The sequence below is a fragment of the Streptomyces sp. NPDC046716 genome (assembly GCF_040645755.1).
Lineage (GTDB): Bacteria > Actinomycetota > Actinomycetes > Streptomycetales > Streptomycetaceae > Streptomyces.
Window position 1 is genome coordinate 1 of record NZ_JBEYYU010000018.1, and the last position, 56,093, is coordinate 56,093.

General features: G+C 72.4%; 53 protein-coding genes (1 of these 53 running past the window's edge). 30 read left to right on the plus strand and 23 right to left on the minus strand.

Annotation, left to right across the window (positions count from 1 at the left end; genetic code table 11):
- Positions 1-97: 97 nt before the first annotated feature.
- Complete coding sequence (locus ABZ930_RS15865) at positions 98-2,416, minus strand: pyruvate dehydrogenase (protein ID WP_361547593.1); 2,319 nt, start codon at positions 2,414-2,416, stop codon at positions 98-100.
- Between the two features lie 201 nt (positions 2,417-2,617).
- Between ABZ930_RS15865 and ABZ930_RS15870 the strand changes: the two genes are divergently transcribed.
- From ABZ930_RS15870 to ABZ930_RS15885, 4 genes are all read left to right on the plus strand, one after another.
- Positions 2,618-3,100 (plus strand): Lrp/AsnC family transcriptional regulator, encoded by a 483-nt coding sequence (locus ABZ930_RS15870; protein WP_361547595.1) that lies wholly within the window; start codon positions 2,618-2,620, stop codon positions 3,098-3,100.
- A gap of 186 nt (positions 3,101-3,286) precedes the next feature.
- On the plus strand, positions 3,287-4,135 hold the full coding sequence (locus tag ABZ930_RS15875) for a fumarylacetoacetate hydrolase family protein (RefSeq protein ID WP_361547597.1): 849 nt from the start codon (positions 3,287-3,289) through the stop codon (positions 4,133-4,135).
- Positions 4,136-4,208: 73 nt separating this feature from the next.
- Entirely contained in the window at positions 4,209-4,781 is a 573-nt protein-coding gene (locus ABZ930_RS15880; protein ID WP_361547600.1) for a VOC family protein, read from the plus strand.
- Between the two features lie 45 nt (positions 4,782-4,826).
- On the plus strand, positions 4,827-5,294 hold the full coding sequence (locus ABZ930_RS15885; protein ID WP_361547602.1) for a hypothetical protein: 468 nt from the start codon (positions 4,827-4,829) through the stop codon (positions 5,292-5,294).
- Positions 5,295-5,667: 373 nt separating this feature from the next.
- Here the strand turns inward: ABZ930_RS15885 and ABZ930_RS15890 are convergent, their stop codons facing one another.
- From ABZ930_RS15890 to ABZ930_RS15900, 3 genes are read right to left on the minus strand one after another with little or no spacing between them, the layout of a single operon-like run.
- Entirely contained in the window at positions 5,668-6,387 is a 720-nt protein-coding gene (locus ABZ930_RS15890; RefSeq protein ID WP_361547605.1) for an FAD:protein FMN transferase, read from the minus strand.
- Between the two features lie 2 nt (positions 6,388-6,389).
- The gene (locus tag ABZ930_RS15895; protein ID WP_361547608.1) at positions 6,390-6,818 is read right to left on the minus strand and encodes an FMN-binding protein; all 429 of its coding nucleotides are present in this window, start codon (positions 6,816-6,818) and stop codon (positions 6,390-6,392) included.
- Between the two features lie 18 nt (positions 6,819-6,836).
- Complete coding sequence (locus tag ABZ930_RS15900) at positions 6,837-8,174, minus strand: ferredoxin reductase family protein (RefSeq protein ID WP_361547611.1); 1,338 nt, start codon at positions 8,172-8,174, stop codon at positions 6,837-6,839.
- 153 nt (positions 8,175-8,327) lie between these two features.
- Between ABZ930_RS15900 and ABZ930_RS15905 the strand changes: the two genes are divergently transcribed.
- The 9 genes from ABZ930_RS15905 (at position 8,328) to ABZ930_RS15945 (ending at position 15,717) form a co-directional block, all read left to right on the plus strand.
- A complete protein-coding gene (locus tag ABZ930_RS15905) occupies positions 8,328-9,035 on the plus strand; it encodes a response regulator transcription factor (RefSeq protein ID WP_361547614.1) in 708 nt (235 codons plus the stop codon).
- A complete protein-coding gene (locus ABZ930_RS15910) occupies positions 9,032-10,510 on the plus strand; it encodes a HAMP domain-containing sensor histidine kinase (RefSeq protein ID WP_361547617.1) in 1,479 nt (492 codons plus the stop codon). The genes ABZ930_RS15905 and ABZ930_RS15910 overlap by 4 nt, the downstream gene beginning before the upstream one ends.
- A 155-nt stretch (positions 10,511-10,665) precedes the next feature.
- Complete coding sequence (locus ABZ930_RS15915) at positions 10,666-11,655, plus strand: SDR family oxidoreductase (RefSeq protein ID WP_361547620.1); 990 nt, start codon at positions 10,666-10,668, stop codon at positions 11,653-11,655.
- Positions 11,656-11,685: 30 nt separating this feature from the next.
- Positions 11,686-12,333, plus strand: a complete 648-nt coding sequence (locus tag ABZ930_RS15920) for a DNA polymerase ligase N-terminal domain-containing protein (RefSeq protein ID WP_361547623.1) — start codon at positions 11,686-11,688, stop codon at positions 12,331-12,333.
- A gap of 91 nt (positions 12,334-12,424) precedes the next feature.
- The gene (locus tag ABZ930_RS15925; protein WP_361547626.1) at positions 12,425-13,072 is read left to right on the plus strand and encodes an endonuclease; all 648 of its coding nucleotides are present in this window, start codon (positions 12,425-12,427) and stop codon (positions 13,070-13,072) included.
- 20 nt (positions 13,073-13,092) lie between these two features.
- A complete protein-coding gene (gene ligD / locus ABZ930_RS15930) occupies positions 13,093-14,025 on the plus strand; it encodes a non-homologous end-joining DNA ligase (protein WP_361547629.1) in 933 nt (310 codons plus the stop codon).
- 46 nt (positions 14,026-14,071) lie between these two features.
- A complete protein-coding gene (locus ABZ930_RS15935; RefSeq protein ID WP_361547632.1) occupies positions 14,072-14,743 on the plus strand; it encodes an HAD family hydrolase in 672 nt (223 codons plus the stop codon).
- Positions 14,744-14,850: 107 nt separating this feature from the next.
- Positions 14,851-15,354, plus strand: coding sequence for a DUF6328 family protein (locus ABZ930_RS15940; RefSeq protein ID WP_361547963.1), 504 nt, complete (start codon positions 14,851-14,853; stop codon positions 15,352-15,354).
- A gap of 99 nt (positions 15,355-15,453) precedes the next feature.
- Positions 15,454-15,717 carry a GlsB/YeaQ/YmgE family stress response membrane protein gene (locus ABZ930_RS15945; protein ID WP_361547635.1) on the plus strand — a complete coding sequence of 88 codons (264 nt, stop codon included), beginning with the start codon at positions 15,454-15,456 and terminating at the stop codon, positions 15,715-15,717.
- A gap of 334 nt (positions 15,718-16,051) precedes the next feature.
- Here the strand turns inward: ABZ930_RS15945 and ABZ930_RS15950 are convergent, their stop codons facing one another.
- Positions 16,052-17,245 (minus strand): ANTAR domain-containing protein, encoded by a 1,194-nt coding sequence (locus tag ABZ930_RS15950; protein WP_361547638.1) that lies wholly within the window; start codon positions 17,243-17,245, stop codon positions 16,052-16,054.
- Positions 17,246-17,945: 700 nt separating this feature from the next.
- Between ABZ930_RS15950 and ABZ930_RS15955 the strand changes: the two genes are divergently transcribed.
- Positions 17,946-20,327, plus strand: coding sequence for a phosphoketolase family protein (locus ABZ930_RS15955; protein ID WP_361547641.1), 2,382 nt, complete (start codon positions 17,946-17,948; stop codon positions 20,325-20,327).
- Between the two features lie 283 nt (positions 20,328-20,610).
- Here ABZ930_RS15955 and ABZ930_RS15960 read toward each other — a convergent pair whose 3' ends face one another.
- Genes ABZ930_RS15960 through ABZ930_RS15970 form a run of 3 tightly spaced genes read right to left on the minus strand, consistent with a single transcriptional unit; the run spans position 20,611 to position 23,155 of the window.
- Positions 20,611-21,285, minus strand: coding sequence for a 3-oxoacid CoA-transferase subunit B (locus tag ABZ930_RS15960; protein WP_361547644.1), 675 nt, complete (start codon positions 21,283-21,285; stop codon positions 20,611-20,613).
- The gene (locus ABZ930_RS15965) at positions 21,282-21,953 is read right to left on the minus strand and encodes a 3-oxoacid CoA-transferase subunit A (protein WP_361547647.1); all 672 of its coding nucleotides are present in this window, start codon (positions 21,951-21,953) and stop codon (positions 21,282-21,284) included. The genes ABZ930_RS15960 and ABZ930_RS15965 overlap by 4 nt, the downstream gene beginning before the upstream one ends.
- Positions 21,950-23,155, minus strand: coding sequence for a thiolase family protein (locus tag ABZ930_RS15970; protein ID WP_361547650.1), 1,206 nt, complete (start codon positions 23,153-23,155; stop codon positions 21,950-21,952). Before ABZ930_RS15970 ends, ABZ930_RS15965 begins: the two co-directional genes overlap by 4 nt.
- Positions 23,156-23,249: 94 nt before the next feature.
- Here ABZ930_RS15970 and ABZ930_RS15975 point away from each other — a divergent pair, with 94 nt between their 5' ends.
- On the plus strand, positions 23,250-24,134 hold the full coding sequence (locus tag ABZ930_RS15975) for a LysR family transcriptional regulator (RefSeq protein ID WP_361547653.1): 885 nt from the start codon (positions 23,250-23,252) through the stop codon (positions 24,132-24,134).
- A 13-nt stretch (positions 24,135-24,147) separates the two neighbouring features.
- Here the strand turns inward: ABZ930_RS15975 and ABZ930_RS15980 are convergent, their stop codons facing one another.
- Positions 24,148-25,008 carry an EamA family transporter gene (locus tag ABZ930_RS15980; RefSeq protein ID WP_361547656.1) on the minus strand — a complete coding sequence of 287 codons (861 nt, stop codon included), beginning with the start codon at positions 25,006-25,008 and terminating at the stop codon, positions 24,148-24,150.
- A 69-nt stretch (positions 25,009-25,077) separates the two neighbouring features.
- Here ABZ930_RS15980 and ABZ930_RS15985 point away from each other — a divergent pair, with 69 nt between their 5' ends.
- Complete coding sequence (locus ABZ930_RS15985) at positions 25,078-25,965, plus strand: LysR family transcriptional regulator (RefSeq protein ID WP_361547659.1); 888 nt, start codon at positions 25,078-25,080, stop codon at positions 25,963-25,965.
- Between the two features lie 9 nt (positions 25,966-25,974).
- Here ABZ930_RS15985 and ABZ930_RS15990 read toward each other — a convergent pair whose 3' ends face one another.
- Positions 25,975-26,427, minus strand: a complete 453-nt coding sequence (locus ABZ930_RS15990; RefSeq protein ID WP_361547662.1) for a DUF5707 domain-containing protein — start codon at positions 26,425-26,427, stop codon at positions 25,975-25,977.
- Between the two features lie 212 nt (positions 26,428-26,639).
- Here ABZ930_RS15990 and ABZ930_RS15995 point away from each other — a divergent pair, with 212 nt between their 5' ends.
- Positions 26,640-27,323, plus strand: a complete 684-nt coding sequence (locus ABZ930_RS15995; protein WP_361547665.1) for a pyridoxamine 5'-phosphate oxidase family protein — start codon at positions 26,640-26,642, stop codon at positions 27,321-27,323.
- Positions 27,324-27,385: 62 nt separating this feature from the next.
- Here the strand turns inward: ABZ930_RS15995 and ABZ930_RS16000 are convergent, their stop codons facing one another.
- Positions 27,386-28,135, minus strand: a complete 750-nt coding sequence (locus tag ABZ930_RS16000; RefSeq protein ID WP_361547668.1) for an SDR family oxidoreductase — start codon at positions 28,133-28,135, stop codon at positions 27,386-27,388.
- A gap of 92 nt (positions 28,136-28,227) precedes the next feature.
- Between ABZ930_RS16000 and ABZ930_RS16005 the strand changes: the two genes are divergently transcribed.
- Entirely contained in the window at positions 28,228-29,127 is a 900-nt protein-coding gene (locus tag ABZ930_RS16005) for a LysR family transcriptional regulator (protein ID WP_361547671.1), read from the plus strand.
- A gap of 21 nt (positions 29,128-29,148) precedes the next feature.
- Here ABZ930_RS16005 and ABZ930_RS16010 read toward each other — a convergent pair whose 3' ends face one another.
- A complete protein-coding gene (locus ABZ930_RS16010; RefSeq protein WP_361547674.1) occupies positions 29,149-30,480 on the minus strand; it encodes an MFS transporter in 1,332 nt (443 codons plus the stop codon).
- A gap of 203 nt (positions 30,481-30,683) precedes the next feature.
- Between ABZ930_RS16010 and ABZ930_RS16015 the strand changes: the two genes are divergently transcribed.
- From ABZ930_RS16015 to ABZ930_RS16030, 4 genes are read left to right on the plus strand one after another with little or no spacing between them, the layout of a single operon-like run.
- The gene (locus ABZ930_RS16015; protein WP_361547677.1) at positions 30,684-31,853 is read left to right on the plus strand and encodes a mandelate racemase/muconate lactonizing enzyme family protein; all 1,170 of its coding nucleotides are present in this window, start codon (positions 30,684-30,686) and stop codon (positions 31,851-31,853) included.
- A gap of 3 nt (positions 31,854-31,856) precedes the next feature.
- Entirely contained in the window at positions 31,857-32,801 is a 945-nt protein-coding gene (locus ABZ930_RS16020; protein ID WP_361547680.1) for a dihydrodipicolinate synthase family protein, read from the plus strand.
- A gap of 47 nt (positions 32,802-32,848) precedes the next feature.
- The gene (locus tag ABZ930_RS16025; RefSeq protein ID WP_361547683.1) at positions 32,849-33,631 is read left to right on the plus strand and encodes an IclR family transcriptional regulator; all 783 of its coding nucleotides are present in this window, start codon (positions 32,849-32,851) and stop codon (positions 33,629-33,631) included.
- A 40-nt stretch (positions 33,632-33,671) separates the two neighbouring features.
- Complete coding sequence (locus ABZ930_RS16030; RefSeq protein ID WP_361547686.1) at positions 33,672-34,499, plus strand: siderophore-interacting protein; 828 nt, start codon at positions 33,672-33,674, stop codon at positions 34,497-34,499.
- Positions 34,500-34,525: 26 nt separating this feature from the next.
- On the opposite strand, the gene ABZ930_RS16035 is transcribed toward ABZ930_RS16030, so the two are convergent.
- Positions 34,526-34,888 carry a DoxX family protein gene (locus ABZ930_RS16035; RefSeq protein ID WP_361547689.1) on the minus strand — a complete coding sequence of 121 codons (363 nt, stop codon included), beginning with the start codon at positions 34,886-34,888 and terminating at the stop codon, positions 34,526-34,528.
- Between the two features lie 116 nt (positions 34,889-35,004).
- On the opposite strand from ABZ930_RS16035, the gene ABZ930_RS16040 reads away from it, so the two are divergent.
- Positions 35,005-35,889: a LysR family transcriptional regulator gene (locus ABZ930_RS16040; protein WP_361547692.1), complete on the plus strand. Its 885-nt coding sequence runs from the start codon at positions 35,005-35,007 to the stop codon at positions 35,887-35,889.
- Between the two features lie 213 nt (positions 35,890-36,102).
- Here the strand turns inward: ABZ930_RS16040 and ABZ930_RS16045 are convergent, their stop codons facing one another.
- Complete coding sequence (locus ABZ930_RS16045; RefSeq protein ID WP_361547695.1) at positions 36,103-37,341, minus strand: ROK family transcriptional regulator; 1,239 nt, start codon at positions 37,339-37,341, stop codon at positions 36,103-36,105.
- 229 nt (positions 37,342-37,570) lie between these two features.
- Here ABZ930_RS16045 and ABZ930_RS16050 point away from each other — a divergent pair, with 229 nt between their 5' ends.
- From ABZ930_RS16050 to ABZ930_RS16065, 4 genes are read left to right on the plus strand one after another with little or no spacing between them, the layout of a single operon-like run.
- A complete protein-coding gene (locus ABZ930_RS16050; RefSeq protein WP_361547698.1) occupies positions 37,571-38,947 on the plus strand; it encodes an extracellular solute-binding protein in 1,377 nt (458 codons plus the stop codon).
- Positions 38,944-39,855 carry a sugar ABC transporter permease gene (locus ABZ930_RS16055; protein WP_361547701.1) on the plus strand — a complete coding sequence of 304 codons (912 nt, stop codon included), beginning with the start codon at positions 38,944-38,946 and terminating at the stop codon, positions 39,853-39,855. Before ABZ930_RS16050 ends, ABZ930_RS16055 begins: the two co-directional genes overlap by 4 nt.
- Complete coding sequence (locus ABZ930_RS16060) at positions 39,855-40,763, plus strand: carbohydrate ABC transporter permease (RefSeq protein WP_361547704.1); 909 nt, start codon at positions 39,855-39,857, stop codon at positions 40,761-40,763. The genes ABZ930_RS16055 and ABZ930_RS16060 overlap by 1 nt, the downstream gene beginning before the upstream one ends.
- 49 nt (positions 40,764-40,812) lie before the next feature.
- Complete coding sequence (locus ABZ930_RS16065) at positions 40,813-43,875, plus strand: glycoside hydrolase family 38 C-terminal domain-containing protein (RefSeq protein ID WP_361547707.1); 3,063 nt, start codon at positions 40,813-40,815, stop codon at positions 43,873-43,875.
- A gap of 41 nt (positions 43,876-43,916) precedes the next feature.
- Here the strand turns inward: ABZ930_RS16065 and ABZ930_RS16070 are convergent, their stop codons facing one another.
- The 6 genes from ABZ930_RS16070 to ABZ930_RS16095 form a co-directional block, all read right to left on the minus strand.
- Positions 43,917-44,765, minus strand: a complete 849-nt coding sequence (locus ABZ930_RS16070) for a glutathione S-transferase C-terminal domain-containing protein (protein ID WP_361547709.1) — start codon at positions 44,763-44,765, stop codon at positions 43,917-43,919.
- Positions 44,766-45,133: 368 nt separating this feature from the next.
- Positions 45,134-46,261 carry an LLM class flavin-dependent oxidoreductase gene (locus tag ABZ930_RS16075; protein ID WP_361547712.1) on the minus strand — a complete coding sequence of 376 codons (1,128 nt, stop codon included), beginning with the start codon at positions 46,259-46,261 and terminating at the stop codon, positions 45,134-45,136.
- The gene (locus ABZ930_RS16080) at positions 46,254-47,624 is read right to left on the minus strand and encodes an NtaA/DmoA family FMN-dependent monooxygenase (protein WP_361547715.1); all 1,371 of its coding nucleotides are present in this window, start codon (positions 47,622-47,624) and stop codon (positions 46,254-46,256) included. Before ABZ930_RS16080 ends, ABZ930_RS16075 begins: the two co-directional genes overlap by 8 nt.
- Before the next feature lie 19 nt (positions 47,625-47,643).
- Positions 47,644-48,858, minus strand: a complete 1,215-nt coding sequence (locus ABZ930_RS16085; RefSeq protein WP_361547717.1) for an LLM class flavin-dependent oxidoreductase — start codon at positions 48,856-48,858, stop codon at positions 47,644-47,646.
- Positions 48,859-48,975: 117 nt separating this feature from the next.
- Positions 48,976-49,101, minus strand: coding sequence for a putative leader peptide (locus ABZ930_RS16090; protein ID WP_361547719.1), 126 nt, complete (start codon positions 49,099-49,101; stop codon positions 48,976-48,978).
- Positions 49,102-49,148: 47 nt separating this feature from the next.
- Positions 49,149-49,874, minus strand: coding sequence for a GNAT family N-acetyltransferase (locus tag ABZ930_RS16095; RefSeq protein ID WP_361547722.1), 726 nt, complete (start codon positions 49,872-49,874; stop codon positions 49,149-49,151).
- A gap of 141 nt (positions 49,875-50,015) precedes the next feature.
- On the opposite strand from ABZ930_RS16095, the gene ABZ930_RS16100 reads away from it, so the two are divergent.
- The 3 genes from ABZ930_RS16100 to ABZ930_RS16110 all read left to right on the plus strand — a co-directional run bounded on the left by ABZ930_RS16100 (position 50,016) and on the right by ABZ930_RS16110 (position 53,944).
- Complete coding sequence (locus ABZ930_RS16100) at positions 50,016-51,311, plus strand: sulfite oxidase (RefSeq protein ID WP_361547966.1); 1,296 nt, start codon at positions 50,016-50,018, stop codon at positions 51,309-51,311.
- A 52-nt stretch (positions 51,312-51,363) separates the two neighbouring features.
- Positions 51,364-51,753, plus strand: coding sequence for a VOC family protein (locus tag ABZ930_RS16105; protein WP_361547725.1), 390 nt, complete (start codon positions 51,364-51,366; stop codon positions 51,751-51,753).
- 112 nt (positions 51,754-51,865) lie between these two features.
- On the plus strand, positions 51,866-53,944 hold the full coding sequence (locus tag ABZ930_RS16110; protein ID WP_361547728.1) for an NB-ARC domain-containing protein: 2,079 nt from the start codon (positions 51,866-51,868) through the stop codon (positions 53,942-53,944).
- 64 nt (positions 53,945-54,008) lie between these two features.
- On the opposite strand, the gene ABZ930_RS16115 is transcribed toward ABZ930_RS16110, so the two are convergent.
- The 3 genes from ABZ930_RS16115 to ABZ930_RS16125 all read right to left on the minus strand — a co-directional run.
- Positions 54,009-55,319: a glycoside hydrolase family 18 protein gene (locus tag ABZ930_RS16115; RefSeq protein WP_361547969.1), complete on the minus strand. Its 1,311-nt coding sequence runs from the start codon at positions 55,317-55,319 to the stop codon at positions 54,009-54,011.
- A 165-nt stretch (positions 55,320-55,484) separates the two neighbouring features.
- The gene (locus tag ABZ930_RS16120) at positions 55,485-55,703 is read right to left on the minus strand and encodes a hypothetical protein (RefSeq protein WP_361547731.1); all 219 of its coding nucleotides are present in this window, start codon (positions 55,701-55,703) and stop codon (positions 55,485-55,487) included.
- 35 nt (positions 55,704-55,738) lie between these two features.
- A protein-coding gene (locus ABZ930_RS16125; RefSeq protein ID WP_361547734.1) for an MASE1 domain-containing protein crosses the window boundary here: on the minus strand, positions 55,739-56,093 show its 3' end. It continues 668 nt past the right edge of the window; 355 of the gene's 1,023 nt are visible here — the last part of the coding sequence; the start codon falls outside the window, past its right edge; its stop codon occupies positions 55,739-55,741.

Sequence of the window (56,093 nt, forward strand, 5' to 3'; positions counted from 1 at the left end):
TGGGGGGGGGTGGGGGGGGGGGGGGGGGGGCTCCGCCCCGGGTGTGGGGGGGGGGCGGGGGGGGCCCCCCCCCCGCCGCCCCCCCCCCGACGGTGCGTCACTGGGTCAGGTCGAGGGCCGCGGCGACGATGCCGTCGGTGTCGATGCCGTGATGGCGGTAGACCTCCTCCAGAGAACCCGACTGACCGAAACGGGTCACCCCCAGCCTGCGGGCCGGCACACGGTGCAGGGTGGCCAGGAAGGCGAGGGTGTGCGGGTGTCCGTCCAGGACGGTGACCAGGGGTGTGGCGCGTTCCGCCGGGAAGACCTGGTCCAGGATCCAGTCGGCCGCCTCGCCGTGCCCGGCCCGCGCGTCGAGGGCCCGGTAGAGCAGGCCCGGGCTGGTCACGCACACCACGTCGGCCGGGACGCCGAGCCCCTGGAGGCGCTCGGCCGCGGCCAGCGCCTCGGTCACCAGGGCGCCCATGGCGGCGATGGTGACCCGGGCCCCGGGACTGCGGAGCAGCGGATAGGCACCGGCGACGACCTGACGGCGCCTGCGTTCCCGGGCCGCCGGGTCGGCGGGCACCCGGGCGAGCCCCTGGTCCACCGGCCGGGTCGACAGGCGCAGGTACGCGGAGCCGCCGTCCGCCCGGCCGAGCCGGGACAGCGCGGCCAGCAGCGTCCACTCGGTGTCGAGGGCGAACGCCGGCTCCCAGGTCGTGCAGCCGGGCTGCTCAAGGCCGAGGGACGGTGTGGTGATCGACTGATGCGCTCCGCCCTCGGGCGCGAGGGTCACCCCGGACGGGGTGCCGACCAGGATCGACTGCCCGCCCGCGTAGATGCCGAACGACCAGGGTTCCAGGGCGCGTTGCACGAAGGGGTCGTACAACACCCCGATGGGGAGCAGCGGTTGGCCCCACCGGCTCCAGGTGGCGCCCAGCTCGCCGAGGAGGCCGACCAGGTTGGTCTCCGCGATGCCCAGTTCGATGTGCTGGCCGGTCGGGCGCTCGCGCCAGTGCAGGATGGTCTCGGCGTCGTCGGCGAACCAGTCCACGCGCTCGGTGGGCGACCACACGCCGACCTTGTTGACCCACCCGCCCAGGTTCGTGGAGGAGCTGACGTCGGGGCTGACGGTGACCACGCGCCGCGCGGCCTCGGGTGCGCTGCGGGTCAGGTCGAGCAGTACGCGGCCCAGGGCGGCCTGCGTCGTCGCCACGCCCGTCGGCGTGCGGCCGATGTCCGTCGGGAGCGCCGGGGGCAGCGCCTCGGCGACGGCGTCCCGGCGCAGCCGCTCCCCGGCCTCCGTACAGAGGCGAGCGGCCGCGGAGTCCGGGGCGAAGCCCTGCCAGGGACGGGCGGGGTCCGCGCAGACCCGGTCGGCGAGTTCCGTCATCTGTTCCTCCGTCAGCAGGGAGGAGTGGTTCTGCGGATGCCCCTGGGTGGGCAGGCCGTGTCCCTTCACCGTGTACGCGAAGATCACCGTGGGCCGGTCGTCGTCGATCTCGGACAGGGCGCCGTCGAGGGCGGCGAGGTCGTGGCCGCCGAGGTTGCGGACGGCCGCCATCAGCGTCGAGTCGTCGGTGTCCGTGAGCAGCCGGGTGATCGCCGGGGCGCCGGGGCCGGTGCCGGGCAGGCGGTCGCGCAGGTCGGCGGCGGGGCAGCGCAGCAGCCGCTGGTACTCGGGGTTGGACATGGCGTCGATGCGCTCGCGCAGCTCCTGTCCGCCGGGGCGCGCGAACAGTTCCTCCAGCAGGGTGCCGTACTTGAGGGTGAGCACCTGCCAGCCCGCCGCGGCGAACAGGCCGTGCAGGCGGCCCGCCGCGATGTTCGGCACGACACGGTCCAGGGACTGGCGGTTGAGGTCCACGATCCAGACGAGTTCGCCGAGTTCGGCGACCTGCGGGTCGAGCACCGCCTCCCACACCGCCCCCTCGTCCAGCTCCGCGTCGCCCACCAGCGCGTACTGCCGTCCGGCGGGGACGCCGCCGACCGCGTACCGGCGGGCGAGCGCTCCCCAGATCGTCGCCGTGGCGCCGATGCCCACCGAGCCGGTGGAGTAGTCGACCGGGTCGGGGTCCTTCGACCGGCTCGGGTAGCTCTGCAGGCCGCCGAAGGCGCGCAGGGTGGTCAGGTGGGAGGCGTCCAGCTCGCCGAGCAGATGGTTGAGGGCGTGCAGCACCGGCGAGGCGTGCGGCTTGACGGAGACCCTGTCCTCGGGACGCAGATGGCGGAACCACAGCGTCGTCATGATCGACACCATCGACGCGCACGACGCCTGGTGCCCGCCGACCTTGAGGCCGGACGGGTTGGGACGCACCCGGTTGGCGTGGTGCACGATCGCGCTCGACAGCCACAGCACGCGGTCCTCGATCTCGTGCAGCACGCCGAGGGCGGCGTCCGTGGTCCGCCCGGAGGCGGCTGGTGCGGTGGTCATGACGGAAAGGTCTCCTCGCGCTCGGCACATCCGGCGTACGGGTGCGGGACCGGCTGTGAAACGGGACTTATCACGGCGGCGGACGCCCCGCATCGGCTGCGGCCGAGAAGACCACCAGGTCACGACGGCACACAAGAACCCGCCAGGAAATCACGCAGAATGCCCAGTCACCCGGCTTCTCAGCCCCGGAAGGTGCGCACCGTGCCCAACTCCGAACGGATCGACCCGACCGACGCCCGCCTCCTGCTGGCGCTCACCGCTCACCCGCGGTCCACGACGGTGGCGCTCGCCGAGGCCAGCGGGCTGAGCCGCAACACCGTGCAGGCCCGGCTGACGGCACTGGACCGCAGCGGCGCCGTGGACTCGTTCGAGCGGCGCGTCGACCCCGCGGCGCTCGGCTATCCGCTCGCCGCGTACGTCACCACGCAAGCGGCCCAGCACCGGCTCGGCGAGGTGGCGCGAGCCCTGGCCGCGATCCCCGAAGTGGTGCAGGTGGACGGGCTGTCCGGCGAGACCGACCTCCTGGTCCACGTCGTGGCGTCCGACGCCGAGGACCTGTACCGCGTGGCCGGTCGCATCCTCGGCATACCCGGGGTGGAGCGCACCAGCACGGCGCTCGTCATGCGCCGTCTGGTGCCGTACCGGATCGCTCCGCTGCTGCGCCGCCGCACCACCGGTTCCTGAAGATTCGTCGGCCCGACGCCTTGCTGTTATCACATATAGCGCCCTACTGTGCTCGGTACCGAGACCGCCACGAGGCTCCGCCCGACCGAGCGTCTCCCGCCCCGCTTCCCGCTTCCCGCGCGACACATCACCCGCCGGCAGGAACGACCTCGTCGGCACCTCCCGAAGGAACACAGGAGCAGTCCCGTGCGTATCGCCAACCTCTCCGGCCGCCTGGTCCTCGTCGTGGACGATCGTGCCGTCGACGTCGAGCGGGCCAGTGACGGCCGCTTCGCCGCGGACCCGCAGGCCGTCTACGACCACTGGGAGGAGTTCCGGACATGGGCGGCCGGGGCCCGGCTGCCCGAGGGCAGCCCGTTCGACCCCGCCGACCTGGGCGCGCCCGCGCCCGCGCCGCGGCAGGTCGTCGCCGCCGGCCTCAACTACCGCGACCACGCGGCGGAGTCGGGGTTCTCGTTGCCCGACACCATGCCGCCGGTCTTCACCAAGTTCGCCACCAGCATCACCGGCCCCGTCACCGAAGTGATCCTGCCGCCCGGCGGTCACACGGACTGGGAGATCGAACTCGTCGCCGTCATCGGCGCCCGCACCCACCACATCACGGCCGACAGCGCCTGGGACCACGTGGCCGGACTGACCGTGGGCCAGGACATCTCCGAGCGCATCACGCAACTCGAAGGCCCCTCACCCCAGTTCAGCCTCGGCAAGTCCTTTCCCGGGTTCGCCCCGACCGGCCCGTGGCTGGTCACCCCCGACGCGTTCGACGACCGCGACGACCTGGGGCTGCGCTGCACCGTGAACGGCGAGGAGATGCAGAAGGGCCGCACCGGCGATCTGATCTTCTCCGTTCCCGAGCTCATCGCCCGGCTGTCCGCGGTGATCCCGCTGCTGCCCGGAGACGTCGTCTTCACCGGGACGCCGGCCGGTGTCGGCCTGGGCCGCGACCCACAGCGCTGGCTCGCCCCCGGCGACGAACTGGTCAGCACCATCGAGGGCATCGGCGAACTCCGCCAGCGCTTCGTCGCACAGGCCTGACACCACGGGCGGCCCACGCCGCCATGTCATCCCCGCCGGCGCACGCCCGCGGGTTTCGATCGAGGAGGACCGGATGACCGCCACACCGAAGTTCGCCCACGTCGTCTTCCAGACCAGCAATCCCACCGCGATGCGGGACTGGTACTGCGCCGTCCTGGACGGGCACGTGGTGTTCCAAAACGACAGCCTGTGCTTCATCACCTACGACGAGGAGCACCACCGGGTCGCCCTGCTCACGCCGCCGGTCGCGCTGGAGCGCAAGACGCCGACGACGGCCGCGGTCCACCACGTCGCCTACACGTTCGGCCACCTCGACGACCTCCTCGCGCGCTACGAACTGCTGCGCGACAAGGGCGTCACCCCGGCGGTGTGCATCGCCCACGGCGTCACGACGTCGATGTACTACCAGGATCCCGACGGCAGTTTCGTCGAGATGCAGATCGACAATTTCGCCGACCCGGACGACGCCACCGGCTACATGCGCGGTTCCGAATACAGCGAGGACGCCGTCGGTCCGGCCTTCGACCCCGAGTTGATGCTGGCCGCCCGCCGCTCCGGCGCCGCCGTGGAGGACCTGACCGGCCGGTCCTGGGCCCTCGAGACACCCCAGCCCGATCCGATGCTGGTGCTGACCGGCGCGGTCTGAACCCCGCCGTCGCCCCGGTCCCGCACCCCTCGTCGAGGAGAATCCTTGAGCGCGTCCAGCGACACCACAGGCTGCTTCATGTGCGGCCTGGAACAGAACGACGAGAGTGCCGTCGTCTTCCGCGATCCCCTGTGGTCGGCAGAGACGGTACGCGGCTACGACGTTCCCGGCTGGTTCGTGCTGCGGGTGCGTCGCCACGCCGAGCGCATCACGGGGCTCGACGAGGCCGAACTCGCGACGTTCGCCCGCCGGGCCCGCGATCTGGTGGCGGCGGTGACGGAGGTGACCGGGGCGCCCGCCACGTACCTGATGGTCTTCGGCGAGAACCACCCGCACTTCCACGCGCTGGTCACGGCGCGCGGCGAGCACGTACCGGCGGACCGGCGCAGCGGCGGCATCCTGCGCCTGGCCGGGGAGCAGGCCGACCCGGAGGCCGCCGCTCGCCTGGTGCCGGCCGTGCGCCGCGCGTACGAACGACTGGCCGGCGCCGCCCCGTACCCACTCTCCGTTTGACCACCGCGTTCGAGGTCCGGAGCAGTCGGCCGGTGTCCGAGCCGCGCGCTCACGTGGTCGGCGGCGAAGGCGATGCCCCATGACGGCATGCCTTGTCGGCACCCGTGCCTCCGGCGGCTCCACCGGCGATACTCCCCACTGAGCGCGACTCGCTGCGCCCGGCTTCCACGGAGCCTTCGCCGTCGCCGTCGCGCTGCCGACCCCAGCGGCGCCACGGCGTACTCCTGTGGCGTGGTCACGTCGAGGAGCAGTCCCCCTGGGCAAGGGCCGGTTCCTCTACTCCTCCCCGCCGATCTGGATGTCCGCGACGGGCACCGCACCGACCGCCTCGTGACTCCCCGCCCCGACCTCCAACTGCCGCAGGTCACGGCGCTCAGCAGTGAGCCAGTCCGGCAGTCCGCAGTACCCGTCCCGCCGCGTCCACCGCGAACACCTCGCAGCCCTCCAGGGACGCGGCCCACTCGACGCCCGCGGCGCCCATCGCGAAGGCCGCGGTGGCGACCGCGTCCGCCTCGGTGAGGGTGGGGGCGGTGACGGTCAGGCTGAGCAGGTCCGTCGCCGGGCGGCCCGTGCGGCCGTCGATGATGTGGTCGCCGCGCTCGTACCGTGCGGAGGTGGCGACCGCGCCGTCGGTCAACTCCAGGGTGGCGCACAGTTGGTCGGCCCGTTCCGGGTGACGTACCCCCACCCGCCAGGGTCCTCCGGAGGCGACCACGTCACCGCCGGCGTTGAGGCAGAACCGGCGCACGCCGGATGCCCTCAACCCTTCGGCGGCGCGCTGCACCGACCAGCCCTTGACCACCGCGCACGGGTCGAAGGCGCGTCCCGGCAGCCGTACGTCGAACGCGCCGTCCGTGGCCAGGCGGTACTGCTCACACAGGTCGAGCACCTCCACGAGGTCGGCGCTCAGCTCGTGCCGCTCCAGCTCGCCGCGGCCGTGCCGGGACACCTCGCTGTCCGGCTTGAAGGGGCTGAACCGCTCGTCGACCTCGCGCAGCCAGGCGAAGACCGCGTCCCCGGCCCGCTCCGGTACGTCCTCGTCGTCGACGCGCAGCGAGACGGGGAACCCCATGACATGTTCGACCCGGCGCACCGTCAGGCGCCCTTCGCGTCGAGGGCGGCCTGGAGGGACTCCTTGTAGGCGTCGCTGGTGATCGTCGCGCCGGTGACCGTGTCGACGTCCGCGCTCTGCGCCTCCAGGGTCGCCGCGACCAGTTGCGGAACCGCCGCCTCGGTCTGCGGATGATTCGGCTGCTGCAGCATCTTCACGGCGGTGATCCTGTCGCCCGTGAAGGTCACCTGGACCTCCACCGGGCCCTTCTCCGTCATGACGGTCGTGCCCTTGACCTCCTCGGTGGAGGCGGATCCCTTAGCGCCCGAGGAGTCCTCGGAGGCGGAGGGTGAGGAGGACGCGGTCGGGGTCGGCTCGGCGGTGGCTTCGGTGGAGCCGAAGGACGGCTCGTAGCGCCAGACGGAGATCAGGCCCACGATGCTGAAGGCCACGACGGGTACGGCTCGCTTCACGTGTAGTCCTCGTCTCCCTCAGCCGGCCAGGCTGAAGCGCTCGAAATGGATCTGCTGCTTGGGGACGCCGAGGTCGCCCAGTGTGCGGAGCACCGCGGTCATCATCGGCGGCGGCCCGCACAGGAACACGTCCCGGTCGGCGATGTCCGGTACCAGCGCGGCCAGTTCGCGCGGTGCCAGCCGGTCGGGAACGGGCGGGCCGGTCACCAGGTGCAGCTCGGCGCCCTTGGCGAGGGCGAGGTCGCGCAGTTCGTCGTGGAGGACGGCGTCGCGCTCGGAGGCGACCCGGTGGATGACGACCGCGTGGCCGTCCAGCTCCTCCAGGAGCGCGCGGATCGGGGTGACGCCGACGCCGCCCGCGATGAGGACCGACTCGGCGCGCGTGCGGTGCAGGGTGGTGAAGGCGCCGTAGGGGCCCTCGGCGAAGACGCGCGTGCCGACCTTCAGATGGCGCAGGGCCGCGCTGCCCTCGCCGGCGGCCTTGGCGGTCAGGCGCAGGCCGCGGCCGTCGGGGGCGGCGGACAGGGAGAAGGGGTTCGCCTGCCACCAGCGGTCCTTGGTGAGGAACCGCCACAGGAAGAACTGGCCCGCCTGCGCGGGAAGTCTGTCGAGGTCGCGGCCGGTGATGTGGATCGAGACCACGTTGTCGGACTCGGGGACGACCGCCGAGACCCGGAACCGGTGCCGCTGGTTGCGCCACAGCGGCAGGACGACCCGGCCGAGGAGGACCGAGCCCAGGGCCGCGCCCCACAGCGCGTACCAGTACGCCGTCGCGACGGACGACGAGGTGAACGACGTGCCGACCGCGACCTGGTGCGTGAAGGCCAGCACCACGGCGACATAGGCGTACAGGTGGATGAAGTGCCAGGTCTCGTAGGCGAGACGGCGGCGGGCGAAGCGGGCGGAGACCGCGCCGACGACGAGGATGAGGCCGAGCGCGACGACCGCGCGCAGAACGCCTTCGGTGGTCCGCGCCAGGTCGACGATCTCGGTGATCGGGCCCACTCCCGCGCCGTCGGCGTAGCCGAAGGCGATGAAGACGACGTGCGCGAGCAGCGTCCACAGGAGGGCGAAGCCGGTCCAGCGGTGCCAGCCGGTCAGCCGGTCCATGCCGATGCGGCGGTCCAGCCAGGGCAGGCGCGCGACGAGGACGAGCTGGAAGGCCATGACCAGCGCGCCGTACAGACCGGCCAGTCGGCCGAGGACGATCAGGGCGTTGGAGGCGAAGCCCGCCTGGACGAAGAAGAGGGCGACCACGGCCGCGTTCGCGGCGAGCACCGCGTACAGACCCGTGCGCGCCACCGCCCTGGGGCGTATCGCCGCCGAGGGCGCAGGGGCTGATGGGACGGTCGTCACGGGACGGCAGCTCCTTGATCAGGTGATGGGACTCCAGGTTCACCGGCGGAAGCTGTCGACAACCTGTCGGACTGCTGACAAGTCCCTATCAATGTGCCTCCTGTGTGAGCCGGAGCACATGGTTCGGCCTGCGCGGTGACGCACTATGACGGGGTGGAAAAAGTGCGCCTCCTGGTCGTGGACGACGACCCGCCGATAGCCGACCTCGTCGCGACCGTCGCCCGTTACGAGGGCTGGGACGCCGTCACCGCGAACACCGGGGAGGACGCGCTCCGGCTGGCCGGCGAGTTCGCCCCGGACATCGTGGTGCTCGACCTGATGCTGCCGGGCATCGACGGCTTCGGCGTCATGGAGCGGCTGCGCGGCTCGGGCACGATGGTGCCGGTGGTCTTCCTCACCGCGCGGGACGGCGTCGCCGACCGGGTGGCGGGGCTGACCCGGGGCGGCGACGACTATCTGGTCAAGCCGTTCGCGGTGGAGGAGCTGATGGCGCGGCTGCGCACCGTCCTCCGGCGCAGCGCGGGACCGAACTTCCAGCGGTCCGTGCTGCGGGTCGGTGAGCTGTCGATGGACGAGGACACGCACGAGGTCCGCCACGGCGCGAAGACGCTCACCCTCACCCCCACCGAGTACGAGGTGCTGCGCTTCCTGATGCGCAAGTCTCCGACCGTCATGACGAAGGCGCAGATCCTCGACCACGTGTGGGAGTACGGCTTCGGGGGCCGGTCGAACGTCGTGGAGCTGGTCGTCAGCCGTCTGCGCCGCAAGCTGGACGACACGGGCGGCACGGGCGTGCCGCTGATCCAGACGGTGCGGGGCTTCGGTTACGTGATCCGGCAGGCACCCGAGTGCGGCGCGTGATCGGCAGACTGCGCCGGGCGTTCCGGCGGCTGCGGCTGGGCACCCGCCTCGCGCTGGGGCTCGGCGCGCTGTCCCTGGTGGTGTTCGCCGTGGTCGGCGCGGCGCTGACCACGTACATGCGGGACTATCTGACGCACCAGCTCGACGATCAGCTCGGTCTCGCCCAGGTCGCCCAGTCGAAGAGCATCGCCGAGACGGGCACGCTCCAGGGCAAGAAGTACTACCGCTGGTACTACGCCGTCTACGACGTCTCGGGCGGCAGCCCGGAGCTGCGCTCGCCGGAGGAGTCGAGTGACCTGCCCCGGGACATCGCGCCCTTCGCCTCGCTGGCCGAGCGGCAGTCGTCCGCGGGCACCGAGGTGCTGCGGACCGTGCATCTCGCGGACAAGGGCGAGTACCGGCTGCGGGCGTGTGCGGTGAAGCCCGGTGTGGTCCTGGTCAGCGCCGCGCCGACGGACGACGTGGACGACACGATGGGGCGGCTGATCGGGTTCCAGGTCGTCGCCTTCGCCCTCGCGCTCGCCGTCCTCGTGGAGTGCGGCCGGCGGATGCTGCGCCGGGGTCTGAACCCGCTGAGCGACATGGCGCACACGGCGCACGGCATCGCCTCGCACGACCTGACCGAGTCGGCGGCCCGGCTGCCGATCCGCGCGGACGAGCGGGGCGGCGGCCCGGAGGTCGAGGAGCTGCGCACGGCCTTCAACACGATGCTGGAGCACATCGACGACTCCCTCGCGGTCCGCGCGGAGGCCGAGCGGCGCCTGCGCCGCTTCGTCGCCGACGCCTCGCACGAACTGCGCACCCCGCTGATGTCGGTCCGTGGCTACGCGGACCTCTTCCAGTACGCCGCCGCCAACGCGCCCGGCGAACGCGACAAGCACCTGGCGCGACTGCGCGCCGAGGCCGCCCGGATGGGAGTGCTCCTGGACGACCTGCTGCTGCTCGCCCGGCTGGACGCGGCCGAGGTGGACGCGCCGCTCAGGCCTCAGGAGGCGGACCTCGCGCAGGTGGTCGAGGACGCGGTGGCGGCCTTCCGGGCGGGCCACCCCGACCGTCCCCTCACGCTCGCCCCGCCGCCGGATCCGGTGGTGCTGCTCATGGATCCGCACCGCGTGCGGCAGGTCCTGGACAACCTCCTCACGAACGCGGCCGTGCACACACCGGCCGGAACGCCCGTCGCGGTGGAGGTGGCGCGGGAGCGGGGCGCGGCCGTGGTGCGGATCGAGGATGCCGGACCCGGCATCCCGCCGGTCGACCTGCCGAAGGTCTTCGACCGCTTCTACCGCGTCGACAAGGCCCGTACCCGGGACAGCGGCGGCAGCGGCCTGGGCCTGTCGGTCGCCCGCTCCCTGGTGGACGCCCACGGCGGCTCGATCACCCTCGACAGCCGGCCGGGCGCGACGCGTTTCACGGTGACGCTGCCGCTGCGCGACGCTCGTCACGCTCGGGGTGCGATGGGTGATCTCTGTTCGTAGGGTCGGGAGGGAGTCTCACAGGGAAGCGACGGCATCGTCCCCTGATCCGGGCCAAACAATGCCAAGGCAGGACGTTACGGTCAGCGGCTCGCGGGCACCCGGGGCCCGGCCGCCGGTGCGCGGCGGCCCGGGTTCACCTGCTGAAAGGCGACGAGATGATCCACCGCACCCGCCTACCGCTCCGGGCCAAGGGACCAGGGGCCCTGGTCACCGGCGGCTCCAGGGGGCTGGGCCTGTTCATCGCCCGGCACCTGGCCGAGCGCGGATGCACCGTGACCATCGCCGCGCGGGACGCTGCCGAGCTGGAGCGCGCGGCGGCGCGGCTGCGCGAGGAGACCGGCGCCACCGTGCACGTGGCGGTGTGCGATGTACGCGACCGGGCCGCCGTCGCCGAGATGATGCGCGGGGCCCATGAGCGCGACGGCCTGGACATCGTGGTCGCCAACGCCGGGGTCATCCAGGTCGCGCCCGTCGAGGCGGTCGGCTCCGCGGAATTCACCGACGCCATGGACACGATGTTCTACGGAGCCCTGCACACGTCCCTCGAAGCGCTGCCGTATCTGCGCGAGAGCCGCGGACGCCTCGGCCTGATCGGCTCCGTCGGCGGTCTGCTCGGGGTGCCCCACCTGCTGCCGTACTCGTGCGCCAAGGCCGCGGTCGGCGCGCTCGCCGAGGGACTGCACGCCGAGACGGCGGCCACGGGCGTGAGCGTCACCACCGTCCACCCCGGGCTCATGCGGACCGGCTCGCACCGGCAGGCGGAGTTCGGCGGGGACACGAGTGCCGAGTTCGGCTGGTTCAGCACCGCCGCGGGCGCTCCGCTGCTGTCCATGGACGCCGACCGGGCGGCCCGCAGGATCGTGGACGCGGTGATCCAGCGACGGGCCCGCCTGGTGCTCACCGCACCGGCCAAGGCGGCGCAGCTCGCGCACGGTGTCGCTCCCGGCCTCACCACCCGCCTGAGCGGCGTCGCCGCGCGCCTTCTGCCGTCCGCGTCCGGCCGGGGGCCGCTGCGCCAGGGTGCCGAGGCCGGCGAGCCCCGCCATCCGGTCGCCCGGCGGATCCGGGCCTGGGGCAGCGCACGCAACGACCGCGCGGTACGCGAGGCCAACCAGCAGGAACCCGGGCCCCGCACCGGTTCCTGAGCGTCCGCGGTCCGAACGAGGGAGGTCGCCGTGAGCGAGAAGGACGGCCTGCGGGCCTATCACGACAAGCGGAACTTCCACCGCACGAAGGAGCCGCACAGCGAGACCGATCCGCCGAAACGTTCGGCCGACGCGGACGAGCGGCCCGTGTTCGTCGTCCAGATCCACGACGCGAGCACCCTGCACTTCGACTTCCGTCTGGAGGTCGACGGCGTGCTCAAGTCCTGGTCCGTCCCCAAGGGGCCGTCCGCCGATCCGCAGGACAAGAGACTCGCCATCCCGACCGAGGACCACCCCCTGTCGTACCGGGATTTCGAGGGGGTGATCGCGGAGGGCGAGTACGGCGGCGGCACCGTGATCGTCTGGGACAGCGGAACGTACCGGCCCACCAGCCACGACAGGCACGACCGTCCGGTGCCCTTCGGACAGGCCCTCGCCGACGGGCACGCCACGTTCGAACTGCACGGCGGCAAACTGCACGGCCAGTACGCCCTCACCCGCTTCCACAGCCGCGAGGAGAAGTCCGGCAAGGCCTCCGCGAAACCGACCTGGCTGCTGGTGCGCACCGGTTCCGGACACCGCACCGGCGGCACCCCCGACCCGCGGCGCGCCCGATCGGCCCGCAGCGGGCGGACCCTGCGCCAGGTGGCCGAGGCGGAGAGAGGCGGACCGCGATGACAGGCCCGACCCTGGTGGCGCAGGGCGCGTTCTCGGAGTGGCCGCGCGACGACGGGAAACCGACCGACGTGGTCAGGGAGCGGGTGCGGACATGACCGGGCAGAAGGACATGATGCGGGCGTTGCTGCGCGAGCACGGCCGGACCTACGCGGCGGAAGCGGGCATCCGGTTGCGGGACACACCGCAGCCGCTGTACCGGACCCTCGTGCTCGCGATCCTGCTCAGCGCCAGGATCCGGGCCTCGATCGCGGTCGCGGCCGCGCGGGCCCTGTACGACGCCGGGCTGCGCGGCCCCCGCCCCATGGCGGACGCGACGTGGCAGCAACGCGTCGACGCCCTCGGCGAGGGCGGCTACCGCCGCTACGACGAGCGCACGGCCACCCAGCTCGGCGACGGAGCGAGGCTGTTGCTGGACGACTTCGGCGGAGACCTGCGGACGGTGCGCGCGCGGGCGGACGGGGACGTCGACGAACTGCGTGCCCTGCTGCGCCGCACACCGGGCCTCGGTCCGGCCGGTGCCGACATCTTCCTGCGCGAGGTGCAGGACGTGTGGCCCGAGTACGCGCCCTTCCTGGACGCGAAGGCCCTTCAGGGCGCCGACCGCCTCGGCCTGCCGGAAAGCCCCGCCGCCCTCACCCGTCTCGCGGGAAGCGCCTCCCGGGCGACGCTGGCGGCGGCGCTCGTACGCGCGGCCCTGGACCAGCGGGTGGTGGACGACTGCCTGGCCCGGGCCGGCTGACGAAAGGAAGTGCTGTTCCGATGCCCCGAACACAGTCGCTGCGGGTCGGCCGCCACACGCTGACCCTGCATCGGCAGGACAAGACGCTGCTGCCCGCGGTCGGGAGCTCAGACGCGATCACCAAGGGGGATCTCGTGGGGTACTACCGGGAGATCGCCCCGTTCATGCTCCCCCATCTGCGCGGACGCCCCTTGATGCTGGAGCGTCTCCCCGACGGCCTCGACGGCTCCCGCATCATGCAGAAGAACACCCCCGCGTACTTCCCCGAGTGGATCCGGCGCGTGACGGTGCCGAAGGAGGACGGCACCGTCGTGCACCCGGTCTGCGACGACACGGCGACGCTGGTGTACCTCGCCGACCAGGCGGCGGTCACGCTGCACCGCTGGCAGTCCCGGGCCCCGGCCGTCCGGCACCCGGACCGTGTGGTGTTCGACCTCGACCCGTCCGGGGACGACGACTTCGAGGCCGTCCGGGCGGCCGCCCGCCAGGTGCGGGAACTCTTCGAGGACATCGGCCTCTCCTCCGGGGCGATGACCACGGGCTCGCGCGGACTGCACGTCGTCGCGGTCCTCAAGGGCCGGCACACCTTCGACGACGTCCACGATTTCGCCAAGGAGGCGGCCGGCGCCCTGGCCGCGGCCCACCCGGACCGGCTCACCACCGCCGTGCGCAAGGAGGACCGGGGCGATCGGCTGTACCTCGACGTGCAGCGCAACGCCTACGCCCAGACAGCCGTCGCGCCGTACACGGTGCGGGCGAGGCCCGGCGCCCCCGTGGCCACGCCGATCGCCTGGGACCAGCTCGACGACCCGGCGCTCACGGCGCGGAGCTGGACCATCGACAACGCCCTCGCCCAGGCCCGCACCCGTCCCTGGGGCGACCTGGCGCGCAGGGGGCGGGCGCTGGGACCCGCCCGTGACGCCCTGCGACGGCTGCGGGACGAGCAGGGGTGACCGGCACCGGAACCCGCACCGAACACACCCGTGAAAGGAACCCCCGATGAACGCACGAGCGGCAGTGTTCGACGTGGACGGAACGCTCGTCGACACCAACTACCTGCACACGGTGTGCTGGTGGGAGGCGCTGCGGCAGGCGGGGCACCCGGTGCCGATGGCCTCGGTCCACGGCGCCGTCGGCCTCGGCGGAAGCGACCTCCTGGAGCATCTGCTCGGCAAGGGGCACGATCAGGATCAGGACGCGCACATCAGCGCGGGCCACAAGGCCCTGTACGGCGCCTGGCACGAACGTCTCGCGCCCTTCGAGGGAGCCGCGGACCTGCTCCGGCGGCTGCACGGCGAAGGATGGGCCGTCGTCCTGGCCACGTCCGCCGGGGGCTCCGAACTCGGCGCGCTGCGCGGCGCGATCGACGCGGACGACGTCATCACCGCGATCGCGAGCGCAGACGACGTGCGCGCGGGCAAGCCGGCTCCCGACCCGGTCGAGCACGCGTTGAGCCTGGCGGACGCACGGGCCGGGGAGAGCGTCTTCGTGGGCGACTCCGTCTGGGACATGCGCGCGGCCCGCCGGGCCGGTGTCACGCCGGTGGCGCTGCTCAGCGGCGGAGTGAGCCGGGCCGCGCTGGAGGAGGCGGGCGCCGCGCAGGTGTACGCGGACACGGCGGACCTGTTGGCGCGGATCGACCACAGCCCGTTCGCGGACACGCGGGGGTGACGTCCCGGGCTTCCGGCGCGGCCGTGGCCGCCGGGGCGCCAGGCCTATACGGCGGGTCCGCGGGCAACCGCCCTGTACGAGGGAGGTCGCCCATGAGTACGGAAGAGATGTCCAGACCGGCCACGATCCAGGACCGGAGCCGTGAAGAGGCCCACGAGCGGGCCAACCGGCGCTGGGCCGAGATCCTCCAGGAGACGCGCGTCGCGCAGACCGGGGTGCAGATCCTCTTCGGCTTTCTGCTGAGCGTCGCTTTCACGCCCCGCTTCGGAGACCTCGGGGCGTTCGACACCACCGTCTACGTGGTGACCGTGATTCTCGGAGCCGCCGCGACCGGCGCCCTCATCGCACCGGTCTCGCTGCACCGGCTGCTGACGGGGCAGCAGTTGAAGGACGACATGGTCAAGGTCGCCGGGCGCCTGATGGTCACGGGGCTGGTCCTGCTCGCGCTGACCATCAGCTGCACCGTGCTGCTGATCCTGCACGTGGTGCTGCCCGATCTGCTCGCCGAGGTCCTCGCGGGCGGGATCCTCCTGTGGTTCGCACTCTGCTGGTACGCCCTGCCCGCATGGCTCAAGAAGCGCTCCGCACGACGCCAACAGGGCCTCTCCTGAAGCCAGTTGGAACACGGGGGCTATGAAGCACGACTGCCCGCCCGCGGTCGGGGAACTCGTACTCCGACAACCCGTCGCACCGGCGAGAGGGACCCGCTCATGGAGATCTCGGGCATCATCACCGCGATCGTGATAGGCATCGTGATCGGCCTGCTGGGCCGTCTGGCCCTTCCCGGCCGCCAGCACATCGGCATTCTGTGGACGATCCTGGTCGGCATCGTCGCCGCTCTCGTCGGAACGGCCATCGCCGGCGCCTTCGGGGTCGCCGACACCAAGGGCATCGACTGGATCGAACTCGTCATCCAGATCGCGCTCGCCGCGGTCGGTGTCGCCGGCGTCGAACAGCTCAAGGGCCGCCGCTGACCGGCTCCGCTCCCCCACCTGTCTCGTGCCCGACCCCGTGCGGTCCTGCGGTGTCGGGCACGAAGAGCGCGGCAAGAAGGTCGGCCAGCCCGCCGGGCGCGCCCCCGCAAGCGGGACGACGTGTGGACGCACTGCCCCGAGGGGGCGATCCGGTGCCGGGTCGCCGCGAGCCTGGCAGCGAGATCGCGGTCCTCGCACTCGCGTACGGGCGGAAGCCACCGACCCGCGCGTACGCGGTCGCGGACACATCCAGGTTGGCGCCGTGCAATCAATCGGAGAGATCGACCGGGCATGGCACGAGGGCTGTGTTCCCAACCCTCGCGCGCCGGAAGGGTTACGCGGCGGCCTGCTCGTGCAGATACTCCACGGCGTTGAGGACGACGACCTCCCGGTACCAGGCGAGCCAGCCGGCCAGTTCCCCGGCCAGTGACTCCAAGCCGGTCCGCTGGGCTTCGGTCGGCCAGTGTCCCGGGCGGCCGCGGTGGACGGTGATGACGCCCCCACAGGTGCGGTCGTGGTGCAGGGCGGGCACACCGAGCAGGGCCCGGCTTCCCGCGGCGAGCGCCGCACGCCCCAGCGCGGACGTGCCGATGTTCAAGTCGGTGGCCAGGTCCGGAACGAGTACCGTCCGGGCCTTGGCGTGCACGAGTACGGGCAGGGCCAGCGGGTCCCTGACCTCGGCGGCGTCGTTGCGGTACGCCGCGTCCAGCCCGGAAGCCCCTTCCAGGATCAGCGCTCTGCCCAGCGCCGCGTGCGGGAGGTGCGCTTCGACGGCGTCCGCGTCCGCCCGGTTCATCGCCTCGCCCACCATGGCGCGCATGACCTGTTTGAAGTCGCCCGCGTCGAGGTCCGTGTCCGCGAACAGGCCGCCGGCCGGGCCCCTGCTCACGTCCCGGCCCGCCAGGTGCCGCGACGACGCCCGCCGGGACGCCGACCGCGCGGTCGCGACCACTTCCGCGGACAGGATCCGCACCGGCACGTTGTGGTGCTGAGAGGCCACCCGCAGCAGGTCGAACGCCGCCGACGGAGAGCGAAGCCCGTAGCGTTCGAGAAGAATTCCCTGTGCCATGCCGATCACTTCCCGGCTGCGGGACTTGGACCGCAGCCCGAAGACCTGCTGCTGAAGGTCCGCGAACCGGCCCGGCGTCGGATCACCGGCATGCGCTCCCGTCAGCGCTTCGACCGTCCCGGCGGGCAGGTCCGGCAGGGCTGCCAGAGCCGCCTCGACGGTGGAGTGCACCCGCGGCCCGGGCGTCGCCGTGGAGAACGCCGCCGGCGTCGCCACCACCAGCGCGGTGCGCGCCCCACCGGTACTCAGCTCGGCCGCCAGGGCAGACGCGGCGGCCGCGTCCGTCGGGCGAGCCGCCCTCAGATCCAGCACCAGCAGTTCCTCCGCCCGCGGCACCTGTTCCAGGAGGGGCTCCACCAGAGCCGCCAGGCTCGGCGCGTCGAAGTCTCCGGTCAGGCGCACGAGCCTGACCGGGACGGTCTGCAGCCACCGGACCGTCACCTCCGGTACGCGCGTCACGCCGCGGCCCCGCGGGCCCGGGTGACCGGCCGGCCCCCGGCCGGCCGTCTCGCTGCTCGGCCGCCCGCCCGCGGGTCGTTCGTCCGTGCTGGCTCGGGACGCGCACTGGTGGCACGCGGTCCTGCCGTTCCCCACCCGACACGGCGTTCCGCGAAAGCCCCTCCGTCGGCCGCGGCGGGCGCGGGGTGCGGAAGGCACGGGGACAAGAGTGCCGTGGACGCGAGGTCCAGCCGGATGGTTCGGTCGTGGGTGCCCATTCCGCTCCTTCACGAGCCCGGGGGCTCTCAGGGAAAGGGCTGACACATGGACGACCGGACGCAGGCGGCACCGAAGCTACGGAAACCGGGCATGGCGCTGCGCAGCCGGCGACGGTGTCAGCCTGCTGTCAACGAGCACCTGTTTTGCCCAAGCGCTGCGGGCAACGATCTTACGGGACGTCGGCACACCTGCCGTGCGCGCCTGCCCGCGGCGACGGCGAGCCCTGTCCCAGGTCAATTGTGCTGCCACGGCCCGATGTTCCTCGGCCCGCGAACGGCAGCCCGACCGCCGCTCCTCAGGCGAGCCGCACGACGCGGCCGTGCGCGCCCCGGCGGGTTGCGTCAGGGTGGAAGGAGACGCGCGGAACCGCGTGAGTGGCCCTGGCCTGCGTGGGAACCCAGACGCGAACGACTCCCCAGGGCCACCACAGTCTGGAGCAGTGATGACGACGTCCGACGACCCCGGCGCCCTCGCACTCGGCGACGACGAATTGCGGGCGCTGGACGCCCACTGGCGCGCGGCGAACTATCTGGCCGCGGGACAGATCTACCTGATGGCGGACCCGCTGCTGCGCGAGCCGCTGCGCCCGGAGCACATCAAGCCGCGGCTGCTCGGGCACTGGGGCACCTCGCCCGGCCTGAATCTCGTGTACACCCACCTGAACCGCGTGATCAAGCGGCGGGACCTGGACGCTCTGTGCGTGTGGGGCCCCGGCCACGGCGGGCCGTCGGTGCTGGCCAACACCTGGCTGGAGGGCAGCTACAGCGAGATCAGTCCGGACGTGGGCCGGGACGAGGCGGGCATGGCCCGTCTGTTCAAGCAGTTCTCGTTCCCGGGCGGCGTGCCCAGCCATGTGGCGCCCGAGGTGCCCGGATCCATTCACGAGGGCGGTGAGCTGGGGTATTCGCTGGCGCACGCCTACGGGGCCGCGTTCGACCATCCCCAGCTGCTGGTCGCCTGCGTGGTGGGGGACGGTGAGGCGGAGACGGGCCCGCTGGCCGCGTCCTGGCACTCGGGCCGGTTCCTCGACCCCGTGCACGACGGCGCCGTCCTGCCCATCCTGCACCTCAACGGCTACAAGATCGCCAATCCGACAGTGCTGTCGCGGATGCCGCGCGACGAACTCGACGCGCTGCTGCGCGGCTACGGGCATCTGCCGCTGTACGTCGAGGGCGACGACCCCGCGCGGGTGCACCGGGCCATGGCCGCCGCTCTGGACCGGGCCCTCGACCTGATCACCGACCACCAGCGGGCTGCCAGGACCGGCGAGGCCACGGCGCCCGTGCGGTGGCCGATGATCGTGCTGCGCACGCCCAAGGGCTGGACCGGTCCCGCCGAGGTCGACGGGCAGCCCGTGGAGAACACCTGGCGTGCCCACCAGGTCCCGCTGGCGGGAGTCCGCGAGAACCCCGCGCACCTCGCCCAGTTGGAGAGCTGGCTGCGCTCGTACCGTCCCGAGGAACTGTTCGACGCCGACGGGCGTCCGACCCCGGATGTGCTGGCCTGTGTACCGGACGGGTCCAGGCGGCTGGGTTCGTCGTCCTACGCCAACGGCGGCCTGCGCCTGCGCGCCCTGCCGCTGCCGTCCCTCGACGCGTTCGCGGTGCCGGTCGACAAGCCGGGCGCGACGCTGAACGCCCCGACCGAGGTGCTGGGCAATCTGCTGGCGAAGGTCATGGCCGACACGGCCCAGGAGCGCAACTTCCGGCTGGTCGGCCCGGACGAGACCGCCTCCAACCGGCTTCAGGCGGTGTACGAGGCCAGCGGCAAGGCCTGGCAGGAGCGCGTCCTGCCCGTCGACGAGAACCTCGACCCGCACGGCCGGGTCATGGAGGTGCTGTCCGAGCATCTGTGCCAGGGCTGGCTGGAGGGCTATCTGCTCACCGGACGACACGGCCTGTTCTCGTGCTACGAGGCGTTCGTGCACATCGTCGACTCCATGGTGAACCAGCACATCAAGTGGCTGAAGACCTCGCGCGAGCTGCCGTGGCGGGCACCCATCGCCTCGCTCAACTACCTGCTCACCTCACACGTGTGGCGCCAGGACCACAACGGCTTCTCGCACCAGGACCCCGGCTTCGTCGACCACGTCCTCAACAAGAGTCCGCACATCGTCCGGGTGTACCTGCCGCCGGACGCCAACACCCTGCTGGCCGTCGCCGACCGGGCCCTGCGCAGCCGCGACCACGTCAACGTCATCGTGGCCGGCAAGAACCCCGGCCCCGACTGGCTCTCCCTGGACGAGGCACGCGCGCACTGCGCCCGCGGCGCGGGCGTGTGGGAATGGGCCGGGTCGGAGCACGGCGGAGAGCCCGACGTGGTCCTCGCCTGCGCGGGGGACGTGCCGACCCAGGAGATCCTGGCCGCCGCCCAACTGCTGCGCAGGCATCTGCCCGAGCTGGCCGTGCGGGTCGTCAACGTCGTCGACATGACCACGCTGCTGCCCGCGGAGGAGAACCCCCACGGCATGAGCGACGCCGAGTACGACGGCCTGTTCACGCGCGACAAGCCGGTCATCTTCGGCTACCACGGCTACCCGTGGCTGATCCACCGCCTCGCCTACCGCCGTGACGGGCACGCGAATCTGCATGTGCGGGGCTACAAGGAGTCCGGCACCACGACCACCCCGTTCGACATGGTCGTCCGCAACGACCTCGACCGGTTCCGGCTGGTCATGGACGTCATCGACCGCGTGCCCGGCTTGGCCGTGTCCGCGGCCCCGGTACGGCAGCGCATGGCGGACGCCCGTACCCGCCATCACCGCTGGATCCGCGAGCACGGCACCGATCTTCCGGAGATCGCGGAGTGGCGGTGGGCGGACTGAGGCGTCGACCGGCGCACGGCTCTCGAAGACCGGGGAGTTGTGGGCCGCGATGTCCGCCGCCATCAGGAGGAGCGCGCCGGTGAGGGCGGACAGGGCCGGGATTGCGGAATCCGGTGCCCGTGGAGGCGTAGACGACGGCCAGGGCCAGGGCGGCTCCGGCGACGGGGAACGCGGCGGCGGCCCGGCGAGCAGGCAACTCGGGCCCTCCGCAGCAGACTTAGGTTAACCTACCCTAAGTCTGTGGAGGGCCTGTGCGCGGGCCGCCGTTCACCCCCGCCCCCGGTCAGCTCCCCTGCGCGAAGGTCAGCGGCACCTCCAGACGCGCGGCGAGTTCATCGGGCGTGATGCCGAAGGTCCGCGTGACCCGGACGCCCTGCGCGGAGATGTCGAACACCGCGAGATCGGTGTAGACCCGGTCCACGCAGCGCAGCCCGGTGAGCGGGTAGTCGCAGTCGGGGACCAGCTTGGGGGCGCCGTCCTTGGTGAAGAGGGTCATCATCACGAAGACCTTCTTGGCGCCGATCGCCAGGTCCATGGCGCCGCCGACGGCGGGGATCGCGTCGGGAGCGCCCGTGTGCCAGTTGGCCAGGTCGCCCGCCGCGGAGACCTGGAACGCGCCGAGGACGCAGATGTCCAGGTGGCCGCCGCGCATCATGGCGAAGGAGTCGGCGTGGTGGAAGTACGCGGCTCCGGGCAGTTCGGTGACGGGCACCTTGCCCGCGTTCGTCAGGTCGGGGTCCACCTCGCCCTCGAGGGCGGCCGGGCCCATGTTGAGCATGCCGTTCTCGGTGTGGAGGACCACGCCGGAGTCGGCGGGCAGGTGGTCGGCGACGAGGGTCGGCTGGCCGATGCCCAGGTTGACGAAGGCGCCCCGGGGGATGTCCTGGGCGATGAGCGCGGCGATGTCGTGCTTGCCCAGCGGTCCCTGTCGGTCCGTCACTTGGTTCACGGGGGTCATCGGCGTCCCGCCTCCTGCACGATTCGGTCCACATAGATGCTCGGGGTCACGACGGTCTCCGGATCGAGTGCACCCGTCTCCACGACCTCACCGACCTGCGCGATCACGGTGGTCGCCGCGGTGGCCATGACGGGGCCGAAGTTGCGGGCGGTCTTGCGGTAGACCAGGTTGCCCATGCGGTCGGCGCGGTGGGCGCCGATCAGCGCGACGTCCCCCTTGATCGGGTATTCGAGGACGTACGTCCGTCCGTCGATCTCGCGGGTCTCCTTGCCCTCGGCGAGCAGGGTGCCCACGCCCGTCGGGCAGAAGAAGGCGCCGATTCCGGCGCCCGCCGCCCGCATCCGCTCGGCGAGATTTCCCTGCGGCACGACCTCCAGCTCGATCCTGCCCGTGCGGTAGAGGTCGTCGAAGACCCAGGAGTCCGCCTGCCGCGGGAAGGAGCAGATCACCTTGCGGACCCGCCGCTTGGCGAGGAGCGCGGCGAGTCCGGTGTCGCCGTTGCCGGCGTTGTTGGAGACGACCGTCAGGTCGGCGGCGCCCTGGCGGATCAGCGCGTCGATCAGCTCGACGGGCATGCCGGCCATGCCGAAGCCGCCGACGAGCACGGTGGAGCCGTCCTCGATTCCGGCGACCGCCTCGTCGGGGTCGGCACACAGCTGGGTGGTCATCGCTTCGCCTCCGTGACGTTCTCCAGGACGACCGCGAGGGCCTGGCCGACGCCGATGCAGATGGCGGCAACCCCCCAGCGTTCGCCGGACGCACCGAGCCGGTGGGCGAGCGTGCCCAGGAGCCGGCCGCCGGACGCGCCGAGGGGGTGGCCGAGCGCGATCGCCCCGCCCTTGGCGTTGACGATGTCGGGGTCGATGTCCCAGGCGTCCACGCAGGCGAGGGACTGCACGGCGAACGCCTCGTTGAGCTCGACCGCTCCGACATCCCGCCAGGAGATCCCCGCGGCCTTCAGCGCCCGGTTCGCCGCCTCCACCGGTGCGTAGCCGAACAGTTGCGGGTCGAGGGCGGACACGCCGCGTCCGGCGATCCGGGCGAGCGGGTCGGTGCCGATCCGGTCCGCGGCGGCGGCCGAGCCCAGCAGGACGGCCGAGGCGCCGTCGCTCAGCGGGGAGGCGTTCCCGGCCGTGATGACGCCGTCGGGCCGGAACACCGGCTTGAGCCCGGCCAGCTTCTGCGCGGTGGAGCCGGGGCGGATGCCCTCGTCGCGGTCGAGCGTGGTGCCCTCGGCGTCGACGGTGACGGGGACGACCAGGTCGTCGTAGAACCCGTCGTTCCAGGCGGCGTCGGCCAGTTGGTGGGAGCGGGCGGCGAAGGCGTCCTGGCGTTCACGGGCGACGGAGAAGCGGTCCGCGAGCTGTTCGTTGGCCTCGCCCAGGGAGACGGTCCACTCCTCGGGCATGCGCTCGTTGACCAGGCGCCAGCCGAGCGTGGTCGACACGGCGGTGACGTCTCCGGCGGGGAAGGCGCGCGAGGGTTTGGGCAGGACCCACGGCGCGCGGGTCATCGACTCGACGCCGCCGGTGAGCACGATGTCCGTGTCGCCGGTCTCGATGGCGCGGGAGCCGATGACGGCGGCGTCCAGGGAGGAGCCGCACAGCCGGTTGACGGTCGTGGCGGGCACCGAGGTGGGCAGCCCCGCGAGCAGGACGGCCATCCTGCCGACGTTGCGGTTGTCCTCGCCCGCGCCGTTGGCGTTGCCCCAGACGACGTCGCCGATCTCGGCCGGGTCGAGCGCGGGGGTCTTCGCCAGGGTCCCGGTGACGGCGAGCGCCGCGAGGTCGTCGGGCCGGACGTTCGCGAGGGCGCCGGAGAACCGTCCGAAGGGCGTGCGCACTGCTGCGTACAGATAACTGTGGGTCACGCCCTCACGCTAGGTGCGCCCCGTTCATCACGTCCAAGACCCAGTCGACATCGATTGATAAGGCGTCTTTATAACCACAGGTAGGGTGGGCGGCATGGAACTGCGTCAGCTGCGGTACTTCCTCGCCCTCGCCGAGGAGTGTCACTTCGGGCGCGCGGCGGCCCGGCTGCACGTGGCGCAGCCCGCCCTGTCCCAGCAGATCAAGCAGTTGGAGCGCGAGCTGGGCGTGCCGCTGTTCAACCGGTCGACGCGCCGTGTCGAACCGACCGAGGCCGGCCGTCAGCTCACGGGATACGCCCGCGCGCTCGTCGCGGAGGAGGAGCGGGCACGGGTCCATCTGCACGAGCTGGCCACCGGGCATGCCGGACGGGTCTCCGTCGGCTTCATCGGTACGGCGACCTACGACGTGCTGCCGCGCGTGGCCCGTACGGTCCGCGCGCGGTTGCCAGGGATCACCCTGGACCTGCGCGGCGAGCTGCTCACCCCGGAACTCGTCGAGGGGCTGTCCTCGGGGACGTACGACCTCGCGGTCCTGCGGGGTCGGGTCGCGGGCGACGACCTGCGCGTCACCTCGCTGCGGTCCGAGCCGCTGGTGGCCGTGCTCCCCGCGCACCATCCGCTGGCCGGGCGGCGGCGGATCCCGCTGGAGGCGCTGGCCGACGAGCCGTTCGTCGTCCATCCCTCGCGGTCCCGGTCCTCGATGTACGACCTGGTGCTGGCGGCGTGCGAGCGGGCGGGTTTCTCCCCCGCCTCGCTGACCGAGGTCGGCGAGACGGCGACGCTGGTCGTCTTCGTGGCCGCCGGACACGGTGTCGCCCTCGTCCCGCAGTCGGTCCGCAGCCTCAGCCTCGAAGGCGTCACCTACGTCCCGCTGACGGATCCCGAACCGGTCGACCTGCTGCTCGCCCGCCGCGCGCAGCGCAACTCCCCCGCCTCGGAGCAGGTCGCCTCGGTGATCGAGCAGTGCGTGGCCGGGTGAGACGACGGGCCCGTCAGTTCCGCGCGGTGGCGACGGCCAGGGTGTTCGCGCCGACGACCGCGGCGATCGCGCACCAGGCGGCGGTGTCCAGGTGCTGCCCGAGCACGACGAGACCGACCAGGGCCGCGAAGACCGGGTTGACGCTCATGAACACCCCGAAGAAGGCGGCCGGGACGCGGCGCAGGGCCAGCAGGTCGGCGAGGAACGGCACCGCGGAGGACAGCACCCCGGCCGCCAGCGCGCAGCCCAGGGCCGTCGGTCCTGGCCGGTGGTGCCACAGCACCCAGGCCCCGACCGGCAGATACAGGGCCGCGGAGACCGCCGCCGCGGTGGCCGATCCCTCCAGTCCGGGCAGCCGGGCGCCGATGGTGCGGTTGAGCAGGATGTAGCAGCCCCAGCAGACGGCGGCCAGCAGGCCCAGGCCGATGCCGGGGTAGTCGGTGGAGAGCGTGGGCCGGGTGAGTACGGCCACCGCGCCCGCCGCCGCCACGGCGGCCGGCAGATCGGTCCGCCGCCGCGAGCCCGCGAGGGCCACGGCCAGCGGGCCGAGGAACTCGAGGGTGACGGCCAGGCCGAGCCCGATGCGGTCGATCGCCGTGTAGAGGGACAGATTCATCGCGGCGAAGACCACGGCGAGGGCGAGCACCGGGCGCCACTGGGCGGCGGTGAACCGGCCGGGTCGTGGGCGGGCGACGGCACCGAGCACGACGGCCGCCACCCATTGGCGGACCGCGACGACCCCGACCGGGCCGATCACCGGGAACGCCAGCGCGGCGACGGCCGCCCCGGTCTGGTTGGCCAGTCCGCTGCCCAGCATCAGGGCCACTCCGGGGCCTCGGCCGGTACGCGCCCCGGCGGATGATTCGGTCTGCATGCGCCTCACGATGGGACCGTCCGGGGCATACGCAAAATGCATCCGGACGACCACCTATACGCTGGGCGTATGGATGCGTACGGGAGCGCGGACGCCGCGAGAGCACTGGAGTTGAAGCACCTGCGGTGCCTGGTCGCCATCGTCGACACCGGTGGTTTCACCGACGCCGCCCACGAACTCGGTACGTCCCAGGCCGCCGTGTCCCGCACCCTGGCCGCCCTGGAGGACCTGCTCGGGGTGCGGCTGCTGCACCGCACGAGCCGCAGCATCACACCGACGCCGGCCGGGGTGCAGGTGCTCGCCCGCGCCCGGGTCCTGCTCGGCGGCGCCGACGCACTCGTCCACGAGGCCGCCACCGGCCGTACCCGGCTGCACCTCGGTCACGCCTGGTCCGCCTTCGGCCGTCACACCACCGAGTTCCAGCGCCGCTGGCACGAACAGCATCCGGAGACGGAGCTGCGCCTGATCCGCCACAACACCCCCACCGGCGGCCTGGCGGAGGGGCTGTGCGACCTCGCCGTCATCCGTACCCCGCTCGATGCGATGCCCTGGGCCCATGCCCTGATCGGCCACGAGACCCGCTGTGTCGCGATGGCCTCCGACGACCCCTGGGCGCGGCGCCGCGGCATCCGGCTGGCCGAGATCCCCACCCGCACCCTGGCCATCGACCGCCGCACCGGCACCACCACCCTCGACCTGTGGCCGGCGGACCGGCAGCCCGCCGTCGAGTACACCCAGGACATCGACGACTGGCTGGCCGCCATCGCCACCGGCCGCCGCATCGGCCTCACCCCGCAGGCCACCGCCGCGCAGTACCGGCGCGACGGCATCACCTACCGGCCGCTGCGCGACGCCGACCCCGTGCCCGTGCATCTCATCTGGCGCACGCGGGACCCGCATCCGGCGACCCACACCGCCATCGCCCTCGCCTCCGAGCTCTACCGCGGTGAGCGGTGAGCGGGTCGGTCAGCCGACGGTGAAGTCCACCGCCTCGGTGTCCAGTGCGGTGGCGCCGTCCTTGTCGGTGGCGAGCACGGCGACGTGCCAGGACCCCCGCGGGAACGCGTCGGCGTCGGCGGCCTTCACCGTGACGGTGTAGGCGCACCGCCGGGTGTCCCCGCCCGCGGGCGCGCACTTCGCCTTCTCCGCCCGGGCCATCTCCGCGGCGGTCGGCGGCTTCTCGCCGAGCTCGGACTTCTCCGGCCAGGCCAGCACCTTGAGGCTCTTGAGTCCGGCCGAAGCCGTGACCTCGGTGGAGTAGCTGAAGGAGCCGTCCCGGTCGCCCTGCGGGGCGGTGTAGCGGGCGGTGCCGTGGCCGAGGACGGGCGCGCCGTCCCCGGCGTAGGCGAGCGCGAAGGCTCCGGCGCCCGCGAGGACGGCGGCACCGGCGACGGCGGACAGGACGATGCGACGGGACATGGCGAAATCTCCGTAACTGGCGCGGACGTTCTCGGTCGGTGGCGGCCCGGCCCTCCCGGCCGCGCCTCCGCGCCGATCCTCGCAACGCGCGGCCGTCCCCCACCTGAGTACGCGCACTCAATGCGCCCTGGGTGATCGGACCGGCCCGCGGTTGCGCGCGGTTTCGGGCTGCCGGACGATCCGAGGGACGTGATCGACGGAGGGAGACGAGGATGCCCGAGGCGCCGGAGCCCACGGAGGCGGCAGCGGTCCAGCACAGCGACTTCGGGCGCCGGGTGGCGGCGCGCCGCCGGGAACTCGGCCTGACCGCCCAGGACCTGGCGGACCGGACCGGCGCCTCGGAGGCGTACGTCCGGTACGTGGAGGAACAGGCCGCCCACCCCGCCTCCGGCTTCGCCCTGCGGCTGGCCGCCGCTCTGGACACGGACGTCGACACCCTGCTCGGCGGGACGTACACACGCCCGCCCGGAACCGCCGACGCGGCGCGCGCCCCCGAGTTCCTCGAGCTGTCGGAGCAGGAGTGCCGCGCGCTGCTGTCGACGCACGGTGTGGGCCGGGTCGCCGTCCAGTTGCCGCACGGGCCGGTGGTGCTGCCGGTCAACTACACGATGACGTCCGGGGGTTCCGTCGCCTTCCGTACGCGGCCGGGCTCGTCGCTGTCGGGCGCCTCGGGCCAGGAGATCGGCTTCGAGGTGGACCGGGTGGACGACGCGCTGAGCGAGGGCTGGAGCGTGCTCGTCGTCGGGGTCGCGTGCGCCGTCTCCGATCCGGACACCGCCGCCGAACTGTCCGGGCAGGCCCACTCCGAGCCGTGGGCCGGGGGCGAGCGGACCCAGTGGCTGCTCGTCACACCGCGCCGCATCAGCGGACGCCGGATCCGCCGCGCGGCGGGCTGAACCGGCAGGCCGGCGGGCGGGTCACCCGTTCGGCCCCGGTCTACGGAGTCGGGGTGCCGGTGTCAGGCGGCGCCGCCGTTGGCGAAGAGCACCTGTCCGTTGATCCAGCGGCCGTCGGGCCCGGCCAGGAAGGCGACGGCGCCCGCGATGTCCTCCGGCGTGCCGAGCCGTCCGAGCGCGGCGGCCGAGGCGATCCGGTCGATCAGTTCGGGGCTCTTGCCCTCCAGGAAGAGCGGGGTCGCGGTCGGCCCGGGCGCCACGGCGTTGACGGTGATGTCGCGGCCGCCCAGCTCGCGGGCGAGGATCAGGGTCATCGCCTCGACCGCGCCCTTGGTCGCCGCGTAGGCGCCGTAGGTCGGCTGCTGCAAGCGGGTGACGGAGGTCGAGAAGTTGATCAGCGCGCCGCCGGGACGCAGTCGGCGGGCGGCGAGCCGGGAGACGACGAACGTGCCGCGGACGTTGACCCGGTGCATCCGGTCGAAGGTGTCCAGGTCCATCTCGGCCACGGGCGCCAGCTTCATGATCCCTGCCGTGTTGACCACGACGTCCACCCCGCCGAAGCGCTCCTCGGCGGCGTCGAAGAGGCGCTCCATCTCCTCCGGTTCGGCGACGTCGCCCGGTGCGGCGTACGCCGTCCCGCCCGCCGCGGTGATCGACTCCACGACCTCGGCGGCCCGGTCCGCGGACCCCGCGTAGTGGACGACGACCGCGGTGCCCGCATCGGCGAGCCGGCGGGCGACCGCGCCGCCGATGCCGCCCGATCCGCCCGTCACCACGGCGACCCTGCGTCCGTCGCGTCCTTGGTCCGTCATGTTCGTCTCCTCGTAGCGGCTTCTCGGTGTTCTCACCCTCCCCCGGCCGGGAACTATTTGTCTAATGAATCATTGATATCTAGACTATGCGCATGGTGCATATGGAGCGGGTGGATCTGAATCTGCTCGGCCCGCTGGACGCGCTGCTGACGGAGCGGCATGTCTCGCGCGCCGCCGAGTTGGCCGGGATGAGCCAGCCCGCGATGAGCCGGGCCCTGCAGCGGCTGCGGGACACCTTCGGCGACGAGCTGCTGGTGCGGGCGCCGGGCGGGTACCGGCTCACTCCGCGCGCCGAGCGCATCCAGCAGCGGCTCGGCGCGGTCGTGCCCCGTCTGGAGACGCTGTTCGCGCCGGAGACCTTCGCGCCGGCCGAGGCGGCCGAGGCGTTCCGGATCGCGGGGACCGACTACGCCTCGGTCTTCGTCCCGGCCCTCTTCCGGCGCGTGTTCCGCCAGTCGCCGCACTCGACCCTGGACTTCGGCAGGTGGCACGACGGCATCGTCGAGGACATCGACCACGGCCGGGTGGACCTGCTGTTCCACGCCGCGGGAAAGGTCTCCTCCGGTCTGCGCACGGAGCACCTCTTCGACGATCCGTTCCTGTGCGTCATGGCGCGGGACCACCCGCTGGCCGACGGTCCGGGGCCGGACCTGGACGACTACCTCGACGCGGTGCACGTCGTCGTCGGCACCGTCGGCGGTCGGCAGATCGCGATCGACGACCCGCTGGACCAGCACCACCGCCCGCGCCGGGCCGGTCTGTCCGTGCCCTACCACTCGGTGGCGGCGCGGGCGGTGCCGGGCACGTCGCTGATCGCCACCCTCCCCCGCCGGTTCGCCGTCGAGCACGCGTCGGACCCCGCGCTGCGCGTCCTGCCGGCGCCGCCCGAGATCGACCCGCTGCGCTACCACATGGCCTGGCATCCGCGCCTCGACGACGACCCGGCGCAGCGCTGGCTGCGCGACACGGTCCGCGGCGTCGTCGGCGGTTGACCGAACCGGCCCGGGCACCGCTCAGCCGGTGACGATCTTCTCCGCGCGCGGCCCCGCCGTCTCCCGCACCCCGAGCACCACCGTGACCAGGGTCAGCAGCCCGGCGGCCATCAGGTACCAGGACGGGGAGAGGTCGTTGCCCGTCGAGCTGACCAGCCAGGTGGCGATGTAGGGGGCGGTGCCGCCGAAGAGGGCGACCGAGATGTTGTACGGGATGGCGATGGCCCCGGTGCGGATCCGGGCCGGGAACAGTTCGGCCATGCTGGCGTTCGCGGCACCGTCGTAGGCGGCGATGGGCAGGCCCAGGATCACCATGGCGACGACGGCGAGCAGGGCGTTGTCGTAGGACATCAGGAGCAGGCACGGCCAGGCGAGCACGATCAGGCCGAGGGCCCCGCCGATGAGCAGCGGCTTGCGTCCTACGCGGTCGGAGAGCAGCCCGGCACAGGGGATGAGGACGGCGACGGCGCCCATGCAGACGGTCGAGGCGGCGAACGACGCGGTCTGGCTGAAGTGCATCGTGTCGGTGAGGTAGCTGACCATGAAGGTCTGCAGGGTCCAGTGCGCCACGCCCTTGAGGACGATGACCCCGGCCAGGATCAGCATGGGGCGTCCGCTGGTGCGCAGCGTCTCGCGCAGCGGCGTCTTCGGGATCTCGCCGGACTTCTCCATGCGGACGAACTCGGGGGTGTCGTCCAGCTTGAGCCGCAGGTAGAGGCCCGCGATGCCGAGCGGCAGGGCGAGCAGGAACGGGATGCGCCACGCGTACGAGGCCATCCGGTCGTCGCCGAACGCGAGGGACAGGACGAGGGCGACACCGGCGCCGACGACGAACGCGACGAAGCCGAGGGCGGCGCCGTAACTCGTGTAGTAGCCGCGGCGGTTGCGGGGCGCGTACTCGAACAGCAGGCTCACCGCGCTGGAGGTCTCGCCGCCCGCGGCGAAGCCCTGCACCAGGCGGACGAGGACGAGCAGGAGCGGCGCGAGGGCGCCGACCGTGGCGTAGGTGGGCAGGACGCCGATCGCGAAGGTCGACAGCGAGGTGATGAGGACCGTGATCGCGAGGACGCGGTTGCGGCCGACGCGGTCGGCGAGCGGTCCGAAGTAGAGGGCGCCGATCGGCCGGATCGCGAAGCCCACGGCGAAGATCGCGAACGTGGACAGCAGGGCTGAGGTGCGGTCGCCCGACGCGAAGAAGCTGCCCGCGATGACGGACGACAGCGTGCCGTAGATGCCGATGTCGAACCACTCGACGAAGTTGCCGATGCTGCCGGCGATCAGCACGCGGCGCGCGTGCGGGGCGGGCGGGGCGTCGGCCTCCTGGCCGGCGGGCGCGGTGGTCTGCTCTTGCATCAGGGCCTCGCATGGGGAGTGCGGAACGGGAGCGGCGGCAGGCGGGGATCCGTGCGGCTCGGGCTGCCGGGATGCGCTGCCCCGGCAGAACAGCCGGAGGCTTGAGAGCGCATAGCCACGATATTAATGATGCTTGCTCTATTTACAAGTCCTATGCAAACTGTGGATTGCCACATCAAGACTACGGCTCGAAGGGGCTTAGCATGGCTCGCATCACGCACGTACGCACGCACGTGCTCAAACTGGAAGGCGCCCGGGCCTACCTGGGGCGGCTCGAGGACGGCGCCGAGCTGACGCCGGAGCGCGGGTACGTCGTGCGCGAGCCGTGGCGCAGCCTGTACTCGGGGCGCTTCGAGACGCTGCTCGTGGAGATCGGCACCGACGACGGCTGCACCGGATGGGGCGAGGCGCTGGCCCCGGTCGGCCCCGAGATCCCGGCGGCGGTGGTGGACCGGCTCCTGGCCGACCAGCTCGTCGGCCAGGACCCCACCCGCGTCCGGCCCCTGTGGCACCGCATGCGTGAACTCATGCGCGAGCGCGGTCACCTGACAGGACATCAGGCGGACGCGATGGCCGCCGTCGACATCGCCCTGTGGGATCTGCACGGCCGGCTGACCGGGCTCTCGGTCGCCGAACTCCTCGGCGGCGCCCACCGCGACCACGTACCGGCCTATGTCTCCGGACTGCCGGAGCCGACGGACGAGCTGCGCGCCCGGCTCGCGGTCTCCTACGCCGAGCAGGGCGCCACGATGGTCAAACTGGCCCTCGGCAAGGGCATCGAGGCCGACCTGGCCACCTACGACGCCGTCGCCGCGGCCGCCCCCGGGCTGCGGATCGCCGTCGACGCGCACTGGGCCTACCGCATCGGCGAGGCGCTGACGCTCGGCGCCGAACTCGACCGCCGCGGAGCCCTCTTCTACGAGGCGCCGCTGGCCCCCGAGGACGTCGAGGGGCACCGTGAGCTCGCCGCCCGCGTCAGCACGCCGATCGCCGTCGGCGAGGCGCTGCGCAACCGCTACGAGTTCGCCGACTGGATCGGCCGCCGCGCGCTGCGCCTGGCCCAGCCCGACGTCGCCCGCACCGGCATCACCGAGGCCACCGCCATCGCCGAGATCGCCGCGGCCGCGCACGTGCCCGTCGCCTGCCACCACTCCGTCGGGCTCGGCGTCGCCCTGGCGGCGGGCCTCCACCTCAGCGCCGCCACGCAGGACTGCCCGTTCTTCGAGTTCCAGGCCGACTCCCTGGCCGTCGCCCAGAGCATCCTGCGCACCCCCATCGAGGTCACCCCGGCCGGCTACCGGCTGCCCGAGGGGCCCGGCCTCGGCATCGAGGTCGACGTCGACACCGTCCGCGAACTCTCCCAGGAGCACTGAACCTTGAGCATCCCGAGCACCTCCTCCGCAGCCCCGGAAGCCGCACTCCCCCAGGGCCTCATACCGATCCTCGCCACCCCCTTCACCGACTCCGGGGAGCTGGACGTCCCCTCACTGCGCACGCTGGTCGAGTTCCAGCTGGCGAGCGGCGTCGACGGGCTCGCCGTGTTCGGCATGGCCAGCGAGGGGTTCGCGCTCACCGAGCACGAGCGGGCCGTGATCCTGCGCACCGTGCGGGACGTGGCCGGGCCCGAACTGCCGCTGGTGGCCGGGGTGAACGGCACCAGCACCGTGACCGCGCGCGAGCTGGCCCGGCGCGCGGTCGACGGCGGCGCCGACCATCTGATGGTGCTGCCGCCGTTCCTGACCAAGCCGTCGCCGCCGCAGGTCCTGGAGTTCTTCGCCGAGGTCGCCGCGGCGACGGACGCCTCGGTGATGATCCAGGACGCGCCCGGCGTGACCGGGGTGGCGCTGTCCGTCGAGCAGATCGCGGCCCTTGCCGCCGAGCCGCGCATCGGCTCGGTCAAGGTCGAGGTGCCCGCGCCGCCCGCCAAGATGGCGGCCGTCGTCGCGGCCACCGGCGACGACTTCGCCGTCCTCGGCGGCCAGAACGCCCAGTTCCTGCTCGACGAGCACGCCAACGGCTCGGTCGGCACCATGCCGGCCTGCGAGTTCTCCGATGTGCTCCGGGACGTGCTCGACGCGCTCGACAAGGGAGAGCGGGCCCGGGGCCGGGCGCTGTACCGCGCGCTTCAGCCGCTCATCCACATCGGCGTCCGTCAGGGCCAGGCCTGGGCGGTGCACAAGGAGGTCCTGGTCCGGCGCGGCATCATCGCCTCGGCCGCGGTCCGGCTGCCGGCCGCGCCCCTGGACGCGGTCACCCGGACGGCGCTCGACGAGATCCTGGACGAGCTGGCCCTGCCCCGGCACCGGGCCGTGTCCGCGTAGCCTCTCCGCCCGCCCCTCAGCCGCTCGTCGGATATAGGATGCACTATATGGATGCCTCATCTCGAAGCGCCGGTCCCGGGACGCAGACCGTGGAGCGGGCCCTTTCCCTGCTCACCTACTTCACCGACGAGCAGCCCGAGCGACGGATCGCCGAGCTGGTCGACCTGACCGGCCTCGGGCAGTCCACGGTCTCGCGCCTGGTGGGGGCCCTCGAATCGCTCGGCTACCTGGCCCGCGACGAGCGCACCGGGCTGCACCGGCTCGGTCCCCGGCTGGTCGGCCTGGCCGGTGTCGCCCTCAACCAGTCGCCCGTGCACCGGGCATCCCGCCAGATCGCCCAGAATCTGGCGCACCAGACGGGGCTCGGGGCCAACGTCTCGGAGCGGCAGGGCGACCAGATGTTCTACCTGTGCCACTTCGAAGGGGCCCGGGCTCCGCGTTCGTTCACGCTGATCGGCCGGCTCGCGCCGCTGCACGCCACGGCGATGGGCAAGGCACTGCTCAGCGGCATGAAGGACGACGAGGTCGCGGAGCTATTGGGCCGTTCGTATCCGGCGTACACGAAGCACACCGTCACGGATCTCGACGCCCTCGCCGCCTCGCTCGACGAGGTGCGCCGCCTCGGCTATGCCACGGAGGTCGAGGAGTTGGCCCTGGGGCGGGCCTGCCTCGCCGTGCCGGTGCGGGACAGGTCGGGCGACATCGTGGCCGCGCTCTCCGTGTCCGGCTCCCTGTCCGCCATGGATCTCACCCATCGCGCGGAAGAGCTGGGCAGCCTCGTCATCGAGCAGGCCGACCAGGTCTCGACGAGCCTGGGATATCTGCACTGAGGACGGTCGACACGCGGTTAGCTTAGGCTAAGCTAACCGCGTGTCGAAGAACCCCAGGCTTGTCCCGAAGCACCCCGGCCTCTTCCGCGGTGAAGTGGTGCGCAGTGTGCGTTTCTCCCCGTCGATCCAGCGTGTGACGGTGACCGGTGACGCCTTCGCCACGTTCCCGTGGCGCGGCTACGACCACTGGTTCCGGCTCTTCTTCAAACTGCCGCACCAGGACGAGTTCGTGCTGCCGCACCTCTCGGGCGCCAAATGGTGGGAGCCCTATCTGGCCCTCCCCGACGAGGTGCGTCCGCACTGCGCCAACTACACGGTGGCGGACTTCCGTCCGGAGGCGGCCGAGCTGGACATCGACTTCGTGGTGCACTGCGGGCCGACCGGCGAGGCGGAGGGTGCGGCGGCGATCTGGGCCTGCGCCGCCGGTCCGGGCGACCCCGTCGCCCTGCTCGACCAGGGGCTGCTGTTCGACTGCCCCGACGACGCCTCCGAGGTCCTTGTGGTGGCCGACGAGAGCGGCCTGCCGGCCATGGGCGGCGTCCTGCGCTCGCTCCCCCGCGGCACCGTCGGCCGCGTCATCCAGGAGATTCCGGCCCACGGCGACCGACGTGACCTCGACGCGCCCGACGGTGTCTCCGTGACGTGGGTGGTCCGCGACGACACCGGCGCCGTGCCCGGCGCGGCAGCGCTGGAGGAGCTGCGGCGCCACGAGAAGGTGTCCGAGACGGGATACGCGTTCGTCGTCGGCGAGTCGACCCTCGCCACGGAGGGCCGCCGCCATCTGCACCGGGCGGGCCTCCCGAAGACCCGCATCACGTTCTCCGGTTTCTGGAAGCACAGCGGGGCCCGTCTGCAGAAAGCGGGCTGAGCCCTGCCCCGTGGGACCGCCGCCACTCAGAGCCGGGCTGCCGCCAGCCATGCCGTGACCCCCGCGACGGCGATGAGTGCGAGGTTGAGGGCGATCCGGCGGTCGCCCATCCGCAGGTGGACCCCGGTCGCCGCGCACTGCAGGACCACGAAGCCGACGGCCGCGGCGAGGGACAGCCAGGGCGCGATGCCGGTCAGCGGTGGCAGCAGGAGGCCGAGGGCGCCCAGCACCTCGATCAGGCCGATGCCCCTGACGGCCGCCATCGGCATGCTGTCCACCCAGGCCATCATCGGCCGGAGCCGGTCACGGCTCCGGACCAGCTTCACCCCGCCCCCGTAGAGGTAGAAGAGGGCCAGCAGACCGGCGACGAACCAATAGGCGAGGTGCACGGCGTTCCTTTCGGGGCGCGGCGGCCGTGTACCGCCTGCCTCGATTCCACGGCCCGCGCGCCGCCCTGTCCAAGACTCGTTCCGCGCCGTCGATACCCGGTGGGTATCGTCGCAGTATGGAGCTACGGACGCTGCGCTATTTCGTGGCGGTCGCCGAGGAGTTGCACTTCGGGCGGGCCGCCGCGCGGCTGCACATGAGCCAGCCGCCGCTGAGCCGGGCGATCAGACGGCTGGAGACGGACCTCGGCGCCGTCCTGTTCCACCGCTCGCCCGCCGGGGTGTCCCTCACCCCGGCCGGGACGGTCCTGCTCCAGGAGGCACGCACCCTGCTCGACCGGGCCGACCGGGTCCGCGTCCGCGTGGCGGCGGCGACCGGCGGCGCGACCCTGACCGTCGGTCTGCTGGGCGACAGCGCCGACCCGGACGTACGCCGGCTGGCCGACGACTACCGGCGACGGCATCCGAACGTCGACGTCCGGATCCGCGAGACCGGTCTGGCCGATCCCACCTGCGGACTGCACGCCGGCCTGGTCGATGTCGCCCTCACCCGTGCCCCGTTCGACGAAACCGGCCTGGCCGTCCGCGCGTTGCGCGCCGACCCGGTGGGAGCGCTGCTGCGCGCCGACGATCCGCTGGCAGGCCGGGCGGCCCTGCGTCTGGCGGACCTGGCCGACCGGGACTGGTTCACCTTCCCCGAGGGCACCGACCCGCTCTGGCAGGCGTACTGGAACGGCGGCGCACCCCGCGAGGGTCCCGTGGTGCGCGCGGTCCAGGAGTGCCGGCAGGCCGTCCTCTGGAACGGCACGGTCGGCATGACGCTCCTCGCCCACGATCCCGGGGCGGGGCTCACCGTGGTGCCGCTGATCGACATGGAGCCGAGCCGCGCGGTGGTGGCGTGGACCGCGGGCGACACCAATCCACTGGTCCGCTCGTTCACCGCGATCGCCGTCACCGCCTACCAGGACGGCACGTCCCGCGGACGCACCGGCACACATGGCTGAACGCCTAGTTGGCGTGACGACGGTTCGGGTCGTCCTGACGGGCGGCGGCGGTGATCGCGTCGGAGGGGCGGCCGTGTCGGGGTGGGGGACGCAGTCGGGACTGAGCACCGCCCCGCAGCCCCGACTCGACACCGCCACCACCACGTCCCGGCCCATCAGCTCGGCAACACGGCCGGTACCTGCCCGCGATCACCGGCGCCGCACCCGCGCCCCCTACCCCGACACCTCCGTCAGCATCCGCCACCCCGGCGCATAGCGTCCGTGCAGGACCAGTGACGCGGCGCCCACCGCTCCGGCCGTCTCGCCGATCAGGCTCGGCTCCACCGTCACCCGGCCCAACGCACGGGTCACCGAAGTGGAGTTGACCGCGGTGTCGATCTCCTCGCCCAGGATCCTCTCCACGCCGGCGAGGGCCTCGCCGCCCAGGACGACGCGGCTCACGTCGAGCAGGGCGACGGCCCCGCGCACCGCCTGTCCCATCCGGCGGCCGGCCAGGCGGACCACCTCGCAGGCCGCCGGGTCCCCGGCGCGCACCGCACGCCGCAGCAGCTTCCAGTCGGCGCGCACGGCGTCGGGCTCGCCGCTGAGGCCGATGCGCCCGGCCGCGGCCGCACCGTGGCGCACGAACAGGTCGTCGACGAGGGCGGCCGGGTTGCAGTTCGGGCCGAGGCAGCCGTCGCTCCCGCAGTCGCAGCGGCGTCCGCCGCCCTCGATCTGGGCGTGGCCGATCTCCCCGGCGTTGCCCGAATCGCCGCGCAGCACTTGGTTGTTGAGCATGATGCCGGCGCCGACGCCCGCGCCCATGTAGACGAACAGGAAGCCGTCCGCGCGCTCCTTGCCGCCGATCCACCGCTCACCGATCGCCGCGGCCGTCGCGTCGTTCTCCATCGCGACGGCCATGCCGGTCGCGCTCGCGAACATGTCGAGCAGCGGCACCCGTCTCCAGCCGTCGAAGTTCGGCGGCTCCACCACCGTGCCGGTCTCGCCGTCGATGGGTCCGGGCGCCGCGATGCCGAGGCCGAGCAGCCGTGCGCGGTCGATCCCGGCGCGGCCGGGCAGCCGCAGCGCGGCGCGGGCCACCTTGTCGACCACCTCTTCGGGCACGCTCGGGCGCGGCAGCGCGAACCGGCGGCTGAGCAGCACCGATCCGGAGAGGTCGACGAGCACGATCACCGCCGCGTCCGGATCGAGGTGCACCCCGAGCGCGTAGGCCCCCTCGGCCCGCGGGGTGAGCAGCGTGCGGCGCTTGCCCCCGCTGGAGGGGGCGTACCCCGACTCGGCGATGAGGCCCTCGTCGAGCAGTCGCCGTACGACGTTGGACACCGTCTGGTTGGTGAGCCCGGTGAGCGGTCCCAGCTCGACGCGGCTCACGGGTCCCCTGGTGCGGATGGCGTCCAGGACGACGGCCTGGTTGTAGCCGCCGACCCGGGGCAGGTTGGTACCGCTTCGCATGGTGGGGCGCTCCTCCCTCGATCACGGAGATCACCGAGATTATGCAGCAGGCGTTGACTTAGTCCATCCATTGGATTTAGGTAAGGCGCCAGACGCACCACGCACCCCACCAGCACCTGCTGCGTCTTCCCTCCAGTACGCCCCGTACCTCACGCAGTTACGCCCTCGTACCACTCGCAGTCGCGCGCCCCAGCCAGGCGTATGAGCCGCACCTCCCGGAGGATTTCCGATGCGAAAGAAACTTCTCGCCGCCCTCGCGATCACCGTCGCGACAACGTTGTCTGCCGCAGGCTGCGGCGGCTCGGGCGCCGCCGGCGGCGGCAACTCCATCAAGGTCGTCTACTGGCAGCACCTGGACCAGAACGACAAGAAGCAGCAGAAGTTCCTCACCTCGATGAAGACCTCCTTCGAGAAGGCCCACCCAGGCAAGAAGATCGAGATCGTGCCGGTCACGGCGTCGGAGAACGACTACTACACCAAGATCCAGCTGATGATGCGCTCGCCCTCGACCGCTCCCGACCTGGTCTACGAGGACACCGCGCTGATCAACTCCGACATAGCCAGCGGCTATCTCAAGCCGCTCGACGAGTACGTGGCCAAATGGTCCGACTGGGGCAAGTTCGCGAAGGCCGCGAAGTCCGCCGTCTCCTCCCCCACCGACGGCAAGACGTACGCCGTCCCGGACGACACCGACACCCGGGGCATCTGGTACAACCAGAAGCTGCTCAAGAAGGCCGGGATCAAGACCCCTTGGCAGCCGAAGACGTGGGAGGACATCCTCGACGTCGCCCGGACGGTCAAGAAGAAGCTGCCGGGCGTGACGCCGATGAACCTCTACACGGGGCAGGCCGGCGGAGAGCAGTCCGTCATGCAGGGCTTCGAGATGCTGCTGTACGGGACCGAGGGCGCGGGCGACTCCCTGTACAACGCCAAGAGCAAGAAGTGGATCACCGGCTCGCAAGGGTTCAAGGACGCGCTGGAGTTCGTCCACACCGTCTACGGCGAGAACCTGGGCCTGTCCAAGTCCACGGCGCTGGGCGCCAACGCGGGCACCGAGGTCGGCACGAAGCTGCTGCCCGAGAACAAGATCGCCATGAACATCGACGGCTCGTGGATGGCGAACAACTGGCTGAAGACCGGCCCGCGCCCGTGGCCCGAGTGGACCGGGACGATGGCCTCCGCGGCGATGCCGACCCAGAACGGCCAGGCGCCCGGCAAGGTCAGCATGTCGGGCGGCTGGGCCTGGTCCATCCCGGCCAAGGCCAAGAACCCCGAGCTGGCCTGGCAGTTCATCAAGACGCTCAAGAACAGGAAGAACTCGACCGCGTGGAACATCATCGAGTCGACGACCGCCGTCCGCACGGACGTGGCCGCCGACCCGAAGTACCTGGAGGCCACGCCGACCAACAAGTTCTTCACCGGACTGGTCAAGTACACCCACTTCCGTCCGGCGCTGCCGAAGTACCCGCAGGTCTCCAACGCCATCACCAAGGCGATGGAGTCCGTGACCACCGGCCAGAGTTCGGTGGACGACGCGGCCAAGACCTATGACCAGGACCTGGCCACGGCCGTCGGCTCCGACAGCACCGCCCAGGGCTCCCGATGAAATCCGCCGCAGCCGCACCCTTGGGCCGCCCGGCCACCGGACGCGCGGCCGGCCAGTCGCTGCTGCGCGGTCTGCCGCTGCTGCCGTCCCTCGTCCTGCTGGCCGTGTTCCTGGCCGGGCCGATCCTCTACTGCGTCTACGACGCCTTCACCGACGCGCAGTTGACCGGCGCCGCCGAGACGCACTTCGTGGGCCTGGACAACTTCACGCGGGCCTTCGGCGATCCCGACTTCCTCAACGCGCTGTGGCTGACGCTGGTGTTCGTGGTGGGCTCCGCCGTCGTCGGCCAGAACACGCTCGGGCTGAGCCTCGCCGTCATGGCCGAGAAGGCGACCCGCCCGGTGCGCTCGCTGGTCAACGGCGTGGTGATCGCCGCCTGGGTGCTGCCCGAGGTCGTCGCCGGCTATCTGATGTACGCGTTCTTCTACCAGCAGGGCTCGCTGAACGACGTCCTCGGCATGCTGGGCCTGCCGCAGCAGAACTGGCTGTACACCCTGCCGATCCTCGCGGTGTGCCTGGCCAATGTGTGGCGCGGCACCGCGTTCTCGATGATGGTCTACTCCGCCGCCCTCAACGAGGTGCCGCGCGAACTGGTGGAGGCCGCCGAGATGGACGGCGCGGGCGCGTGGCACCGGCTGTGGCACGTCACGCTTCCGGTCATCCGCCGCTCCATCATGACCAATCTGATGCTGATCACCCTGCAGACGCTCTCCGTCTTCGGTCTGATCTACGCCATGACGCGCGGCGGCCCCGGCAACAAGAGCCAGACCCTGCCCGTCTTCATGTACCAGCAGGCGTTCCAGAACAGTCTCATCGGCTACGGCACGGCGATCGCGCTCGTCCTGCTGGTGGTGGGCGCCCTGTTCTCCGTCGTGTACCTCAAGCTGCTCAAGGTGGAGGAGGACTGATGGCCACCACCGATCTGCGCCCGGCGGCCCGCGCGGGCCGTTCCGGCGGCGCCGCCCGGCCCGCTCCCGCCGTGACCACCGCCCGCCACCGGATCCGGCCCGCGCGCGTCGCGGTCAATCTGGTCCTGCTGGTCATCAGCCTGCTCTTCGTGCTGCCGCTGGTGTGGATGGTGTTCGCGTCCGTCAGCTCCACGGCCGGCTTCGAGCTGACACTGCCCGTGCCGCCGACGCTGGACAACTTCCACGCGATCCTCAACACCGAGACCACGTTCCGGCCGCTGCTCAACGGCCTGCTGCTGTGCGGCGGCGCGACCCTGATCTGCGTGGTCGTCTCGATCCTGGCGGCCTATCCGCTGTCGCGTTACCGCTCCCGGCTGCGCCGCCCGTTCCTCTACACGGTCCTGTTCACCACGGGGCTGCCCATCACCGCGGTGATGATCCCCGTGTACAGCATGTTCGTCCAGGTCGAACTGATCGACTCGATGGTCGCGACCACGCTGTTCCTGGCGGCCTCCGCGCTGCCGATCGGCATCTGGCTGATGAAGAACTTCATGGACGGTGTGCCCGTCGTCCTGGAGGAGGCCGCCCGGATCGACGGCGCGAACGCCATGCAGTCGCTGACGCGGGTGGTACTGCCGCTGATGTGGCCCGGGGTCACCGTCGTCACCGTGTTCACCTTCATCAGCATGTGGGGCAACTTCTTCGTCCCGTTCGTGCTGCTGCTGTCGCCGGAGAAGCTGCCGGCGTCGGTGAGCGTGTTCACCTTCCTCAGCGCCCACGACCAGACGCAGTACGGGCAGCTCGCCGCGTTCTCCCTCGTCTACACGCTGCCCGTCGTGATGCTGTACCTCCTGCTGACGCGCAGGCTGGGCGGCGGATTCGCGCTCGGCGGGGCCCTGAAGGGCTGAACACGGCCTCATCCCCACCTGTTCACGTACGTCCTCCGAAAGGTGTTCTGTGCACTCCGACCGTGACATCGTCGAGCGGCGCCTGCGCCGCGTACTCGACGAGCGCATCCGGCCCGCCGTCCACGCCCTGTCCGTCCCGCTCGACGTCGGGATCTGGCAGGTGCCCGGCGAACCCGTTCCGGTGGCCGAGGGGCTGGCCGCCGACTACCGGCCCACCGGGGCGGGCGCGCACTGGGGCCCGGCGTGGACCACCAGTTGGTTCCGGCTCAGCGGGCGCGTCCCCGAGGAGTGGGCGGGGCGCCGGATCGAGGCCGTCGTAGACCTCGGCTTCGACCCCTCCGAACCGGGCTTCTCCGCCGAGGGACTGGTGTACCGGCCCGACGGCACCGCGGTGAAGGCGCTCAACCCGCGCAACGCCTGGCTGCCGGTCACCGAACAGGCCGCGGGTGACGAGGAGTTCATCTGTTACGTGGAGGCCGCGGCGAACCCGCTCGTCATGCACTCCGGCCCCGAGGACCACAGTTACGCGATCACTCCGCTGGGCGGCCGCGCGCCGTGGCTGGACGAGCCCGGCGCCTCGGGCGGCGAGCCGCTGTACCGGCTGCGCCGGCTCGACCTCGCGGTGTTCGACGCGGAGGTCTACGAACTGGTCCACGACATGGAGGTGCTCGACCAGCTCATGCGTGAGCTGCCCGAGCAGTCGCCGCGCCGCTGGCAGATCCTGCGGTCGCTGTCGAACGCCCTGGACGCCGTGGATCTGCAGGACATCGGCGGCACCGCGACCGCGGCCCGCGCGATCCTCGCCCCCGCTCTGGCCCCGCCCGCCGCCTCCGGTGAGCACCGCGTCTCCGCGATCGGCCACGCCCACATCGACACGGCCTGGCTGTGGCCGCTGCGCGAGACGGTGCGCAAGGTGGCCCGTACGGTCTCCAACGTCACCCAGCTCATGGACGAGCACCCGGAGTTCCGCTTCGTGATGTCCCAGGCGCAGCAGCTGGCCTGGCTGAAGGAGCACCGGCCCGAGGTGTACGAGCGCGCCCAGGAGAAGGCGAAGACCGGGCAGTTCGTGCCCACGGGCAGCCTGTGGGTGGAGCCGGACACCAACATCACCGGCGGGGAGGCCCTGGCCCGCCAGTTCATCCACGGCAAGCGCTTCTATCTCGAGGAGTTCGGCGTCGAGACCGAGGACATGTGGCTGCCGGACACGTTCGGCTACAACGCGGCGATGCCCCAGCTGATGAAGCTGGCGGGGGTGCGCTGGTTCCTGACGCAGAAGATCTCGTGGAACACCACGAACAAGTTCCCCCACCACACGTTCTGGTGGGAGGGGATCGACGGCACCCGGATCTTCAGTCACTTCCCGCCGGTCGACACGTACAACAGCGATCTGTCCGGCGCGGAGGTCGCGCACAGCGTCCGCAACTTCCAGGACAAGGCGGGCGCCAACCGGTCACTCGCGCCGTTCGGTTACGGCGACGGCGGAGGCGGCCCGACGCGCGAGATGCTGGCGCGCGCCGAGCGCCTGGCCGATCTGGAGGGTGCGGCGCGGGTCTCGATCGAGAAGCCGGGCGACTTCTTCGCGAAGGCGCTGGAGGAGTACCCGGACGCGCCGGTGTGGGTGGGCGAGCTGTATCTGGAGTTCCACCGCGGCACGCTCACCAGCCAGATCGAGACGAAGCAGGGCAACCGGCGCAGCGAACACCTGCTGCGCGAGGCCGAGTTGTGGGCGGCGACGGCCGCGCTGCGCACGGGTGCGGAGTATCCGTACGAGGCGTTGGACCGCCTGTGGAAGACGGTGCTGCTGCACCAGTTCCACGACATCCTGCCGGGCACGTCGATCGCCTGGGTGCACCGGGAGGCCGAGGAGACGTACCGTCAGATCGCCGCCGAACTGCATGAGTTGATCGCTTCGGCGCAGACGGCGCTGGCCGGTCCGGCCGGAGCGGACGGCTCGGAGGTCGTCTTCAACGCGGCGCCGCACGCCCGCGGTGGTGCGGCGGCCCTGGGCGGCGCGGTGCGCACCCGGCGCGAGCCGGCCACGGTCGTCCCGGTGGCGGAGAACGGCGGTCACGTCCTCGACAACGGGCTGGTCCGCATCGTCGTCGACGAGCGTGGCCTGGTCACATCGGCGTACGACATCGACGCGGACCGCGAGGCGCTGCCGCCGGGCGGTGTCGCGAACCTGCTCCAGCTCCACCAGGACTTCCCCAACCAGTGGGACGCCTGGGACGTGGACGCCTTCTACCGCAACACCGTCACCGATCTGACGGACGCGGAGTCGGTGACCGTGGTGGACGGCGCGGTGAAGGTGGTGCGCGCCTTCGGCGCCTCGCGCGTCGAGCAGACGCTGTCCCTCGCGCCGGGCGCCCGTCGGCTGGACGTCGACACGGTCATGGACTGGCACGAGACCGAGAAGATGCTGAAGGCCGCGTTCCCGCTGGACGTGCGGGCGGGGCACTCGACGGCCCAGGTCCCGTTCGGGCACGTGGAGCGGCCCACGCACACCAACACCAGCTGGGACGCGGCGAAGTTCGAGGTGTGCGCGCACCGGTTCCTGCACGTCGGGGAGCGTGACTGGGGCGCGGCCGTGGTCAACGACTCGACGTACGGGCACGATGTGACGCGTGATGTGCGCGAGGACGGCGGGACGACCACCACGGTCCGGCTCTCCCTGGCCCGCGCGCCCCGGTTCCCCGATCCGGACACCGACCAGGGCACGCACCGTCTGCGCTATGCCCTGGTGATCGGCGCGGACGTCGAGGACGCGATCCGCGAGGGCTATCACCTCAACCTGCCCGAACGCACGGTGCCGGGCTCGGCCGAGGTGGCGCCGCTGGTGTCCGTCGACAGTCCCGCGGTCGTGGTCGAGACGGTGAAGCTGGCCGACGACCGGTCGGGCGATGTGGTGGTCCGGCTCTACGAGGCCCACGGCGGCCGCGCCACGGCGCTGCTCACCCCCGGCTTCCGGATCGCGTCGGCGACCGCGACCGACCTGCTGGAGCGACCCCGCGCGGCCGACGAGCCGAGCTGCGCGGTCGTGGAGGGCGGGGTGCGGCTGCGGTTGCGTCCGTTCCAGATCCTGACGGTGCGGCTGGTTCCCGAGCGAGGCTGACGCGGGCGGGGCTGCCCCGGACTCCGGGGCAGCCCGGGCGGCTACGAGCGTGCGTAGGCCGCCCAGTCCACGATCTGCACGGCCGCTCCGGCGGCCTCCTCGCCCCGGCAGCGGGCGTGGTGCCTGCGGGCGATCCCGTCCAGGTCGAGGTGCCGGCCGAAGGCGGGATGCGCCGTCAGGCGCCGCGCGTACGCCCACAGCCGGGGATGGTCGGTGATGCGGTGCACGGCGGCGGCGTCGAGGTGGTGGCGGTGCACCGTGTCCAGTTCCACCAGCGTGACCCACGTCTGGACGTCGGCGAGGGTGACGTCGCCGCCGAGCAGGTGGTCCCGGTCGCCCAGCCGCGATTCCAGCCGGTCCAGCGCGTCGTGCAGGGTGGTCAGGGCGGTGGCACGTGCCACCGGGTCGGTGCCGGGCGCGCCGGCCCGCTGGGCTGCCGCGGTGATGTCCTGCTCGCAGAGCCTGCCGATGTCCGCGATCTCCTCCTCGGCGCCCCGCGGGTCGAGGTCGGGCCCCTGGTCGCCGAACCGCCGGGCGAGGTCCCGCAGGATGTCGGGGGTGTGCGTGCTGACGATCGTGCCGGTCCAGCTGTCGCTGAGCACCGGTGCCAGCGTCGGTCCGCGGTGCTGGTGCGCACTGGCCGCGTAGAGCGGGCGCAGCGCGAGGTGGCCGCCTTCGGGGGCGTCCGGTACGGCCGGCAGCAGGGTCACCGGGAGGGTGTCGTCGAGCGACAGGAGGCTGTGGGTGACGGCGATCTGCAGACAGTGCGGACAGGACAGCGAGAGGTGGAGCCGGTAGCGGCGCGGTACGGCGTAGTAGCCGCTGCGCGCGTCACAGCCGATCCTGCTGCGGAAGGTCGGCGCGGCGGTCGAGAACGATGGGGCGGGCATACGTCTCCCTCGGAGTGCTGGGTCACAGGCGTACGACGGCGACGGCGCGGCCGGAACACGGGTGGGGCCGTGGGGTCAGGCGCGAGCGGGGACGGGACCTCGGGGGTGCGGCGTTTTCGCCGCGCTGCAGACGCGCGCGAGGTCGATGTGACGACGGGACGTCAGCAGGGGCAGCTGCCGGACGGCGACGCCGACGGCGTCGTCACCGAGATCCGTCGCAGCACGACCCATCTTTCCCTACCAATTCACTAGGATTCCCGTAGTGGAGTCTCTGCCCGTGATCGAGCCGCGTCAAGGGGCCGGGGGCCGACCGGTCCTGTCGTCTCACCACGTGAGAAGGGGCGTGGACCCTCGACGCGGCTCGCACCTCACCTGCGGCGCCACTCCTCGGCGAGCAGTTCGTACGACCTCACCCGGGCGGTGTGGTCGTGGGTGACGGTGGTGATGAGCAGTTCGTCCGCGCCGGTGGCCTCCTGGAGCTGCGCCAGCCGGTCGGCCACCCGCCCGGGCGAGCCGACGAACCGGGTGTCGATCCGGTCCCTGACGAGGTCGCCGTCCTCGTCGGTCCACTCCAGGGACCGGGCCTCGTCGGGCGTCGGGTAGGCGATGGCGCCCTCGGCCGTGCGGATGCTGCGGACCCAGGGCGCGTAGCCCTCGGCGAGTTCGCGGGCCGTCGCGTCGTCCTCCGCCACGACGACGTCCGCCGAGACGCTGACGTACGGCTTGTCGAGGACGTCGGACGGCCGGAAGAAGGACCGGTAGCCGTCCACGGCCTCCAGCACGGTGCCCGGGCTCACGTGGTAGTTCGCGGCGAACCGCAATCCCCGCGCGCCCGCGGCCTCGGCGCTGACGCCGCCGCTGCTGCCCAGGATCCACACCTCTAGGTCTGCGCCCTCCCCCGGCACCACGTGGGCCTCGACGCCGTCCGGCGACCGGTAGGTACCGGCCAGCAGCGCGAGGATGTCGTCGAGTTGCTCCGCGTAGTCCTGGGGTTCGGCGCCCGGCGGCAGGAGCAGCTTGCGCTGCAGGGCGATCCGCGGGGAGCCGAGGAGCCGTTCGAAGGAGAACGGGGGCGGGACGACGAGACCGTTCGGGGCGCGGCCGTCGACGACGGGAGTGGCGCTCGCCGGCGTCTCGGCCGGCCGGCCCGGCGGACGGCCGCCGGAGCGGCCGAGGCCGAGATCGAGGCGGCCGGGGTGCAGGGCGTCGAGCAGGCCGAACTCCTCGACGGTGCTCAGCGCGGTGCGATGGCCGAGCTGCACGGCGCCGGAGCCGAGCCGGATCGTGGAGGTGTGCGACGCGGTCAGCGCGAGGACGACGGCCGGGGAGGTGCCCGCGACACCGGGGTTGAGGTGGTGCTCGGCGAACCAGTACCGGGCGTACCCGAACCGCTCGGCCCGCTGCGCCAGGTCGACGGAGTTGCGCAGGGCGTCGGCGGCGGTCGACCCGGACACGATCGGTACGAGGTCGAGCACGCCGAGGGGGATGTCAGACACCGGCGGCCTCCGGGGCGTGGTCCGGGTGGGCGAGGCCGAGGTGGTGGCGCAGGGTCGGGCCCTCGTACTCGGTGCGGAAGACGCCCTGTTCCTGGAGGAGCGGGACGACCCGGTCGGCGAAGTCGTCGAGGCCGGTGGGGGTGATGTGCGGCACGAGGATGAAGCCGTCGCTCGCGTCGGCCTGCACGAACTCGTTGATGGTGCGCGCGATCGTCGCCGGCGAGCCGATGAAGTTCTGCCGGTTGCCGGTCTCGATGACGAGATCGCGGATCGACCAGTTGTGGGCGGTGGCCAGTTCGCGCCACTCGCGGGCGGTGGCCAGCGGGTCGCGGTACATGCGGACCTGGGCCCGGCCCTCGGAGATGTGCTGGTCGCCGAGGTCCGGGTCGATGTCGGGCAGCGGTCCGTCCGGATCGTAGGAGGACAGGTCACGGTTCCAGACGAACTCCAGGTGCTTGAGCGCGGTGGCGCCGCTGACCTGCTGACGGCGCACCTCCTTCGCCAGCTCCTCGGCCTCGGCGTCCGTGTCGGCGAGGGTGAAGGTGGCGGCCGGGAGGATGAGCAATTGGTCGGCGCGGCGCCCGTACTTGGCGAGGCGGCTCTTGACGTCCGTGTAGAAGGCCCGGCCCTCGTCCAGGGTGGCGTACCGGCTGAAGATGGCGTCGGCCTCGGACGCGGCGAACTCGCGGCCCTCCTCGGAGTCGCCCGCCTGGAAGACGACGGGCCGGCCCTGCGGGGAGCGCGGGACGTTGAACCGCCCGTGGATGTCGAAGTGCTGCCCGGTGTGGACGAAGGAGCCGGCCTTCGCGTCCCGCAGGAAGGCGCCGGTCTCCTGGTCGGCGAGGATCTCGTCGCCGTGCCACGAGTCGAGGAGTTCGTGCGTCGTGGCCAGGAACTCCTTGGCACGCGAGTAGCGCTCCTCCTTCGGGAGGAAGCCGCCGCGCCGGAAGTTCTCGCCGGTGAAGGCGTCCCAGGAGGTGACCACGTTCCACGCGGAGCGGCCGCCGGAGAGGTGGTCCAGGCTGGCGAACTGGCGGGCGACCTCGTAGGGCTCGTTGAAGGTGGAGTTGATGGTGCCGGTGAGTCCGAGGTGCTCGGTCACGGCGGCGAGCGCGGCGAGGACGGTGAAGGTGTCGGGGCGGCCGACGACGTCCAAGTCGTAGATCTGGCCGCCCTGTTCCCTGAGCCTGAGCCCTTCGGCGAGGAACAGGAAGTCGAACTTGGCGCGTTCGGCGGTCCGCGCGAAGTGCGCGAAGGAGCTGAACTCGATGTGGCTGCCGGACTTCGGGTCGCTCCACACGGTGGTGTTGTTGACGCCGGGGAAATGGGCGGCCAGGTGGATCTGCTTCAGCGGCTTGTTCATGGTCGGGGTTCCCTCCGGCTCAGGCGGTGGCGGCGTGCGGGGCGTAGCGGTTGGCGGGCCGGGTCAGGCCGAGCAGGCCGCGCAGGGTGTCGGCCTCGTAGGCGGTGCGGAACGCTCCCCGGCGCTGGAGTTCGGGCACGAGCCCCCGGGTGATCGCCGGCAGGTCGTGTCCGTCGACGGCGGGCCGCAGCCGGAATCCGGTGAGTCCGCCGGTCGCCAACTCCTGGACCAGGTCGGCGAGTTCGGCGGGGGTGCCGGTGAAGACGAGCGCGTCGCTGGTGTAGGGCTCCCCCGCGAGGGTGTCGAGCCGTTCCTTGCGGGCCCGCGCCGCGCCCGGCTCGTCGTCGAGGAAGACCACGAGGTCGCCGAAGACGTGCAGGGGTTCGTCGGCGCGGCCCGCCGCCTGCTGCTCGGCGCGGATCCGGGCGACGATCGCGCGGGCCTCGGCGCTGTCGTGCGGGGTGGTGTAGCCGACGTCGGCGGCGCGGGCCACGAGCCGGTAGGGGACGGTGTCGTGGGCGAGCGCGGTGACGAGCGGCTGCCCCTGGGGCGGCCGGGGTGTGATGGAGGGGCCCTTGACGCGGAAGTGCCGGCCCTCGAAGTCGATGTAGTGCAGCCTGTCGCGGTCGATGAAGCGGCCGGTGGCGGCGTCCCGGATCTCGGCGCCGTCCTCCCAGCTGTCCCACAGCCTGCGCACCACCTCCACGTGGTCGGCGGCCTCGTCGAAGAGGTCGGTCACCGCCTCCGCGGGGTTCGGCAGGTCGGAGAGCTCGATGCGCGGGACGGTGCGGCGGCCGAAGTGGTCGGCCTCGTTCGAGCGCGGGGAGATCTGGACGCGCAGTCCGGCGCGGCCGGTGCTGACGTAGTCGAGGGTGGCGATCGCCTTGGAGATGTGGAACGGCTCGGTGTGGGTGGCGATCACCGTCGGCACGAGGCCTATGTGGCGGGTGAGCGGGGCGACGCGCGAGGCGACGAGGACGGCGTCGAGCCGGCCGCGGACCTGGTCGGTGCGGTCGTCCGGGTCCGGGAACCGGGAGGACTGCGGGCCGAGGCCGTCCTCGATGGTCACGAAGTCGAGCAGGCCGCGCTCGGCCTCCTGGATCAGACCGGTCCAGTGGGCGGCGGTGAACAGGTCCCGGGGCCGGGCCGCCGGCTCGCGCCACGAGGCGGGGTGCCAGCCGGTGCCGTCCAGGGCGACGGCGAGATGCAAGGGTGCAGCGGGTGTTGAGGACACGAGTGGGTGCCTTCCTGGAGGTCCGTGACGAGGACGCCGGGCCCTCGTGCGGGGCGGCGGAACGGGAGGCCCGTGCCGGGAGTCCGAGACGGCTCGGGGCAGGGCGGGGGGGGAAGGTCAGCGGCGACAGAGCGCGCCGGCCACGCGGCGCAGATCGATGTGCGGCCGGGTGTGGAGGCGGACGACGCGGCGGGGGCGCAGGGCCGTCGGGCGCGAGGGACGGCGCCGGGGCGGTTGTCGCATGGGCCGCGCCTCCGTCCGCCGCTGCGTGCTGCGTTCGCCGTCCTGCGTCACAACGTCTCCGCCGCGCGGGGTGTTCCGGGCGTGCGCACCTGGAGGATCCGGGTCCGCCTGCGCGGGGTGAAGCCGATCGCCTCGTACAGGCGGATGGCCTGGGTGTTGGTGGCGGAGGCGTGCAGCAGCGGGGTGTCGCCGCGCTCGCGGATGCCGGCGGCGACGGCGCGGACCAGGCGGGTGGCCAGTCCCCTGCCGCGGTGTTCCGGGTCGGTGCAGACGGCGCTGATCTCCGTCCAGCCGGGCGGCCTCAGCCGTTCCCCGGCCATGGCGACGAGGCGCCCTCGGTGCCGGATGCCGAGGTAGGTGCCGAGTTCGACGGTGCGCGGCAGGAACGGTCCGGGCCGAGTGCGGGCGACCAGGTCGAGCATGTCCGGTACGTCGGCGGGGCCCAGCCGTACCGCTTCCGGGGCGGGCTCGGCGCGCAGCGCGGTGTCCACGAGCTGCACGCCCCGTCCGCCGCCGACGACCTCCCAGCCGGACGGCACGCTCTCGACTCCCTTGATCCGTACCGTGTTCCCCGGACCCGCGAGCGTGTGCAGGTCGGCCCAGGCCGCGGGGTCCGCCGGGTCGGCGAGGGCGGCGTACGCGTAGACGTCTGCCGGGTAGCGGGCGGCTCCGCCCACGCGTTCGGCGAGGTGGGCGTGCGGGCCGGTGAGTGCGGCCCAGACCGCGTTGTCCAGCGGGTGGGTGGTCGGCTCGGCCGGCGCTGTCGGGATCACCCCACCATGTGTAACAGCCATTTGAGGGGTGAATCATTGCAGCTGCATGAAATCCCGCCGGGCCCGTCGTGTGAACGCCGTATTGCCATCTGGGAGTTGGTCTGGGCGGCACGGTGAGGTGCTTCCTACACTCGCCGCGTGATGATCCCGACGGATGTCTCCGAGACGACGGACACGAGCACGGACGAGGCGGCCTACGACCGGCGTCGGCTGCGCCAGTGGCTGGCCGGGCGGGCGCGCGCCGACGGCGTGGACCGCCGCGACCTGCTGCGGATGCTCGCGGCGACGGGCCTGGCGACCGGGCTGCCGACGGCCTTCGCCGCCCCGGCCCGGGCCGCGTCCCCCGCCGCGTCCGCGCCCGGCATCGTGAAGCCGCTCCCCGAGGAGTGGTTCACGGTGCGCGGCACGAACGCGGAGGCGAACTTCGCCGCGCTCGGGGACACCGGGCACCACACCCCGGCCTCCCGGTTCTTCGTCCGCAACCACACGGCGACTCCCCAACTGGATCCCGGTTCCTGGAGTTTGCGGGTGTGGGGCGACGGACTCGTCGGCACCGGGCGGGACTTCACGCTCGACGACCTCAGGTCGCTGCCCGCCACCACCCGTTCCTGCTTCGTGGAGTGCGCGGGCAACGGCCGCGGCTTCTTCACCGCTCAGCAGGGGCAGAGCGTCAGCGGTACGGCCTGGACGCTCGGCGCGATCGGCTCCGCCCGGTGGCGCGGCGCGCGTCTCGCCGACGTGCTGCGCCTTGCGGGCCTGCGGCGCGGCGCGGTCGATGTGCTGCCGCGCGGCCTCGACGCCGACTACGTCACGGCGGACGGCACGAACCTGGGGCGCGTACGCCGTCCGCTGCCCGTCGCGAAGGCCCTGGACGACGTGCTGCTCGCGTACGAGATGAACGGCGAACCCCTGCCGGCCGACCACGGTGCTCCCGTGCGGCTGATCGTCCCCTCCTGGATCGGTATCGCCTCGATCAAGTGGATCGGCGACATCCAGGTCGCGGCCGAGCCTCTCTTCTCGCCCTGGAACACCGATTTCTACCGCCTGTTCGGTGACGCGTACCCGCCGGAGGGGAGCGCCCCGCTGTCCCGCCAGACCCTCAAGTCCGCCTTCGAACTCCCCTGGAACGCCGCTCTGGCGGCGCGCACCGGCCATCGACTGACGGGCCGTTCCTGGTCCGGCTCGGGCACCGTCGCCCATGTCGACGTCAGCACCGACGGGGGCCGCAGCTGGCGGCGCGCCCGCCTCCACGACACCGCGCGCCGCGCCGACTGGGTGCGCTGGTCCGTGCCCTGGCGCCCCACGGCCACCGGCCCGACGACACTCCTGGCCCGGGCCACCGACACGACGGGACGTACGCAGCCGGCCACCACCGCGCACAACACGCAGGGCTATCTGTTCGACGCGGTGGTGCGGCACCCCGTCACGGTGACCTGAGCGCCTCGGGGTTCGCCGGGCGGAACGGCACCGGTCTGCGAGGATCGCGCCCATGACGCCTTCCTCCGCGCGGATCAGTGCCCTCGTCGTCGACGCCGAGGACCCGGAGCTGCTCGCCGCGTTCTGGTCCGCGCTCCTCGATCGTCCGGTCGTGGGCCGCGGCGGTCCCTATGTCTGGCTGCGGCGGGAGAACGACCTCGTCCTGGGCTTTCAGCGGACCTCCGCGCCCACGCCCGGCAAGAACCGGATGCACGTCGACATCACCTCCCCCGACCCCGCCGCCGAGCAGCGGCGGATCGAGGCGCTCGGCGGACGCAGGCTGGAGCAGTACGCGGACGGCGGCTTCCTGGTGCTGGCCGACCCCGAGGGCAATGAGTTCTGCGTCATCCCCGAGGGCCCCTTCGAGATCGACGACGAGGGACGCGCCGACTACCTCGGCTGACGCCCCCTCGCGACCGCCCCCGCGACACCGGTCGGCCGCTGCTGCCCCCGTACCGCCTCCGTCTTGCGAAGAGTGGGGGACACGCGGTCCGACCTGTGGGGAGAATCCTGCTGTGCTGATCAACCTGCCGAGTGAGACCACCCCCTGTGTGGGCCGGGTCGCCGAGCTGGCCGAGGTGCGGGAACTGCTGCGCGAGCCGGGGCTCGTGACCGTGACCGGTGGGGCCGGCATCGGGAAGTCACGGTTGGCGCTGCGGAGTGTGCGCGGGGGTGACTGGGCCGGTCACGACGCGGTGTGCTGGGCCGATCTGTGGCCCGTGCAGAACGACGCCCTGCTGGCCGCCTCGGTCGCGGACGCCCTCCACCTGTCCGACCACACCGCGCGCACGCTGGTCGAGGCGCTGTGCGACTGGATCGGCGACCGGCGCGTCCTGCTGGTGCTCGACTCCTGCGAGCACCTGGTGGCGGCGGCGAGGTCCCTCGTGGCGGACCTGCTGACGGTGTGTCCCCGGCTGACGGTGCTGGTCACCAGCAGGGAGGCACTGGGCATGGCGGGCGAGTCGGTGGTCGGACTCGGCCCCCTGGACCCGGTGACCGAGGGCGTCGCCCTCTTCGAGGCGCGGGCCACCGCTGCGGGCCGCCCGCTGCGCGACTCCACGGAACGGCTGCTGGCGAAGCGGCTGAGCACCCACCTGGAGGGGGTGCCGCTCGCCCTCGAACTGGCGGCCGGGCTGCTGCGGCACTGCACGCTCCAGGAGGCGTGGGAGCTGACCGAGGAGCGGCCGGAGGCGCTGGACCGGCAGGAGTCGGGGCCCCACCCGTCGCGGCACCGCGCGTTGCGGACGGCGGTGGGGTGGAGCCACGAGCTGTGCCGTCCGGCGGAGCGGCTGCTGTGGGCGCGGCTCGCCGTGTTCCCCGGCTCCTTCGACGCCGACCTCGCGGCCCTGGTGTGCCGGGGCGGTCCGCTGACGGCCGACGTGCTGCGCGAGGCGCTGACCGGCCTGGTGCGCAAGTCGGTGGTGATCCTGCACGACGGCAGGTACCGGATGCTGGACTCGGTGCGCGCCTACGGCCGCATGTGGCTGCGCGAGCTCGGCGAGGAACCGGCCGTCGCCGCGCGGCACGCCGCCGCGCTGCTGGAGACGAGCCGACGCGCGAACGACGGCTGGCTGACCTCAGAGCAGCAGCACTGGTACGCCCGGATGCGGGACCTGTACCACGACGTGTGTCTCGCGACGCGTCACCTGATCGACACCGAGGATGCCTCCGCCCTCGAACTCATCGGCAACACGGCCTTCTACTGGGTCTGTTCGGGGCACCTGCACGAGGTGGCCTACTACGCGCAGCTGGCCCTGGAAGTGGCCCCGCCCGACGATCCCCGGCGGGTCCGCGTCCTGTGGACCCTGGGGCTGGCCCGGATCCTGCAGAGCGACCACGTGGCGGGCCGCACCCACGCGGACGCCAGTCTGCGGGAGGCCTTCGCCGTGGGCGACATCGAAGGCGTACGCCAGGCCGTCTACCTGGAGGGGCTGGCCGCGCTGCTCGACGGCGAGCCGATCACGGCGCTGACCCGTGCCGACGAGGCGCTGCGGGCGGGGGTCCCGGCGCCGCGCGACACCGCCGACCGTCCGGCGGCACCGGGCACGGATCCGCCCCGGCCGGCGCTCACGTTCGGCACGATGCTGTGCGGTCTCGTCCGCGTCTTCGCGCTCACCGGTGCCGGGCGCCTGGACCAGGCCCGGCAGGAAGCGGAGGCGCAGCGCGAGGTCTGCGTGGAGCTGCGGGAGTTCTGGACGCGTTCCTATCTCGACTACCAGCTCGCCCTGATCGCCCTGATCGAGGAGCGCCACGAGGCCGCGGCCTGCCACGCCCGCGACATGCTCGACGCGAAGCAGCGCATCGGCGACCAGTTCGGCATCGCCATGGGGCTCGATCTGCTCGCCACGAGTTGGTGCGCGCAGGACGATCCGGGCCGGGCGGTCGTCGCGATCGCGGCGAGCGACCGGTTCTGGAGCGCCGTCGGCCTGCTCCGCCGCGGCACTCCCGAAGTGCTGCCAATGTGCGCGCTGACGCGTGCGAGGACCCGGGCGCTCCTGGGCAGCGCGGAGTACGAGGCCCAGGTGCGCAAGGCGCAGACGATGGCCCCGGACTCACTCCTGCACACGGTGCTGGTACAGCAGCGGACCCGCTGACCCGGAGGGATGGCGCAGAAATGACGCGGGGCGGCCCGGAAAGGGGCCGCCCCGCGCGCGTGGGTCAGTGCCCGAGGGCCCGGTCCACGGTCCGTACGAGTTCCCCGTCGGGGGTGTCGCCGTCCAGGGACCAGAACATCGCGCCGCCGAGCCCCTCGGCCCGGACGTAGCGGGACTTCTGGGCGAGCACCTGCGGATCGTCGTACGTCCACAGGGTCGTTCCGTCGAAGAGCCAGGCGTGGCCTCCGCGCTGATCGCGGTGGAGGCGGTACGTGCCCGAGTCCGCCAGCGCCTTCAACTCCTTGTAGTCCGCGTAGCCGTTGGCCCACTTCGCCGGGGCGGGCGCCGTGGCCGGCTGTCCCAGGCCGTCGCCGCCGCCGGTGACCCCGGTCCAGCCCTGCCCGTAGAACGGCATGCCGACGACGAGTTTGCGGGCCGGTGCGCCGCGCCGCAGCCAGGCCTCGACCGTGCCGTCGACGCTGAAGTCGTTCCGGGCGTACAGGGCGGACTGCTGGGCCGTCGTCTTCTCGCCGCTGACGTGGAAGTCGTAGCCCTGGAGATTGACGAAGTCGAAGTCCTTCATGATCTTGCGGACCTCGAACCCGGCGTCGATCTTGGCGGGTGCCGTCGGGACGAACGCGGAGAGCTCGTAGTGCCGGTGGCGGTTCTTGCCGTAGGCGTCGAGCTGCCGGCGGAACTCGGCGACCAGCGCGGTGAAGTTCCGCTTGTCCTCCGGGCGGTACACCGTGTCGGTGTCGCCCTCGGAGCCGGGCCACTCCCAGTCGAGGTCGACGCCGTCGAAGACGCCGGCCGCCGCGCCGGCGCCGCCGCGGGCGCCGTCCTGCGGCAGATTGCCCTTGAGGTAGAGGTCGACGCAGGAGGCCACGAGAGCCTTGCGGGCGGCGGGCGTTCGGACCGAGTCGGAGAAGTTCGTGGACCAGGACCAGCCGCCCAGCGAGATCATCACCTTGAGGCCGGGGTGCGCGGCCTTCAGTTCCCGCAGCTGGTTGAAGTTGCCCGCGAGGGCCTGGGTGTCGGTGTCGGCGACACCGTCCACCGAGTTCTCGGCGTCCAGCGGCCGCTGGTAGTCGGCCCAGGGGTCGGACTCACCGGGGACGTTGCCCATGAGGCACTTCCCGTCGGTGCCGATGTTGCCGAACGCGTAGTTGATGTGGGTGAGCCGGGCGGCGGCGCCGCTGCGGTCCAGGTCCTGGACCTGGAAGTCCCGCCCGTAGACGCCCCACTGGGTGAAGTAGCCGACGCGGCGGGCGGTGTCGTGGTGGCCGCCGTGGGCGGACGCGGCCGGCGCGACCGCGCCGAGCAGGGAGAGCGAGGTGACGGCGACGGCCGCCCGGGTCAGAAGTCTTCGGCGCAGGCGTGAACGCAGGCGTAGGCGCATGACAGAGCTCATTCCTGTGAGGCGTGGTGCACGTGCCGTACGGAACAGTGGACTTACCTGCACGAGAAACTATTGGTCTGGACCATCACGGTCAAGGGTTCGGAAAGCCCGGTCCGCGCCATGGCCGGGTTCCGGGGGCGCCTACCGCAGATCGAGTGAGTCCGCCGCGGTGACCAGGCGCCGCAGCTCCTGCTCGCTCCAGCCGGTCAGCTCCGACACGCGCGCCCAGTCCTCGGGCGTGGCATCGTCGGCGCGCAGGGCGGCGGCGGCCTCGGCCTCCAGATCGGTCCGGGCCGCGTCCAGCGCGGCGACCGCGTCCTGGTACCTCTGCAGGGCGAGTTCCATCTTGGCGACGTCCATCGCCGCATTGTGCACCACCGAGGGCCGCTCGGCGCTCACTCCCGGGGCGGAGTCGGCGCGTGGCCGGGCGGGCCGAACTCGGCGTCCTGCCCGCGCTGACCGGCGGCTCCGGGCAGATTCTCACCCGCGGTGAGGTGGTCCAGCACCTCGGCGAGCTCGTCGCAGGCCCGCTGGATCGAGCGACGCGTGGCGCGCTGCTCGGTGACCAGGGAGGACAGCAGCAGGGCGGTGAGCGCGACGGCGCCGTTGAACGCCCCCAGCTTCGCCATGACCTCGAGACCGGTCTGCCGGACGAACGCGCCGCTGCCCGTGTTCGCCTCGAAGGTGGCCAGGACCGACGCGAACAGCGCGCACGACATGCTGCCGATCAGCTCGAACCGCAGCGCGGCC

What these genes read in the sequence shown, in the direction of transcription:
- ABZ930_RS16045 (WP_361547695.1), bottom strand. Translation starts at nt 37,341, where the DNA reads ATGCGAAGCGGTACCAACCTGCCCCGGGTCGGCGGCTACAACCAGGCC.
- ABZ930_RS16055 (WP_361547701.1), top strand. Translation starts at nt 38,944, where the DNA reads ATGAAATCCGCCGCAGCCGCACCCTTGGGCCGCCCGGCCACCGGACGC.
- ABZ930_RS15995 (WP_361547665.1), top strand. Translation starts at nt 26,640, where the DNA reads ATGCCCGAGGCGCCGGAGCCCACGGAGGCGGCAGCGGTCCAGCACAGC.
- ABZ930_RS16015 (WP_361547677.1), top strand. Translation starts at nt 30,684, where the DNA reads ATGGCTCGCATCACGCACGTACGCACGCACGTGCTCAAACTGGAAGGC.
- ABZ930_RS15880 (WP_361547600.1), top strand. Translation starts at nt 4,209, where the DNA reads ATGACCGCCACACCGAAGTTCGCCCACGTCGTCTTCCAGACCAGCAAT.
- ABZ930_RS15915 (WP_361547620.1), top strand. Translation starts at nt 10,666, where the DNA reads ATGATCCACCGCACCCGCCTACCGCTCCGGGCCAAGGGACCAGGGGCC.
- ABZ930_RS15985 (WP_361547659.1), top strand. Translation starts at nt 25,078, where the DNA reads ATGGATGCGTACGGGAGCGCGGACGCCGCGAGAGCACTGGAGTTGAAG.
- ABZ930_RS15945 (WP_361547635.1), top strand. Translation starts at nt 15,454, where the DNA reads ATGGAGATCTCGGGCATCATCACCGCGATCGTGATAGGCATCGTGATC.
- ABZ930_RS15940 (WP_361547963.1), top strand. Translation starts at nt 14,851, where the DNA reads ATGTCCAGACCGGCCACGATCCAGGACCGGAGCCGTGAAGAGGCCCAC.
- ABZ930_RS15935 (WP_361547632.1), top strand. Translation starts at nt 14,072, where the DNA reads ATGAACGCACGAGCGGCAGTGTTCGACGTGGACGGAACGCTCGTCGAC.
- ABZ930_RS16120 (WP_361547731.1), bottom strand. Translation starts at nt 55,703, where the DNA reads ATGGACGTCGCCAAGATGGAACTCGCCCTGCAGAGGTACCAGGACGCG.
- ABZ930_RS16005 (WP_361547671.1), top strand. Translation starts at nt 28,228, where the DNA reads ATGGTGCATATGGAGCGGGTGGATCTGAATCTGCTCGGCCCGCTGGAC.
- ABZ930_RS16080 (WP_361547715.1), bottom strand. Translation starts at nt 47,624, where the DNA reads ATGAACAAGCCGCTGAAGCAGATCCACCTGGCCGCCCATTTCCCCGGC.
- ABZ930_RS16040 (WP_361547692.1), top strand. Translation starts at nt 35,005, where the DNA reads ATGGAGCTACGGACGCTGCGCTATTTCGTGGCGGTCGCCGAGGAGTTG.
- ligD (WP_361547629.1), top strand. Translation starts at nt 13,093, where the DNA reads ATGCCCCGAACACAGTCGCTGCGGGTCGGCCGCCACACGCTGACCCTG.
- ABZ930_RS15960 (WP_361547644.1), bottom strand. Translation starts at nt 21,285, where the DNA reads ATGACCCCCGTGAACCAAGTGACGGACCGACAGGGACCGCTGGGCAAG.
- ABZ930_RS15990 (WP_361547662.1), bottom strand. Translation starts at nt 26,427, where the DNA reads ATGTCCCGTCGCATCGTCCTGTCCGCCGTCGCCGGTGCCGCCGTCCTC.
- ABZ930_RS16010 (WP_361547674.1), bottom strand. Translation starts at nt 30,480, where the DNA reads ATGCAAGAGCAGACCACCGCGCCCGCCGGCCAGGAGGCCGACGCCCCG.
- ABZ930_RS16025 (WP_361547683.1), top strand. Translation starts at nt 32,849, where the DNA reads ATGGATGCCTCATCTCGAAGCGCCGGTCCCGGGACGCAGACCGTGGAG.
- ABZ930_RS15965 (WP_361547647.1), bottom strand. Translation starts at nt 21,953, where the DNA reads ATGACCACCCAGCTGTGTGCCGACCCCGACGAGGCGGTCGCCGGAATC.
- ABZ930_RS16050 (WP_361547698.1), top strand. Translation starts at nt 37,571, where the DNA reads ATGCGAAAGAAACTTCTCGCCGCCCTCGCGATCACCGTCGCGACAACG.
- ABZ930_RS16090 (WP_361547719.1), bottom strand. Translation starts at nt 49,101, where the DNA reads ATGCGACAACCGCCCCGGCGCCGTCCCTCGCGCCCGACGGCCCTGCGC.
- ABZ930_RS16105 (WP_361547725.1), top strand. Translation starts at nt 51,364, where the DNA reads ATGACGCCTTCCTCCGCGCGGATCAGTGCCCTCGTCGTCGACGCCGAG.
- ABZ930_RS16070 (WP_361547709.1), bottom strand. Translation starts at nt 44,765, where the DNA reads ATGCCCGCCCCATCGTTCTCGACCGCCGCGCCGACCTTCCGCAGCAGG.
- ABZ930_RS16100 (WP_361547966.1), top strand. Translation starts at nt 50,016, where the DNA reads ATGATCCCGACGGATGTCTCCGAGACGACGGACACGAGCACGGACGAG.
- ABZ930_RS15975 (WP_361547653.1), top strand. Translation starts at nt 23,250, where the DNA reads ATGGAACTGCGTCAGCTGCGGTACTTCCTCGCCCTCGCCGAGGAGTGT.
- ABZ930_RS15955 (WP_361547641.1), top strand. Translation starts at nt 17,946, where the DNA reads ATGACGACGTCCGACGACCCCGGCGCCCTCGCACTCGGCGACGACGAA.
- ABZ930_RS16060 (WP_361547704.1), top strand. Translation starts at nt 39,855, where the DNA reads ATGGCCACCACCGATCTGCGCCCGGCGGCCCGCGCGGGCCGTTCCGGC.
- ABZ930_RS15865 (WP_361547593.1), bottom strand. Translation starts at nt 2,416, where the DNA reads ATGACCACCGCACCAGCCGCCTCCGGGCGGACCACGGACGCCGCCCTC.
- ABZ930_RS16000 (WP_361547668.1), bottom strand. Translation starts at nt 28,135, where the DNA reads ATGACGGACCAAGGACGCGACGGACGCAGGGTCGCCGTGGTGACGGGC.
- ABZ930_RS15925 (WP_361547626.1), top strand. Translation starts at nt 12,425, where the DNA reads ATGACCGGGCAGAAGGACATGATGCGGGCGTTGCTGCGCGAGCACGGC.
- ABZ930_RS15980 (WP_361547656.1), bottom strand. Translation starts at nt 25,008, where the DNA reads ATGCAGACCGAATCATCCGCCGGGGCGCGTACCGGCCGAGGCCCCGGA.